The organism is Flavobacterium sp. Leaf82, from assembly GCF_001422725.1.
In the GTDB taxonomy this organism is placed as follows: domain Bacteria; phylum Bacteroidota; class Bacteroidia; order Flavobacteriales; family Flavobacteriaceae; genus Flavobacterium.
This window is the reverse complement of sequence record NZ_LMMA01000004.1, coordinates 1-57,671: the sequence shown is the minus strand read 5'-3', so window position 1 is coordinate 57,671 and position 57,671 is coordinate 1. Positions and strand designations below refer to the sequence as shown.

Annotated in this window: 49 protein-coding genes (1 of these 49 running past the window's edge); 27 read left to right on the top strand and 22 right to left on the bottom strand. The window is 32.5% G+C overall.

From position 1 onward, the window contains the following. The 5 genes from ASF10_RS05135 to lgt form a co-directional block, all read left to right on the top strand. A protein-coding gene (locus tag ASF10_RS05135; RefSeq protein ID WP_056246285.1) for a pyridoxal phosphate-dependent aminotransferase crosses the window boundary here: on the top strand, window positions 1-447 show its 3' portion. The gene continues 750 nt to the left of window position 1, outside the view; only the last 447 of its 1,197 coding nucleotides appear in the window; the start codon falls outside the window, past its left edge; its stop codon occupies window positions 445-447. A 203-nt stretch (window positions 448-650) separates the two neighbouring features. Then, window positions 651-1,322: a GTP cyclohydrolase I FolE gene (gene folE, locus ASF10_RS05130; protein ID WP_056246282.1), complete on the top strand. Its 672-nt coding sequence runs from the start codon at window positions 651-653 to the stop codon at window positions 1,320-1,322. 133 nt (window positions 1,323-1,455) lie between these two features. Then, window positions 1,456-2,934 carry a cysteine--tRNA ligase gene (gene cysS, locus ASF10_RS05125; RefSeq protein ID WP_056246280.1) on the top strand — a complete coding sequence of 493 codons (1,479 nt, stop codon included), beginning with the start codon at window positions 1,456-1,458 and terminating at the stop codon, window positions 2,932-2,934. A gap of 22 nt (window positions 2,935-2,956) precedes the next feature. Beyond that, the gene (yidD, locus tag ASF10_RS05120; protein WP_056246277.1) at window positions 2,957-3,196 is read left to right on the top strand and encodes a membrane protein insertion efficiency factor YidD; all 240 of its coding nucleotides are present in this window, start codon (window positions 2,957-2,959) and stop codon (window positions 3,194-3,196) included. 63 nt (window positions 3,197-3,259) lie between these two features. Next, complete coding sequence (gene lgt, locus ASF10_RS05115; protein WP_056246275.1) at window positions 3,260-4,192, top strand: prolipoprotein diacylglyceryl transferase; 933 nt, start codon at window positions 3,260-3,262, stop codon at window positions 4,190-4,192. A 455-nt stretch (window positions 4,193-4,647) separates the two neighbouring features. On the opposite strand, the gene secDF is transcribed toward lgt, so the two are convergent. From secDF to ASF10_RS05070, 9 genes are all read right to left on the bottom strand, one after another. Then, window positions 4,648-7,620 (bottom strand): protein translocase subunit SecDF, encoded by a 2,973-nt coding sequence (secDF, locus tag ASF10_RS05110; RefSeq protein WP_056246271.1) that lies wholly within the window; start codon window positions 7,618-7,620, stop codon window positions 4,648-4,650. A 227-nt stretch (window positions 7,621-7,847) separates the two neighbouring features. Continuing rightward, the gene (gene mdh, locus ASF10_RS05105) at window positions 7,848-8,783 is read right to left on the bottom strand and encodes a malate dehydrogenase (protein ID WP_056246268.1); all 936 of its coding nucleotides are present in this window, start codon (window positions 8,781-8,783) and stop codon (window positions 7,848-7,850) included. Window positions 8,784-8,892: 109 nt separating this feature from the next. Next, window positions 8,893-10,833 carry a DNA topoisomerase (ATP-hydrolyzing) subunit B gene (gyrB, locus tag ASF10_RS05100; protein ID WP_056246266.1) on the bottom strand — a complete coding sequence of 647 codons (1,941 nt, stop codon included), beginning with the start codon at window positions 10,831-10,833 and terminating at the stop codon, window positions 8,893-8,895. A gap of 285 nt (window positions 10,834-11,118) precedes the next feature. Beyond that, entirely contained in the window at window positions 11,119-12,735 is a 1,617-nt protein-coding gene (gene asnB, locus ASF10_RS05095; protein WP_056246263.1) for an asparagine synthase B, read from the bottom strand. 313 nt (window positions 12,736-13,048) lie between these two features. Beyond that, the gene (gene asnB, locus ASF10_RS05090) at window positions 13,049-14,725 is read right to left on the bottom strand and encodes an asparagine synthase B (RefSeq protein ID WP_056246261.1); all 1,677 of its coding nucleotides are present in this window, start codon (window positions 14,723-14,725) and stop codon (window positions 13,049-13,051) included. Window positions 14,726-15,156: 431 nt separating this feature from the next. Next, window positions 15,157-15,606, bottom strand: coding sequence for a hypothetical protein (locus ASF10_RS05085; RefSeq protein WP_056246258.1), 450 nt, complete (start codon window positions 15,604-15,606; stop codon window positions 15,157-15,159). Between the two features lie 265 nt (window positions 15,607-15,871). Further along, window positions 15,872-17,623 (bottom strand): TonB-dependent receptor, encoded by a 1,752-nt coding sequence (locus ASF10_RS05080; protein WP_056246254.1) that lies wholly within the window; start codon window positions 17,621-17,623, stop codon window positions 15,872-15,874. A gap of 179 nt (window positions 17,624-17,802) precedes the next feature. Continuing rightward, a complete protein-coding gene (locus tag ASF10_RS05075) occupies window positions 17,803-18,666 on the bottom strand; it encodes a PhzF family phenazine biosynthesis protein (RefSeq protein ID WP_056246251.1) in 864 nt (287 codons plus the stop codon). A gap of 108 nt (window positions 18,667-18,774) precedes the next feature. Then, window positions 18,775-21,789, bottom strand: a complete 3,015-nt coding sequence (locus tag ASF10_RS05070; protein ID WP_056246248.1) for a tetratricopeptide repeat protein — start codon at window positions 21,787-21,789, stop codon at window positions 18,775-18,777. Window positions 21,790-22,098: 309 nt separating this feature from the next. Here ASF10_RS05070 and ASF10_RS05065 point away from each other — a divergent pair, with 309 nt between their 5' ends. Then, the gene (locus tag ASF10_RS05065) at window positions 22,099-22,782 is read left to right on the top strand and encodes a cell division ATP-binding protein FtsE (protein WP_055098433.1); all 684 of its coding nucleotides are present in this window, start codon (window positions 22,099-22,101) and stop codon (window positions 22,780-22,782) included. Between the two features lie 5 nt (window positions 22,783-22,787). Here ASF10_RS05065 and ASF10_RS05060 read toward each other — a convergent pair whose 3' ends face one another. Next, the gene (locus ASF10_RS05060) at window positions 22,788-23,627 is read right to left on the bottom strand and encodes a class I SAM-dependent methyltransferase (RefSeq protein WP_056246246.1); all 840 of its coding nucleotides are present in this window, start codon (window positions 23,625-23,627) and stop codon (window positions 22,788-22,790) included. 105 nt (window positions 23,628-23,732) lie between these two features. Here ASF10_RS05060 and ASF10_RS05055 point away from each other — a divergent pair, with 105 nt between their 5' ends. Together ASF10_RS05055 and ASF10_RS05050 are read left to right on the top strand one after the other, a co-directional pair. Further along, window positions 23,733-24,620, top strand: coding sequence for a glycosyltransferase family 2 protein (locus ASF10_RS05055; protein ID WP_056246244.1), 888 nt, complete (start codon window positions 23,733-23,735; stop codon window positions 24,618-24,620). Then, window positions 24,621-25,547 (top strand): glycosyltransferase family 2 protein, encoded by a 927-nt coding sequence (locus ASF10_RS05050; protein WP_056246241.1) that lies wholly within the window; start codon window positions 24,621-24,623, stop codon window positions 25,545-25,547. Here the strand turns inward: ASF10_RS05050 and ASF10_RS05045 are convergent. After that, window positions 25,533-25,937, bottom strand: coding sequence for a sugar 3,4-ketoisomerase (locus tag ASF10_RS05045; protein WP_056246238.1), 405 nt, complete (start codon window positions 25,935-25,937; stop codon window positions 25,533-25,535). The genes ASF10_RS05050 and ASF10_RS05045 overlap by 15 nt on opposite strands. Beyond that, the gene (locus tag ASF10_RS05040) at window positions 25,934-26,761 is read right to left on the bottom strand and encodes a glycosyltransferase family 2 protein (protein WP_056246236.1); all 828 of its coding nucleotides are present in this window, start codon (window positions 26,759-26,761) and stop codon (window positions 25,934-25,936) included. Before ASF10_RS05040 ends, ASF10_RS05045 begins: the two co-directional genes overlap by 4 nt. Before the next feature lie 42 nt (window positions 26,762-26,803). On the opposite strand from ASF10_RS05040, the gene ASF10_RS05035 reads away from it, so the two are divergent. After that, window positions 26,804-27,946 carry a glycosyltransferase gene (locus ASF10_RS05035; RefSeq protein ID WP_056246232.1) on the top strand — a complete coding sequence of 381 codons (1,143 nt, stop codon included), beginning with the start codon at window positions 26,804-26,806 and terminating at the stop codon, window positions 27,944-27,946. On the opposite strand, the gene ASF10_RS05030 is transcribed toward ASF10_RS05035, so the two are convergent. The 6 genes from ASF10_RS05030 to ASF10_RS05005 form a co-directional block, all read right to left on the bottom strand. Continuing rightward, the gene (locus ASF10_RS05030; protein ID WP_056246229.1) at window positions 27,935-28,669 is read right to left on the bottom strand and encodes an acyltransferase; all 735 of its coding nucleotides are present in this window, start codon (window positions 28,667-28,669) and stop codon (window positions 27,935-27,937) included. The two genes, ASF10_RS05035 and ASF10_RS05030, sit on opposite strands and share 12 nt — an antisense overlap. Before the next feature lies 1 nt (window position 28,670). Beyond that, window positions 28,671-30,161, bottom strand: coding sequence for an oligosaccharide flippase family protein (locus ASF10_RS05025; protein WP_056246226.1), 1,491 nt, complete (start codon window positions 30,159-30,161; stop codon window positions 28,671-28,673). Next, window positions 30,161-31,261: a DegT/DnrJ/EryC1/StrS family aminotransferase gene (locus ASF10_RS05020; protein ID WP_056246223.1), complete on the bottom strand. Its 1,101-nt coding sequence runs from the start codon at window positions 31,259-31,261 to the stop codon at window positions 30,161-30,163. The genes ASF10_RS05025 and ASF10_RS05020 overlap by 1 nt, the downstream gene beginning before the upstream one ends. 15 nt (window positions 31,262-31,276) lie before the next feature. Next, window positions 31,277-32,254 (bottom strand): GNAT family N-acetyltransferase, encoded by a 978-nt coding sequence (locus ASF10_RS05015; RefSeq protein WP_056246220.1) that lies wholly within the window; start codon window positions 32,252-32,254, stop codon window positions 31,277-31,279. A 91-nt stretch (window positions 32,255-32,345) separates the two neighbouring features. Beyond that, window positions 32,346-32,948 carry a trimeric intracellular cation channel family protein gene (locus ASF10_RS05010; RefSeq protein ID WP_055098447.1) on the bottom strand — a complete coding sequence of 201 codons (603 nt, stop codon included), beginning with the start codon at window positions 32,946-32,948 and terminating at the stop codon, window positions 32,346-32,348. Between the two features lie 92 nt (window positions 32,949-33,040). Continuing rightward, window positions 33,041-33,784, bottom strand: coding sequence for an RDD family protein (locus ASF10_RS05005; protein ID WP_056246217.1), 744 nt, complete (start codon window positions 33,782-33,784; stop codon window positions 33,041-33,043). A 20-nt stretch (window positions 33,785-33,804) separates the two neighbouring features. Between ASF10_RS05005 and ASF10_RS05000 the strand changes: the two genes are divergently transcribed. The 18 genes from ASF10_RS05000 (at window position 33,805) to ASF10_RS04915 (ending at window position 52,669) form a co-directional block, all read left to right on the top strand. Beyond that, on the top strand, window positions 33,805-34,770 hold the full coding sequence (locus tag ASF10_RS05000; RefSeq protein WP_056246214.1) for a stage II sporulation protein M: 966 nt from the start codon (window positions 33,805-33,807) through the stop codon (window positions 34,768-34,770). A gap of 113 nt (window positions 34,771-34,883) precedes the next feature. Next, on the top strand, window positions 34,884-35,717 hold the full coding sequence (locus ASF10_RS04995; RefSeq protein ID WP_241774906.1) for a hypothetical protein: 834 nt from the start codon (window positions 34,884-34,886) through the stop codon (window positions 35,715-35,717). Next, a complete protein-coding gene (locus ASF10_RS04990; protein ID WP_056246208.1) occupies window positions 35,710-36,483 on the top strand; it encodes a hypothetical protein in 774 nt (257 codons plus the stop codon). The genes ASF10_RS04995 and ASF10_RS04990 overlap by 8 nt, the downstream gene beginning before the upstream one ends. 4 nt (window positions 36,484-36,487) lie before the next feature. Next, the gene (locus ASF10_RS04985) at window positions 36,488-37,675 is read left to right on the top strand and encodes a DUF4350 domain-containing protein (RefSeq protein ID WP_241774905.1); all 1,188 of its coding nucleotides are present in this window, start codon (window positions 36,488-36,490) and stop codon (window positions 37,673-37,675) included. 165 nt (window positions 37,676-37,840) lie between these two features. After that, window positions 37,841-38,854 carry an AAA family ATPase gene (locus tag ASF10_RS04980; protein ID WP_056246202.1) on the top strand — a complete coding sequence of 338 codons (1,014 nt, stop codon included), beginning with the start codon at window positions 37,841-37,843 and terminating at the stop codon, window positions 38,852-38,854. 112 nt (window positions 38,855-38,966) lie between these two features. Beyond that, window positions 38,967-39,518 (top strand): hypothetical protein, encoded by a 552-nt coding sequence (locus tag ASF10_RS04975; protein WP_241774904.1) that lies wholly within the window; start codon window positions 38,967-38,969, stop codon window positions 39,516-39,518. 78 nt (window positions 39,519-39,596) lie between these two features. After that, on the top strand, window positions 39,597-40,883 hold the full coding sequence (locus ASF10_RS04970) for a DUF58 domain-containing protein (RefSeq protein ID WP_056246196.1): 1,287 nt from the start codon (window positions 39,597-39,599) through the stop codon (window positions 40,881-40,883). Window positions 40,884-41,000: 117 nt separating this feature from the next. After that, window positions 41,001-42,086, top strand: coding sequence for a phosphoglyceromutase (locus ASF10_RS04965; protein WP_056246194.1), 1,086 nt, complete (start codon window positions 41,001-41,003; stop codon window positions 42,084-42,086). Window positions 42,087-42,130: 44 nt separating this feature from the next. Further along, window positions 42,131-43,063, top strand: coding sequence for a DUF2167 domain-containing protein (locus ASF10_RS04960; protein ID WP_056246190.1), 933 nt, complete (start codon window positions 42,131-42,133; stop codon window positions 43,061-43,063). Window positions 43,064-43,264: 201 nt separating this feature from the next. Continuing rightward, entirely contained in the window at window positions 43,265-44,056 is a 792-nt protein-coding gene (locus ASF10_RS04955) for a TrmH family RNA methyltransferase (protein ID WP_056246187.1), read from the top strand. Window positions 44,057-44,236: 180 nt separating this feature from the next. Continuing rightward, entirely contained in the window at window positions 44,237-46,459 is a 2,223-nt protein-coding gene (locus ASF10_RS04950) for a RelA/SpoT family protein (protein WP_056246183.1), read from the top strand. Window positions 46,460-46,550: 91 nt separating this feature from the next. Further along, window positions 46,551-47,096 (top strand): hypothetical protein, encoded by a 546-nt coding sequence (locus tag ASF10_RS23880; RefSeq protein WP_082472384.1) that lies wholly within the window; start codon window positions 46,551-46,553, stop codon window positions 47,094-47,096. Between the two features lie 187 nt (window positions 47,097-47,283). Then, window positions 47,284-47,742 (top strand): Fur family transcriptional regulator, encoded by a 459-nt coding sequence (locus ASF10_RS04940; protein WP_029268726.1) that lies wholly within the window; start codon window positions 47,284-47,286, stop codon window positions 47,740-47,742. Between the two features lie 95 nt (window positions 47,743-47,837). Beyond that, on the top strand, window positions 47,838-49,109 hold the full coding sequence (locus ASF10_RS04935) for an adenylosuccinate synthase (RefSeq protein ID WP_056246181.1): 1,272 nt from the start codon (window positions 47,838-47,840) through the stop codon (window positions 49,107-49,109). 55 nt (window positions 49,110-49,164) lie between these two features. Further along, window positions 49,165-49,746, top strand: coding sequence for an NUDIX domain-containing protein (locus ASF10_RS04930; RefSeq protein ID WP_198529566.1), 582 nt, complete (start codon window positions 49,165-49,167; stop codon window positions 49,744-49,746). Window positions 49,747-49,766: 20 nt separating this feature from the next. After that, window positions 49,767-50,327 (top strand): hypothetical protein, encoded by a 561-nt coding sequence (locus tag ASF10_RS04925; RefSeq protein ID WP_056246180.1) that lies wholly within the window; start codon window positions 49,767-49,769, stop codon window positions 50,325-50,327. 87 nt (window positions 50,328-50,414) lie between these two features. After that, window positions 50,415-51,299: a L,D-transpeptidase gene (locus ASF10_RS04920; RefSeq protein ID WP_056246177.1), complete on the top strand. Its 885-nt coding sequence runs from the start codon at window positions 50,415-50,417 to the stop codon at window positions 51,297-51,299. Between the two features lie 173 nt (window positions 51,300-51,472). Then, window positions 51,473-52,669, top strand: coding sequence for a hypothetical protein (locus ASF10_RS04915; protein WP_056246174.1), 1,197 nt, complete (start codon window positions 51,473-51,475; stop codon window positions 52,667-52,669). Between the two features lie 70 nt (window positions 52,670-52,739). Here ASF10_RS04915 and guaB read toward each other — a convergent pair whose 3' ends face one another. The 4 genes from guaB to ASF10_RS04895 form a co-directional block, all read right to left on the bottom strand. Further along, the gene (gene guaB / locus ASF10_RS04910; protein ID WP_056246172.1) at window positions 52,740-54,212 is read right to left on the bottom strand and encodes an IMP dehydrogenase; all 1,473 of its coding nucleotides are present in this window, start codon (window positions 54,210-54,212) and stop codon (window positions 52,740-52,742) included. 422 nt (window positions 54,213-54,634) lie between these two features. Then, on the bottom strand, window positions 54,635-56,035 hold the full coding sequence (locus ASF10_RS04905; RefSeq protein WP_056246171.1) for a DUF5723 family protein: 1,401 nt from the start codon (window positions 56,033-56,035) through the stop codon (window positions 54,635-54,637). Then, window positions 56,032-56,583 carry a hypothetical protein gene (locus tag ASF10_RS04900; protein ID WP_056246169.1) on the bottom strand — a complete coding sequence of 184 codons (552 nt, stop codon included), beginning with the start codon at window positions 56,581-56,583 and terminating at the stop codon, window positions 56,032-56,034. Before ASF10_RS04900 ends, ASF10_RS04905 begins: the two co-directional genes overlap by 4 nt. Window positions 56,584-56,664: 81 nt before the next feature. Next, window positions 56,665-57,531, bottom strand: a complete 867-nt coding sequence (locus ASF10_RS04895; RefSeq protein WP_056246164.1) for a hydroxymethylglutaryl-CoA lyase — start codon at window positions 57,529-57,531, stop codon at window positions 56,665-56,667. Between the last annotated feature and the right edge of the window lie 140 nt (window positions 57,532-57,671).

Here is a 57,671-nt window from a genome sequence, read left to right as displayed (position 1 = left end):
ACTAAAAATAAGGAGGTGCTGGCAACGGTTATGAAATTTGCACAGGCGCGTTTGAGTCCGCCTACAATTGAGCAAATTGCCTGCGAAGCTGCTATAGATACGCCGCAAAGTTATTTTGATGATGTAATTGCCGAATATAAAGGTCGCCGTGATACTCTGATTACCGAATTGAATAAAATTGAAGGTGTAATTGTTACCAAACCAAAAGGCGCTTTCTATTGCATTGCACAATTGCCAATCGATAATGCTGATGATTTTGCACAATGGCTTCTTGAAACTTATGATCTTAACGGCGAAACGGTTATGGTTGCTCCTGCTGCCGGATTTTATTCGACTCCGGGAATGGGACTTAATCAGGTCAGAATTGCTTATGTGCTAAATAAAAAAGATTTAGTAAGTGCCGTAAACATTTTAAAAGAAGCACTTTTGGTCTATAACAAAAAATAAAATACAAATAATAAAAGTTTTCAAAAAGACAATAACACGCTATGTTATTGTCTTTTGTATTTTAAAAAAACAGCATTTTGGTTTTAATTTAAATTATATCTAAAAACCATCAATTAAATAGTAAAAACCATAGAAAAGGTTTGCTTTTTATTAATTATCTTTACCGCCTTAAAAAGATATACCCATACTAATAGTAGTTTTTAATGATAAATAACGAAGATTTTTTAGACGAAACAGGAGACAATCATTTTAGCAGCAACGCTCAAAACCCTGTAAGACAGGATGCTTTTGACTTAAGTGATGATGAAAAAATAGAAAGAATAAAAAAAGATGTTGAAAGCATCCTACAGACTTTAGGTATGGATTTAACAGATGACAGCATTAAAGGTACTCCAAACCGAGTAGCAAAAATGTTTGTAAAGGAAATTTTTGGTGGTTTAAATCCTTCAAAACAACCAAAAGCGTCTACTTTTGATAATAATTATAAATACGGTGAAATGTTAGTCGAGAAAAACATTACCGTTTATTCTACCTGCGAACACCATTTACTACCAATTATAGGGCGCGCCCACGTTGCTTATATTTCGAGCGGAAGAGTTATTGGTTTATCAAAAATGAACCGAATCGTAGAATATTACGCAAAGAGACCTCAGGTTCAGGAGCGTTTGACTATGCAAATTGTTCAGGAATTACAAAAAGCTTTAGGTACTGAAGATGTTGCCTGCGTGATCGATGCCAAACACCTTTGTGTAAACTCAAGAGGTATTAAAGATATCGAAAGCAGCACTGTAACCTCTGAATTTGGTGGTAAATTTAAAGATCCTCAAACTAAAAGAGAATTTTTAGATTACATCAAGTTAGACACACAGTTTTAGTTTTTACACAAAATTTCTATTATATTTATGGCCTAGCCCTGATAGCAGCGACATCCTTTTATGGTGGGGTTCACCATAAAAGATATAGCGAATAGCAGGATTAGCTCCTAAAACATCAACAAACATTTATACAATGCCATTATATACAAATCAACATCTAAAAATATACAATTCACTTTCGGGTGAAAAAGAAAGTTTCAACCCTATTCATGAAGGAAATGTTGGAATGTATGTTTGCGGACCTACGGTTTATAGCAATGTACACTTAGGAAATGTTCGAACTTTTATGTCTTTTGATGTGATATTCAGGTATTTTTTACACCTGGATTACAAAGTACGTTATGTTCGAAATATTACAGATGTTGGACATATTGTAGATGATGTTGATGAAGGTGAAGATAAAATCGCTAAAAAAGCACGTTTAGAGCAATTAGAACCTATGGAGGTTGTACAGCGCTATACGGTAGATTTTCATGATATTTTGAAATCTTTTAACTTTTTACCGCCAAGTATTGAGCCTACAGCTACAGGACATATTATTGAACAAATCGAAATCATAAAAAAAATCATTGATACCGGAATTGGCTATGAAGCAAACGGATCTGTTTATTTTGATGTTGTAAAATATAATGAAACCAACAATTACGGCGTTTTAAGCGGTCGAAATATCGAAGATATGTTAGCCAATACCCGTGATCTTGATGGTCAGTCTGACAAAAGAAACCCGCAGGACTTTGCGCTTTGGAAAAAAGCAGAACCACAACATATCATGAGATGGCCTTCGCCGTGGAGTGACGGTTTTCCGGGATGGCATCTTGAATGTACTGCAATGAGTACCAAATATCTTGGGAATCATTTTGATATTCACGGTGGCGGAATGGATTTAAAATTCCCACATCACGAATGTGAAATCGCACAAAACGAAGCTTGTACAGGTCAGTCTCCGGTAAATTACTGGATGCATGCCAATATGCTTACTTTAAATGGTAAAAAAATGGCAAAATCTACTGGAAACAATATTCTTCCAGGAGAGATTTTAAGCGGAGACAATACTATTTTAAGCAAAGCTTTCTCTGCATCTGTAACTCGTTTTTTCATGTTACAGGCGCATTACAGAAGTATTCTGGATTTTTCTGACGATGCGATTGTTGCTGCCGAAAAAGGATATAAAAGATTAATGGAAGCTGTTGATGCTTTGCCGGGTATTTCTGCAAGCGCAACAAGTTCTATTGATATTGCGTCTTGGAAACAATTGTGCTACGATGCTATGAATGACGATTTTAATACGCCAATTTTAATCGCTCAACTATTCGAAGCTGTTCGTTATATCAATTTATTGAAAGAAGGAAAAGAAACGATTTCTGCCGAAGATTTAGCTTTATTTACAACTGCAATAAATGCTTTTGTATTTGATGTTTTGGGCTTAAGCGATGACAAAGGTGCCGATGCTAATAATGATAAATTAGAAGGTGTCGTAAACATGCTTATCGGAATGAGAAATCAAGCCAGAGCAGATAAAAATTTTGCTCTTTCTGACCAGATTCGTGATCAGTTGATTGCTTTGGGGATTCAGTTAAAAGACGGAAAAGAAGGCACAAGCTTTTCTATATAATCAATTCATTTTCTAATAAATCATGAAAGTAACTACTCCATTTGTTTTATTAGTTCGCTTTTATCAAACTGCAATTTCGCCTTTTACACCGGCAAGCTGCAGATTCGAACCTACGTGTTCGACTTACATGATTCAGGCATTGCAAACTCATGGATTACTGTATGGCGGATATCTGGGAATCAAACGAATTTTGAGTTGTAATCCATGGGGAAGAACCGGTTATGACCCTGTTCCTGAAAAGAAATGTTCACACAAACATTAACTTTATATAAACAGCTTCTTTGCTTTTAATATTTATTTTTACACACAAAAAACAATTTAAAATATGACACTTTCCTCAAATATCATTTGGAATCCTTCTGAAGGAATCGATTTAGGATTTTTTATGATTCGTTACTACAGTTTAATGTTCGTAATCGCTTTTGGTTTAGGCTGGTTCATAATGAAAAAGATTTTTGAACGCGAAAATGAATCACTAGAGAAATTAGATTCTTTATTTGTCTGGACTGTTTTAGCTACTTTGATAGGAGCACGTTTAGGACATGTTTTGTTCTATGACTGGGAATATTTTAGAAATCATTTACTTGAAATCTTTTTACCGGTTAGATTTGAACCAAAATTTGAGTTTACAGGTTTTCAGGGATTAGCAAGTCACGGAGCAGCAATTGCGATTATTGTTGCGATGTATTACTATAGTAAAATGATCTTAAAACGTCCTTTATTATGGATTTTAGACCGTGTTGTAATTCCGGTTGCAAGTGGCGCTATCTTTGTTCGTTTAGGGAACTTTTTTAATTCTGAAATCATAGGAAAAGCTACTGATTCAGCATTTGGAATCCGTTTTTTACACGATCAGTTCAGTAAATCAGAAGCTGTAAATGCAACACAAATCGCAGATCCAAAAGCAGCTTACACAGCAATTGCTACAGATCCTAAATTTGCTGATTTATTAGCTCAGGTGCCTTCAAAACATCCAACTCAATTATACGAAGGAATCGCTTATATTTTTGTTTTTGCAGTTCTTTTCTTTATGTACTGGAAAACAAATGCAAGACTTAAATCAGGATTATTATTTGGCTCTTTCCTTGTTCTTTTATTCGTAGTACGTTTTATAGTAGAATTTGTAAAAGAAAGTCAGGGAGGTTTTGAGAACGAATTAGGCATTTTCTCAACAGGACAATGGCTGAGTATTCCTTTTATCATTATTGGGCTATTCTTTGTTATTAGAGCACAAAGAAACCCATTATCTGAATCATAAAAAAAAGTATTCAAAATATAGAAAGCCCAATATCTTCACGATATTGGGCTTTTTCTTTATAGATAACATCTAACCTGTTTCGAAGTTTTTATTCTTAAATTGAATACTCTAAACCCGTAATTCAGGACTAATAATATATTGAATATCCTGATAAAGATATCATCAGAACAGTTCCTCGACGAGATTCTCCTTTGTTGAAATGACAATGATTGTGATGTTTTGTATAAAAACAAGCTGCCCACAATTTTGATTTCAACCTCTAAATGTAAATTAAATCAGCTTTCAAGATTGAACCTTTTACTATAACCAAAATAGAAAGCCTTAATAAACAAAACTAAATTATTACCTCCGTATTCCGTAAATTGGAGTTTAAAATTTAGAACTTATCATATTTTATAACATAAAAAAAAGATCCAACTTTCGCTGGATCTTTTTTAATTTATATAAACTTGCAATTATGCTTGTTTGTGTTTTTCTTCGATTGTATGTTTCTCATCACTTGAAATCGTATCAACCAATACTGGTGTAGCGATAAATAATGAAGAGTAAGTTCCTACAACAATACCTACTAACATCGCGAAGATAAATCCTCTGATAGATTCTCCACCAAAGATAAACATTGTCAATAATACAATGATCATCATTAATGACGTATTCAACGTTCTTGATAAAGTAGTATTAATAGAAGCATTTACGATATCTTCGAAAGTACCTTTACGGTTACCAATGATGAACTCTCTAACCCTGTCAAATACAATTACGGTATCATTCATAGAATAACCAATAACGGTAAGAATTGCAGCGATAAAGTGCTGATCCATTTCCATGTGGAAAGGCATGAATTTATAACATAAAGAGTAGATACCTAATACAAAGATAACGTCATGCGCTACAGCTGCGATCGCACCTAATGAATATTGCCATTTACGGAAAGATACCATTAAGTATAAGAAAATAGCCGCCATTGCACCAAGAACTGCCCAGTATGAGTTAGTTTTGATATCCTCAGAGATAGAAGCTCCAACTTTAGAAGCCTGTAATACACCAATTCTTTTACCATCAAATGAGTTGATGAATTTATCGTAAGTAGTGTTTGGGTAATACTTTTGCAAAGCAGCGTATAATTTTTGATTCACTTCTTCGTCGATAGCAACACCATCTTCTTTAATTTTATATTTTGTAGTGATTTTTAATTGATCATCATCACCTAAAATCTTAGCCTCAACCGGAGTTCCAAAAGCTGCAGATAATTCATCTGAAACTGTTGTAGCATCAATTGGTTTTTCGAATTTAACCTGGAAAGTTCTTCCTCCAACAAAATCAACACCTTCATCTAATCCGTTAACAAAGAAGATAGAAGTTAAACTTACTACAACTACAATAGAAGAGAAGATATAAGTGAATTTTTTGATTTTAATAAAGTCAAAGTGGAAATTAGTAAACCAGTTTTTAGTAATATTTGTAGAGAAAGTCAAATCAGCTTTTCCAGCAATATTTCTGTCGATAAAAATTCTAGCGATAAAAATTGATGTAAACATTGACGTTACAATACCAATAAGCAATGTTAATGCAAAACCTTTAATTGGTCCTGTTCCAAAAATAAACAAGATTGCTCCAGTTAAAACGTGTGTTACGTTCGCATCAATAATAGAACGCATTGCTCCATGCCATCCGTAAGATTCTGTAACTGCTTCAGCTAAAGATTTACCTTCACGCAATTCTTCTTTTGCTCTTTCAAATATAATAATATTCGCATCTACCGCCGTACCTAATGTAAGTACGATACCTGCAATACCTGGTAATGTTAATACAAAACCAAAACTTGCCATAATCCCGAATAAGAAAAGTAAGTTCAATAATAATGCAAGGTTAGCATACCAACCCGCTTTACCATAATAGAATACCATCCATAAACAAACTAATAAAAATCCTAATACAGATGAAATTGTACCTGCATCAATTGCAGCCTGACCTAAAGATGGTCCTACAACAGTTGATTGAACAATATCAGCAGAAGCCGGTAATTTACCTGCATTTAATACGTTAGCTAAATCTTTAGTTTCAGCAACATCAAAAGAACCTGTAATTTCAGATCTTCCACCAGCAATTGGTCCACTTGTAACACCAGGAGCAGAATAAACGATGTTATCCAAAACAATAGCAATATATCCTTTTTGAGAGAAAGCTCTACCTGTTAATTCTTCCCAAACTTTAGCACCCTGACTGTTCATTTGCATAGAAACAGCTGGTTTTCCTAATTGGTCAAAAGTATCTTTTGCATCAGTTACAACACCACCGCTCATTGCAGGAACGTTATCTCTGTTACCTTTTAAAGCATATAATTCTACAGCTTCAAGATCTTTTCCTTTTGCATCTTTTATAGTAGTTGGTTTACTCCAAACAAATTTTGCATTATGTTGGTCAGCAGCCAATAAAACTCTTATGTCTGCTCTTTTAAAATATGCGTTTACAGCAGCAGTATCTTTTGTTGCAAAATAACCTAAAACCGGTCCACCACCCTGACCTAACATTTTGTCAAATAACGGGTTGTTTCCTTTTTTAGTCTCAACTGAATCTTTAGCATCAGTTAATAAAGCATTCAATGAATCTTTAGCAACAGTTTTAGTTTCTGTTTTTTTGATTTCAGTCTTTTTCAAAGCTTCGTTAGAAGCAACTAAAAAGTTTCCAATTTCCTCAACTTTATAAGTTTCCCAGAACTCTAATTGAGCTTTTCCACCTAATAATTTTTTAATTCTATCAACATCCTTCGCACCTGGAAGCTCTACTAAGATTCTTCCTGTTTCTCCTAATTTTTGAATGTTTGGTTGTGTAACACCAAATTTGTCGATACGCTCTCTCAATACTTTGTAAGCACTTTCAACAGACTCATCAACTTTTCTTTTAATTACTTTTTGAACTTGCGAATCAGACATTTGAAAATCGATTCCACCTTCTCCTTGTAAACTTCTGTTTGCAAAAATATCAGGTGAAGCTAATTTCACTGTTCCGTTTGAATTCGCTTCAAAAGCTTCAAAAAACTTATTTAAATAGGTTTTGTTTCCTTCTAAATTTGCAGATGCATCAGCTAATGATTTATTAAATACCGGATTTTTAGAATTGTTAGCTAAACCTTTCAAAACATCTTTAATAGAAATTTGAAGAATCACGTTGATTCCTCCTTCTAAGTCAAGACCTTTATTAAGTTGTTTGTTTTTTACTTCGTTATAAGTAAAATCCGAAAAACCAAGGTTTAACACTTTTTCTTTACCAATAGAATCTAAATATTTTAATTCCTTGTCAGGATTATCTCCTGCAAAAGCTTTAGCTTCACTTTTGACGTTATTTGCCACAAAAGTGAAAGAAAGTTGGTAAATACTTACCAATGCAAATAGAATTGCGAAAAATTTAATAAGTCCTTTATTCTGCATTATTACTAAAAATTAATTATGTTTTATTGTTTGTTTTTGTTTTAAAGTCCCATAAAATAAGTCCTGACATGAGTTTTTAAAACTAAAAAATCGAGATCACGAATTACCACATTTTTTTTAAACCGAGCAAATATATAATTAACGAAAAGATTAACCAATTTATTTATTAATTAATCTTAAAAAAAAGACTGCAAAAGTGCAGTCTTTTCCTTTTTTTTCGAAAATCCTTATACTAAAATCGATTTTAGAGCATCATTCATGCCTCTAACCGCATCTGCACTTTTAGCAAATAAAGCTTTTTCCTGGTCATTTAATTTGATGTCTAAAATTTCTTCTACTCCGTTTTTACCAATTATACACGGTACACCTATACATATATCATTTTGCCCGTATTCTCCTTCAACAAAAACAGAACATGCAATCATTTTCTTCTGATCGTTTAAAATACTATCTACAAGGAAAGCAACAGAAGCTCCTGGCGCATACCATGCTGATGTTCCTAAAAGACCTGTAAGGGTAGCTCCGCCAACCATTGTATCAGCAGCTACTTTTTGCAATACTTCTTCTGAAAGAAATTCTGTTACCGGAATTCCGTTATAAGACGCCAAACGAGTTAAAGGAATCATAGTCGTATCACCATGACCACCAATAACCATTGCTGAGATATCATTTGCAGGTTTATCTAAAGCCAAAGAAAGATACGTTCTGAAACGAGAACTATCTAACGCTCCACCCATACCAATAATTCTGTTTTTTGGTAATCCGGTAGATTTCAAAGCTAAATAGGTCATAGTATCCATTGGATTAGAAACTACAACAATTATAGTATTTGGAGAAAATTTCAATACATTTTCAGCAACTGTTTTTACAATTCCTGCGTTTATACCAATCAATTCTTCACGAGTCATTCCTGGTTTTCTTGGAATTCCTGATGTAATTACTACTACATCACTTCCAGCGGTTTTAGAATAATCGTTGGTTACGCCAGATACTTTGGTATTAAAACCTGTATTTGTCGCACATTGCATAATATCCAACGCTTTCCCTTCGGCAAAACCTTCTTTAATATCCAACAACACTACTTCGCTTGCAATTCCTCTATAAGAAATAACATCTGCACATGTAGCTCCAACATTTCCTGCTCCTACAATGGTAACTTTCATATTTTATACTTTATCGGTTATTAATTAATTTGTTTGTTTGATAAATTGACAATTCGTTTAATCGTCTAAGTAAATTTAAACAATTAAACGAATTGACGATTAAAATTTATTATGCATCGATATTAGCGTAAACTGCATTTTTCTCGATAAATTCTCTACGTGGCGGTACTTCATCTCCCATTAACATTGAGAAAACTCTATCTGCTTCAGCCAGACTATCAATAGTTACCTGACGTAAAGTTCTAAAGCTTGGATCCATTGTGGTTTCCCATAATTGCTCCGCGTTCATCTCTCCAAGACCTTTATAACGTTGGATACCTGCACTTCCTCCCATTCTTTCGTTTGCCTGATCGCGTTGAACATCATTCCAGGCATACTCTTTTTTATTTCCTTTTTTAACTAAGTATAAAGGTGGAGCTGCGATATAAACGTGACCTTCTTCGATCAGTTCTTTCATGAAACGGAAGAAGAACGTTAATATTAAGGTAGAAATGTGACTACCATCGACATCGGCATCACACATGATGATTACTTTATGATATCTTAGTTTTTCAAGATTTAAGGCTTTACTATCTTCTGCAGTTCCAACGGTAACTCCTAAAGCGGTAAAGATGTTACGAATCTCTTCGTTTTCGAATACTTTATGGTGCATCGCTTTCTCAACATTCAAAATCTTACCACGTAATGGCAAAATCGCCTGAAAGTTACGATCACGACCTTGTTTTGCTGTTCCACCAGCCGAATCTCCCTCGACAAGGTAAACTTCACATCTTGCAGGATCCTGCTCAGAACAATCTGAAAGTTTTCCTGGTAATCCACCACCGCCCATAACGGTTTTACGCTGTACCATTTCACGCGCTTTTTTAGCAGCGTGACGTGCTTGTGCAGCAAGAATTACTTTTTGGATAATGATTCGGGCATCATTTGGATTTTCTTCCAAATAATTTTCTAACATTTCTCCAACAGCCTGAGAAACCGGAGAAACTACTTCTCTGTTTCCTAATTTTGTTTTGGTTTGTCCTTCGAATTGTGGCTCAGCAACTTTTACCGAAATAATAGCTGTTAATCCCTCACGGAAGTCATCTCCCGCAATTTCGAATTTCAATTTATCCAACATTCCGGATGCATCGGCGTATTTTTTAAGGGTTCTTGTTAAACCACTTCTAAAACCTTGTAAATGCGTTCCTCCTTCGTGTGTGTTGATATTATTTACATATGAGAAAATATTCTCTGTATAACTTGTATTGTAAATCAAGGCAACCTCAACCGGAATCTCCCCTTTTTCATTATCCATGCTGATTACATGAGAAATAATAGGCTCACGGTTACCATCTAAATAACGAATATATTCTTTAAGACCTTCGTCTGAATGGAAAACTTCAACTTTAAATTCGCCTTTTTCATCTACTTCTCTTTTATCAGTAAACGTGATTGTAATTCCTTTATTCAGGAAAGAAAGCTCACGCATACGAGCTGACAAAGTATCATAAGAAAATTCTATAGTCTGAGTAAAAATAGTATCATCAGGATAAAAAGTCTGACGTGTACCTCTTTTATCTGTTTCTCCAATTTGTTTAACAGGATAAATTGCTTTACCTCTTTCGTATTCTTGTTCATAGATTTTACCATCTCTAAAAACAGTAGATTTCATATGAACCGAAAGTGCATTTACAACTGAAACCCCAACACCGTGTAAACCTCCTGAAACTTTATAAGAATCTTTATCGAATTTACCTCCGGCACCAATCTTAGTCATTACTACTTCAAGTGCCGAAACACCTTCTTTTTTATGTAAATCAACTGGAATACCACGACCGTTATCTTCAACTGTTACTGAACCGTCTTCGTTGATTGCAACACCAATGGTATCACAATGTCCTCCCATCGCCTCATCAATAGAGTTATCAACAACCTCATAAACCAAATGATGTAGCCCTCGAACTCCCACATCTCCAATATACATCGATGGACGCATTCTTACGTGCTCCATTCCTTCTAATGCCTGAATACTATCTGCTGAATAATTGTTCTTCTTGATTTCTTCGCTCATATAATTTATTCTAAAAAATGTAATTATTGTCTAACACGCAAATATATAAAAACGCAAATTATATATCCGTTAAAATACGACTTAAAGCACTTAAGTTATTAACACTATTGTGCAAAAAAACATAAAAAACGACAAAAGCCAACTTTAAATTCTAATTTTCACAAATTCCAAATTCAAAAAATAGAAATAACATAAAAAAATCCGAAACCAACACTTGAAATGTAGTTTCGGACTTCTGTTATTTGACTCTAAATTATAATTTTAGAATTTATTTTTTTTGAATTTCTAAACTGTTACTCCGGCTTTTGATATTTCTATATCTGCTTTTACGTGAGCAGCATTCGCTCTTCCGCTTGGATCCTGGTTTTCCTGCCATTTTGGTATCCATTTTCGAACTGTTTGCGCAGCGCTGACTTGTGGATAAAATTTATGGAATATGGATCTGTATAAATAAGCTTCTTTTGTAGTTGGCGAATTATAAGGGAATTCAGTGCTTGCTCCGGCTAATTGCTCGTCCGAAACTTGTCCCGCACAATATTCAATCAATTCATCTACCCAATTGTATCCTACACCATCAGAAAACTGTTCTTTTTGTCTCCATAAAATTTCTGCTGGTAAATATGGTTTATCAGGCGTATCAAATGCTTTTCTTAAAATGTATTTCTCGACATTATCGTATGTTTTTGGCTGTTTTTCTTCTGTTTTAATTCGAATTGAAACATCTAAAAACTCTTTGTCCAAAAACGGAATCCTTGCTTCTAATCCGTGTGCCATTGTTGTTTTATCGGCACGCAATAAATCGGCAGTAAATAATTTCTGCACTCTTTCGATCGTTTCATCCTGAAATTCCTCTGCAGAAGGTGCATTTCTAAAATACAAATGACCTCCAAAAACTTCATCTGCGCCTTCACCGGAAAGAATTACTTTAACACCCTGATCTGCGATTGCTTTTGCTAACAAATACATTGGAACTCCTGATCTTACCGAAATAATATCGTAAGTCTCAATATGATAGATTACTTTTTCTAAAATAGCAACACCTTCTTCTACTGTAAAATGTATTTCGTGATGTTCTGTTTCTAAAAATTCAGCTGCTTTTCTTGCTGCAATATTATCCGGTGAATCTGCATCTAAACCTATAGAAAAAGATTTTAGCTTTTTACCGTTTTCTTTTAATAATCGAGCCGCAATTGCAGATGTTAATGACGAATCTAAACCTCCTGAAAGTAAGACCCCAACCGGAACTTCGCTCATTAAACGTTTACGCGTTGCATTGATTAACGATTCCCGAACAAGATCCAGATCTAACGATTTATTAGCATTAGAATGATCTTCATATTCCGGATTATAATATTTTACGAATCCTGTTTTTCCTGTATAATAATGTCCCGGAGGAAAAGTCGAAAATGATTTACATTGATCTGCAATAGATTTCATTTCTGACGAAAAATAAATCCTGCCTCTTTCGTCAAGTCCGTAATACAAAGGCTTAACACCAACTGCATCTCTTGCCGCAATATAATTGTCTCCATCGACAATCACAAAAGCAAAATCTCCATCGAGCATATTACAAAACTTATATCCAAATTCTTCGTACAAATGCACGATTACTTCAGAATCTGATTTTGTTCTAAAAGTGTGATCTTTTAAAACGGTGTCTTTTAATTCCTGATAATTATAAATTTCTCCATCATGTACCATCCAGGCTTTACCAGTTCCCTGAATAGGCTGTTTGCCTGATTTCAAATCGATAATCGACAAACTTTCATGGCAAATAATGCTGCCATTTTCCATAATATGTAAATCACTCTCATCGGGACCACGATGCGACATTCTTGTAGAAAGCTCTTTTACGAGTTGCGGGTCTTTTCCTTTACCAATAACGGCCAATAATCCAGACATACTATTCTATTTTTTTATTTATTATATTTTTTTACTTACAGCTATAAAAAGCTTTCTAAGTATAAAAATCTATTATATTATTCTAATTTTGAGCTAAACCAAATACAAACCTACTCTTTTCTGTACTTAAACAGCTACAATATAAGCGGTTTAATTTTATTTCGGGCGAATGCCAAATATAAAAAAGAAACTTAAATAATTATCTTCAAGTGGCTGAAATAATAGAATTTAACATTATTAGACAAGAAAAACGCTCTCAGGATTGAGAACGTCTTTCAAGAAATATAATATATACTAATTCTAAAATTCTTATTTATGCTTTGGCGTAAGCGTCATCATGTACACTTGCAACTGCTCTTCCTGAAGGATCATTCATGTTTTTGAATGCCTCATCCCACTCTAAAGCGATTTTTGTACTACAAGCTACACTTGCTTCCTGAGGAACACATAAAGCTGCTGCATCACTAGGAAAATGTTCTGCAAAGATTGAACGATAGTAATACTCTTCTTTAGAAGTTGGAGTTTGCAATGGGAATTTATATTTCGCATTTGCCAATTGCTCATCCGAAACTTCTTTGGCTACCACTTCTTTCAAAGTATCAATCCAGCTGTATCCTACTCCATCAGAGAATTGTTCTTTTTGCCTCCATGCTACACTTTCCGGCAACATATCTTCAAAAGCTTTACGAACAACCCATTTTTCCATTGGGTGCTCTTTGTTGATCATTTTATCTTGTGGGTTGATGCGCATTGCAACATCCATAAATTCTTTGTCTAAGAACGGTACGCGACCTTCGATTCCCCATGCTGCCAAACTTTTGTTAGCACGCAAACAGTCATACATATGTAATTTACTTAATTTACGAACGTTTTCTTCGTGAAACTCTCTTGCATTTGGTGCTTTATGAAAGTATAAATATCCTCCAAATAACTCATCTGCACCTTCTCCTGAAAGAACCATTTTGATTCCCATTGATTTAATAACTCTCGCCATTAACCACATTGGTGTTGATGCTCTAACAGTCGTTACATCATACGTTTCAAGGTTATAAATTACATCACGAACTGCATCTAAACCTTCCTGAATCGTAAATTTAATTTCGTGGTGAATCGTCCCGATATGTTTTGCAACAATTTGAGCTGCTGCTAAATCCGGAGAACCGTCTAATCCTACTGAGAAAGAGTGTAATTGCGGATACCAAGCATCTGTTGTATCATCTGACTCAATACGTTTTTGTGCAAATTTTTTGGCTACAGCCGAAGTAATAGACGAATCTAAACCTCCCGAAAGTAAAACTCCGTAAGGAACATCACTCATTAATTGTCTGTGAACCGCAGCTTCTAATGCTTCTTTAATTGCAGGAATACTTGTTTCGTTGTCTTTTACTGCATCATAATCTGTCCAGTCTCTTTTGTACCATTGTACAAATTCACCGTCTTTGCTTGTCATATAATGTCCCGGAGGAAACAATTGGATTTTTGTACAGTATCCTTCTAAAGCTTTCAATTCTGAAGCTACGTAGAAAGTTCCGTGTTGATCCCAACCAATATAAAGTGGAATGATTCCCATGTGGTCACGAGCAATAAAATACTCATCTTTTTCTACATCATAGATTGCAAATCCAAAGATTCCGTTCATTTCATCTACAAAATGAGGTCCTTTTTCTTTGTAAAGAGCCAGGATAACTTCACAGTCACTTTCTGTCTGAAAGTTATATTTTCCTTCAAATTGTTTACGTAATTCTCTGTGGTTGTATATTTCACCATTTGCAGCTAAAACCAATTTTTTATCTTCTGTAAATAAAGGCTGTTTTCCTGAAGCCGGATCTACAATTGCTAAACGCTCATGAGAAAGAATTGCTTTATCATTGCTATAAATTCCGCTCCAGTCCGGTCCACGGTGACGAATGATTTTAGACATTTCTAATACTTGAGGTCTTAATGTTTCAGCTTTTTGCTTTAGATCAAAGGCACATACGATTCCACACATAATTATATATTTTTTATTTGTTTAAAATTCATTTTGATAAGGCAAAGATGCGTTAACAGTTACAATTGAAAAACACATATATCAATTTTAGTTATAATTTTAAACCATAAATTTGTTTTTACATATAAAATGTAAAATTTTAGCATTAAAAAAAGGCTCAAACTTGAAAATTTCAATTTTGAGCTTAATCAAAATACAAAATGTAAAATTTTAAAGAGATATTTGAGGTAAATTCTACGATATTTAAAAATCATTGAGAAATTGATAATGAGACGAAAGAAAAGGATTGAAGGATTATTGTTTTCCTTCATATTATCATTTCAACGTAAGAAGAAATCAAACAAGCAAAGTAAGCATTGTTGCCGAATATTAGAGGTGATTTCTCCTTACGGCGAAATGACAAAAAAAAGAGATAAGTCAATAAAAACAAGTTACAAAATACTCTCAATAGTATAATGTGTTTTATTTATTTCGAATTGAAACCCTGTTTTATTTCCCATTAAATGAGAACCTAGAGGAGATTGCGGAGAAAGTGCAATAACATTTATTCCGTCAATAGTAATTTTAGGAAGTGCTACACTTACATACAAGTAAATTCCGTTAGCTTTTACCAAACTGCCAGAAATAATATTTTCAGTAGTTTTTGTGGCGTCAATTTTATCTAAAATTGCTTTTTGGGTAATCGCTTCTTTTAGTTTATTGGTCAATTTTTCCTGCTCGATATGCATCATTGACAAAGCCGTTTCATGTTTATCACCGGCAGAACCTTTTGCATCGTTTTTAGAATCTTCGGTCAAAGCCGAAATCATGTCCCTAAAAACATCAATTCGGTCCTGGACCATTTGCAAGTAATGTGAATGTATTTTTTGTTTGAATTCCATTTTTTTAAGGTACTGAGATGCTAAGTTACAAAGGTGCAAAGGTTTTTTACTTCTACAATATTTTTCGCCACGAATTACACAAATTTTCACTAATTCTAAAAAATTGACCGCAAAGCACGCAAAAATTTTTATCCTTGATCATGCTTAGCAAACGCAAAGTTCGCAAAGCTTTGTATTGAACTAGCTTTGCGAACTTTGTGTTTTATATACGAAACGCACGAAACGCCAGAAAAAAAAACTTTGCGTACTTTACGGTTAAAAATCCTTAAAAATCGAATTTATAATTTCCTCCTACTAACACCTGAAATCCTTGTACAGGATAATTCAACCATTTTTCGTAAGCCTGATTTCCAATATTATTTAACTTCAAAAAGAAAGTCAAACGCTCGTTGTATTTGTATCCTAAATGTGCATTGGCATCAAAATAACTTTTTAGTGTTATAATCACAGGATCAGTTCCTAAATTTAGATTCGATTGCATGTCTTTACGTTCGCCTACAAAGAAAACATTCAAACCTGCATACCATTGTTTTGTAATGTTTACATCAAGATTTGAGCTTATTTTCATCGATGGTAAATTCCATGCTTCCAAGCCATCGTATTTATAGCTATTAAAAGTACCGTTGACTCCAAAAGACACATTTCTTGAAAAATCAGCTTTTAACTCCCCGTAAAAACGGAAGGTTCTTACGTCGTCATAAACCACTCCAAACGAGTTTCCAAAAGCATAATTCTGATTCGAAAAATCTTCTGTATAATCATTCCCTTTATACAATGCTTTGTCTTTTTCGTTTAAATAAGAACCCGTCAGGTTATAATTGATATTGTTTGCCAATTTACCTTTTAAACCTGCAAAAACAGTATATTGGTTATTGGTAGGTTTCATATTTAAAGTTGGAGATAAAAACGGATTATCTGTTACAAAATCAGCATATGAGTTTTGCTCTAAACCACCATTTACCCCGGTATAGAAAATCATTAAATCGCCTACCAATTTGTACGAAGCATTTACTTTTGGATAGATGTAAAACTTGTTTCCGCTGTTTTCAGAATCTAAACCGTAGAATAATCCTGCTCCTAATTCTAATGTCCAGTCGTTTTCAAGAATCACAAAACTTGGCTCAATCCCAAAATTAGTTAAGCTGTATTTTAACGGTTCTGTATTATCTCTGGCATAATTATGCTCGAAAGATCCGCTAACGTGATCTACAATAATATTGGTGTTTATAGATTGATCCATCACTTCTACTTTGAAAGATGGTTTTACATAGAAACGATTTTCGGAAGAGGAAAAACTATCTGAAAAATGGGTGAATTTTGTTGCAATTTTACTAAAAATCCCTTCATTAAACTCGATGTTTCCGCCTAAAGAAATTGTATTATAAGAATGATTCGGGTTAATACTTCTTATTAAATCATCACGCGTTTGCCCCGCTAAAGTCGAACCAAATTCTGCAGGTAAACCATACCAGTTATACAATTGATTTTGATATCCTAGTTCAACATTCCATGCCATATCACGATTGTTTACGCCATATGCCACATTTAATGCTGTATCATAAAACTCATCATTTAAATCTACCCCTTTAATTCCGCCTTGCGAAGAATGGTGACGAAACATTCCGGCTACATAATCGTTGTTTCCTAAATCCTGATTTACAAACAATTCAGCATTTAAAGTCCCATAATTCCCCACTCCCAAAGTAGCGTAATTATTAAATAATTTTTCTCTTTTAGATTTCTCAACACCTTCAGCTTTTCCTTTTGATGGTGTAAATGTAGAAGCTACAGGAACAGACAAAATACTATACTTAATAGTTTCTTTTGGCTGATTTCCGGTATCGTCCAGCGAAGGGGTTTCCTTCACTTTAAAAGCATCTGAAATAGTTGGCGAATAGGGTTTTACTACGTTTACCGTTTCTGTACCAATACTTTCATTTTTCTTTTGGGCAAATGAAACCTGTACAACAAACAATACTAGCAAAATGATGATTTTATTCTGGCAATTAATTTTCATATATTTTCTTTTTTTAGAGAATAGAATAAAGAGCAAAGACCAAAGACTTCTCTCTTATTTCTGGATTTTCTCTATTTCTTTATTCTATTATATTTTTTAGTCTTTGCTCTTTCCTCTAGCTTCCTGACTCTATTCTCTTTATTCTTTCTTCCTGACTCTTTCTTCTATTATCTTTTCAACTAAACTTCCCATTCTCCTTTTGCAACAAACTGAGCCTTTCCTCCTATTTTAATATCAAAATCATTCTCGCTTAAACTTCCTTTAAAATAAATTTGAGACGGACGGTTGATATAATCTCCCTGATAGTTAATTAAATCAATTTCAGGTTTATGATATTTTAATAGAAAAGCCTGCAAACAAGTACTTGCGCTTCCTGTCGCTGCATCTTCTACCAATTGATTGTGTTCTATACACAACATTCTGCTAAACAATTTCGAACCTTCGAGGTAATAAAAATACAAACCTCTGTGAGCTGTTTTACAGTTTTTTATCAGCCAGTCATTTGTTTTATCTTTGTCTAAAACTAAGTTTTCCAACGCTCTTTTGCTACTTAATCCAACCATTACAAAAGCACTTCCGATTGTTACTTCCTGAATTGGAAACTGATTTTCAAAATCATGATTTTTCAGATTGCTAAATACTGCAAAATCTTCTTTCGAAAAAATATCCCAAAATTTCGGCTGAGCCGCTTTTAACCAAATCAAACCTTCAGATTGATGAATTGCAATTGGTCCAATTGGCACATTTAATTTTATATTCTCCGGAGAATCATTAAACACATGATTCATCAAAACCCACGAAGTTCCAATTATAGGATGTCCTGCAAATTGCATCTCGCTTGCCGGAGTAAATATTTTTATCTCGGCTTTATTATTTTCTTTGTCAAGTTTGGTTATAAAAGTACTTTCAGCAAAATTAATTTCGCGCGCAATCTGCTGCATTTCTGCTGAACTTAATTTTTCTGCATCCAAAAAAACTGCCAATTGATTACCAGCATACTTTTCCTCAGCAAAAACATCAATTATATAAAAGGGTAAACTCATTTTTTTCTTTTTTTTAGAAAATAGATGAAAGAACAAAGAGAAAAGATTTCTCAACAATATTTCTTCTTGCATCTTGCTTCTATTCTCTTTATCCTATTCTCTTTATTCTTACTTATTAATCGACGAATTTGTTTTAGCTTCTTCTACTTTTATAGCAGCCAGCTCTTTTTTAGCTTCTTCGACAACATCCGGATAATCGGTAAAATTATTGATTACGTTATCTAAAATATAAGTTGCCTGATAACTGTCTTTTAATCCGTAGAAGTTTTTCGCCATTAAAACCAAACTCTTCGCCCCGTAATATTTATAAGCCGAATAGTTTTTTGCTAATTTTTGCACAGATACGTTCGAAGCATCAAATTTTCCTTCTTTCGTTTTAAAATAAGCATCATAATACAACGCTTCTGCTGCTAATTCTCCTTTTGATGTTGCTGATAATTTTGCGTAAGCTGCTTTTGCCTTGTCTTCATCTCCAGTTTGCATTGCTGCACGCGCTACAATAATTTGCGCATCGGCTTTTACATTTGTATCAGACTTTGCATTCTGCAATACTTTGTCAGCATACGTAACCGAATTATCGTAATCTTTCTTGTCGTAATAACATTTCATCAGGTTCGCTTGTGCAAAGCTTTTATTTTGAGATGAATCTGCTTCATCATCTAAACGTTTCAATACCGGAATCGATTTATCACAATCTTTGGCTTTTAGATAAATCTGTGCTAATTTCATTAACGATTGCTCTGTAAATTCGTTTCTTGGCTGATCGGTTACATATTGATAATTCGCAACTGATTTAGTCTCTGAACCTTCAGTATAATACAATTGTGCCAAATAAAAATTAGCTTCTAACGAATGAAGTCCTGACGGAAATTTATTTACATAACCAATAAAACCAGTAATTGCCTGTTTGCTGTTATTTTGACTGTACTGCTTAAAAGCTGCATCATAAGTATCATTATCCAACTCTGCATCTGTAACCGCAACAAAGTCTAGAGTACGAACCCAGGTAGCATATTCATCTACTTTTCCTGAATCAACATAAATTAATCTGGCTGTAGAAACTGCTTCTAAAGCTTCGGGAGTTTTTGGGAAATCAGCAGCAACTTTTTTGAATTTAACCAATGCTTGTTCGTCACGATCTGAGTTGTAATAAATCAAACCTTGCTTTAAAATTGATTTTGAAGTAAATGCACCGTTTTTATATTCAGCAATTAACTGATCGTAGGTTTTAATAGCCTGGTCATTCTTTTTCTCAGCTACATACGTATTTCCTAATTCATATAAAGCATCGTCGCGATATTCTGATTTTTTATACATCTGAAGAAAATTATTCAGCTCATCGACTTTCTTGTCATTTTTAGACATAAAACCATAAGAAATCGCTTTCTGAAACTGAGCATAATCAGCATCTACGCCTTTTGCCTCAATTGCTTTTGCATAAGCTTCATTTGCAGCAGTGTATTTTGAACTCACAAAACGGCAATCTCCTAAACGCAAATACGAATCATTCAAACGAACTTTATCCCCTTTAGAATTATCGATTTGCGCCTGAAAAGAATTTGCTGCCTGATCGTATTCTTTAAGTTTAAAATACGTGTAACCAATATTGTAATTGATATTTTTATACTCATCAGTTGTTTTAGCAGCAGCTTGTCCGGCAAACTGTTTGTAAGTTAGTAATGCGTTCTGAAAATCTGCAGTAACATATTCTGTTTCTGCTTTCCAGAAAGTCGCACGAGCCGTAAACTCAGGTGTTTTTTGCTCGCTGATTGCGCTCTTAAGCATTTTTCCAGCTTCTTGATAATTCGATTCATTATACAATTCTAAACCTCTGTAAAAAAGTACTTTTTGATACGCTGCTTTATTTTCTGCTGATCTGTTTTTCTCTAATAAAACCAAAGCTTCTTTGTAGTTTTTAGTCGAAATATAAGAATCTACCAATAATTTTTCTATCTCAGATCTGCTTGAATTGTTTGGATATTTTTTAAGGAAATCAAGTAAAATCGCAGGAACAGTTTGATAAGCGTTTCCGATATCATAACTCACTTTTGCATAATTTAAAGCCGCATCTTCCTGAATTTGTGCATTAAAATCCATTTCAGAAGCATTTTTAAAAGCGTTTAAAGCTTCTTGTTTTTTGCCTGTATTTAAATAACTTAAACCTAAATGGTAATAGGCATTTTGCGCTACGAAATCTTTTCCTTCAATGATTTTATTGAATTGAGAAATTGCTTTTTCATAGTCTTTTCGTTCATAATAAGCATAACCTAATTGATAGAAATCAGTATTATTCCATTTTCCTTTTTTTCCTGCATATTGCTCTAAAAACGGAATTGCTTTGTCGTATTGTTTTAGGTTAAAATAACTCTCACCAATAATTTTATTTAATTCAGATTTTTCAAGCTCATTTGATTTGGCCATTGCTTTTTGCCCCAAGTCAATTGCTTTCTGGAAATTTCCTAGCTTGAAATTCATATCGGCCTGATAATACGAAAGCTTTTCTTTGTATTTTTCTTCGCCTGAAACTTCATCAAAATATTTGGTAGCTTCTTTATAATCATCGCCTTCATAAGCCATAAAACCCAAATAGTATTTAGCCTGAGAACCAAATTCAGGAGAATTCACCACTTTATTAAAATAAGTTGTGGCTTCTTTTTTCTTTTTAGCATTGAAATAAGCATATCCTTTTTGGAAATTAAATTTATCCGAATCTGATTTGCTCATATAACTTTCATCCACTTTATCAAACCATTGTAAAGCTTTTGGATAATTTCCCTGTTCAAAGAAAAACTGTGCAACTTCTATATAAGCCTGATTTTGCTTAGTACTTGTAGGATAATCGGTTACGAATTTCTCCATCAAAGCATCAGCATTTGCTTTATTGGTTCTAATGGCACAATTGGCGATGTAATAAGCACAATCTGACTGAACTTCTTCGGTCGTGGCATTGTTTTTTACATGTTCGAAAATAAGTTGTGCCGATGCATATTGTTTGTCATTATACAAAGCCAGTGCTTTGTCAAACTCCTTTAGATCGTAAGTATAAATAGCTGATTTTTGTGCCGAAACTATGGTCGAAATAAGAATAATTGGTAATAAAAAGAACCAGGAAAGTTTACGCATTTTAATTATATTTAGTATTCAAATGTATCATTTTATACCGTTTATAACGAAACGTTTCAAGCTTTTATTATAAACAAAAAATTTAATGCTTGTTATAAAACAGCTTTACTGACTTCAAAATATTGGTTCTCAAACTTCCTTTTACAGATTCGTGCAGATGAAAATTTAATTTTTCTTTAAAAAATCCATAAAATCTTTCTAATCCTTTTAATCTATTGGACCTTTTTGAAAATTTCTCACAGAAATGATTCAAATTTATTTTGAATCGAAGCGTTATCTTATTACTTTTACCAATCAAATCAATTTATTATGTCACAAACCGTACTATCTCTCAAAGAAGTCACTATATATCAGGAAGGAAGAAAAATTTTATCTCATATTAATCTGGATGTTAACCATGGTGAATTTATCTACATCATTGGAAAAACAGGATCCGGAAAAAGTAGTTTTTTAAAAACTTTATATGCAGATTTACCCCTATCAGAAGGTGAAGCTCATATCGTTGAGTTTGATTTAGCGACTTTAAAAGAAAAAGATATTCCGTATTTGAGACGTAAAATTGGAATTGTATTTCAGGATTTCAAATTGCTTCCGGACCGTTCTGTAAAAGACAATATGCTTTTTGTTTTAAGAGCCACAGGTTGGGTTGACAAAGAAGGTATGGAACGTAAAATCGATGAAGTTCTGGACAAAGTTGGCATGAAAGAATACGTTAATAAAATGCCGCATCAGCTTTCAGGTGGTGAACAACAACGTGTTGCCATTGCAAGAGCTTTACTTAATGATCCTGAATTTATCCTTGCAGATGAGCCAACTGGAAACTTAGATCCGCAAACAAGTTCTGAGGTTCTTGAAGTATTGAAAAAAATCAACGCAAATGGTAAAACTGTTATCATGGCAACCCACGATTATGCATTATTGATGAAATTCCCGTCTAAAACATTAAAATGTGAAGACGAAAGAATTTTTGAAGTCGTACAACGCAGCGTGTAATTTCGTTATTTACTTTTTTCTAAAACCAAAATATCCTGATAGTCAGACAAATCAGCCGTTGCCTTATTGGCCCAGTGTCCGTATATTTTATTTTCTAATTTTAGATTACTAATATCAATCATTTCATTGATGTAAACTTCGCTAAAAGCAATATTTGCTGAGGGAACTTTTTCATTCATTAATCGATAATTTCCTTTATTGAAAGGAAAAGAAAAGGATCTGTTTTTTTTCGAAATTTCACTTTCATTCTTATCATCATACAGAAAAAAAGTTGAAAGACATTTTCCATTTGGCTTTAAAACTCTATAAATTTCTTTTAGATAATTTTGAACTTCATGAGGCTGCATATGCGTAAAAACCGAAAATAAAAATATAGTATCAAAAGAATTGTCCTCATAAGGAAATTTAAAATCCTCAGCTCTTTTATCCGTTAGATGATACAAATCATTATTTAACGGTGTATATTGAAATCTAAAATTAGGAAAATCTTTTGCTATATGATTTTCACACCAAACAATTCCTTTCTTAACAACATCAAAACCTTCGTATTTTCCTGATTTAGATAAATATTCAGTCAAAGGCACTGCAACTCTGCCTATACCGCAGCCAATATCAAGAACAGCATGATCAGGATCTAACAAAGCATACTTTTTTAATAAGTCTAAAAGGTGTTTTCCTTGTTTCGCAAAATCACCACCACCAATAAAAATATCGCCTTTATTAGGAACATTTTTATTTTTTGATTTACTAATAAAACCTAAAAAATCAATTGGTAAATAATATAGCTTTCTGACTAAAAATCTGGATTTTGGAGAGATTGCATAATAAATAGATCTTAAATTCATTTTGACTTTTTATATTTTTTTAGAAATTTGGAATCAATTATAATAACATGGGAAATTGTTCAATAAAAACATTTTCTTTACAAATATATTCTAAAAAAACGTGTAATGCTTTCGATCCTCATTCCGGTTTACAATTATAATATTTTTCCGCTTGCAGAAACTTTATACAATCAGGTTTTAAGATGTAATATTAGTTTCGAAATCATTTGTTTAGATGATGGATCTGAAATTTTTCTAACTGATAACGAAAAGATAAATCAATTCGAAAACTGTACTTATTTTATTTTAGAAAAAAATATTGGAAGAAGTGCAATTCGGAATTTATTAGCAAAAAAAGCAATCTATGAAAACTTACTTTTTCTTGATGCTGATACAATTCCGGTTGAAAATGACTTTATTTCTACTTATATTTCACAAATAACGAATACAGAAAAAGTAATTTACGGAGGAATCTTATATAAAAACACAAAACCTTCTTCAGATCAGCTTTTACGTTGGATTTATGGTACTAAACGTGAAGCTTTACCAACTTTAGAGCGAAATAAAAATCCATACATTTCATTTTTAACCTTGAATTTTTTAATTTCCAAAAGTGTTTTTTTAAAAGTACGTTTCAATGAAAATATTCCAAATCTCAGACATGAAGATACTTTGTTTTCATTTGAATTGATGCAAAATAAAATTGAAGTTGTTCATATAGACAATCCCGTTTTCCATTTAGGAATTGAGGACAGTCAAACCTTTTTAAGAAAATCAGAAGAAGCCGTTATTGGATTAAAAAACCTGGTAGATTCTCGTTTAATTAGTTCTGATTATGTCAGGCTTTCTCAATACTTTCAAATTATAAAAAAATACTATCTTCAGCCTTTATTTGCTTTTGGATTTAAAATCTTAAAACCATTTTTCCTGAAGCAATTACTAAGTAAAAAACCATCTCTTTTTCTTTTCGATGTATATCGATTGGGTTATTATTGTACTTTAAAAACTAAATAAATGGCATTTTTCTCTATAGTAATTCCGTTATATAATAAAGAAAAATTTATTAAAAATACGATACAAAGTGTATTGGATCAAACTTTTGGGGATTTCGAAATTATTGTCATAAATGATGGTTCAACAGATAAGAGCGAAGAAAAATTATTAGATTTCAAAGACGAACGAATTCGCTATTACAATAAAAAAAACGAAGGAGTTTCTCTAACACGAAATTTGGGAATTTCTTTAGCAAATGCGTCTTTTATTACATTCCTTGACGCTGACGATTATTGGTATCCGGATTTTTTAAAAGTCATGCATGAATATTGCATTCTGTTTCCTAAACAAAAAGTATTTGCAGCAGCAATAGAAATTGAAACATCAAAAAAAATATTTCCGGCAAAATATTCTATAAATAAAGAGTTTGAGTTTGAGTTTGTAAATTACTTTAAAGCAAGTATAAAAGAGTCTGCTATTTTAACATCCAGCGCAGTTTTCAACAAAAAGATTTTTGATAAAATTGGCGTTTTTGATCCAAAAATAAAAAGCGGACAAGACACTGATTTATGGATTAGAATTGGATTAAAATATCCAATTCTATTTATTTGGAAAATATTGGTACGCTACATACACGATGAAAATAGTCTTTCTAAGGATCAAAATTTGATAACATCCAAAATGGATTTTTCAAAATTTATCGAGCTTGAAAAAACAAATGCAGAACTAAAATATTTTTTAGATTTAAATCGGTTTTCACTTGCCATTAAGAGCAAATTATTATCTAATAAATCGCTTTTTGATTACTATTATAATGGTATTGACTTAAAAAAAATTGGTACTAAAAAAAGATTTTTATTACATCTTCCGCCCTATTTACTTCAATTTCTAATTCAGGTAAAACTTAAATTGGCAAATTTAGGTTTTGGTTCATCAGTTTTTAAATAATTTGAAATTTTTATATTCTCTTATATAATCATCTTCATCAAATTCGTCTGAAGCCAAAACCAAACAAACGGCTCCAGAAGAAAAATTACACAATTCGCGCCAAATTCCATCTACAATTAATAACCCTAAATTTGGTCTGTTTAGCGTAACGGTCTGAGTTGATTTTCCGTCTTTTAAAACTACATCAAAACTTCCGCTTAAAGCGATCAAAAATTCCTGCTGTTTTTTATGGGCATGTCCTCCACGTTTACTCCCACTTGGGACATCATAGAGATAATATACACGCTTTGAATTAAAGGGAATTGTTGTTCCTTCTATAACCGAGAGATTTCCTCGTCTATCCTGAATTTTTGGAATCTCTATTAACTGAACATCAGTATTTGTAGTCATAGTTTGTTTTTGGTTATTTGTTTGAATTTTGCAATTCCTGCTAATCCAATTTTATATTTTTTCCCTAATTCCGGAAAGCGAATGTACTTTTTTCTAATTAAAAAAAACATATATTTTACGAGTAATACTAAGGAAAAATTTCCATGCAATTTATAATACAATGCAGCTCTGGCATAAATTAACGTATCTGAACTTACATCATTACCTGAAGAAAAAGACGGATGAGAAACAATAATTTCAGGGTTAAAATAAAGTTTCAGCTTTTGAAGCAATGCTGATCTTAAAAATAAAAACTCTTCAGCTGTTTCAAAAAAAGAACCGAGCCCAAAATGCTCGTCAAAAAAGATATTATTCTTTCTTATTTCATCGAGTTTAAATACAATTTCAATAGAACTTACATTCCAAACACTTTTTTTGTCATGTAAAAAGGAAGAATTCTGTTTTTTATGAGGTCGTAAATCTCCAATTCTTTGATGATTGAAGGTAATAATATCCGCATGAGGAAGATTTTCAAAAGCGAAAAGAATTTTTTTATCGAAATCTTTTGCAAAAACAACATCATCATCAGCAAGTAAACATAATTTTGCTGATGCGTTTTGAATTGCCTTATTTCTACTTTTCGACAATCCTTTTTCAGGAACATTAATTACTCTAACTAAATCAAAATCAGAATTTAAAACCTGAGTCAAAGATTGATTTATAATAAGGATATTGAAAGTTGAAAAATGCTCAAAGGGAAACATTGACAACAAAAAATCTAAATTACTTCTATCTTTAGTAGCAATTAAAATTTCGAAGTCTTTTTCAGAAAAAACATTTAGCATTTTTCATATATATTTACGTAAATATAAATATTTCCAGCACAAATGAAAATACTCTTGGTAGGAGAATATAGCAGATTACATAATTCTTTAAAAGAAGGATTAGAGGGTTTGCAGCATGAAGTTAAAATTATTGCAACTGGAGACAGTTTTAAACAATTTCCTGTAGACTATTCTATTTTTCCGAGATACTTTATCAACAATCGATTTTTAGTATTTTTAAACAAAATATCATTCCGACTTTTTAAACTGGATTTACAATTGCTTGAAAAAGGAATTCGGTTTTGGCTTTTTTTACCAAAATTAAAAGATTATGATGTTGTTCAATTAATCAATTCAAATGCAATTGAAACTTATCCTTTTTTCTCTAAATATCAATTAAAAAGACTTTTTAAGCAAAATAAAAAAAGTTTTCTTTTGGTTTGTGGTGAAGACACTCCTATTATAGATTTCATGCTAAAGAATACTGCAAAATATTCTATTCTAACACCTTTCTTAAAAGACACAAAACTGAAAATATATTATCATTTTTCCTTAAAATATACTCAAAAAAATTATAGAAATTTATATGCTTTTATAGAAACAAATGTTTTCAAAATAATTGTTTCTGATATAGATTATAAAATTCCGTTATCTGAAAAAACCTTAATTCCCAATCCTGTAAATACAGACAAAATTAGTTTTCAACCATTCAGTATTGCTGAAGAAGTGGTTATTTTTTTAGGTGAAAATAATACAAGCGCGATAAAAAAAGGAACTAGTTATTTTAAAGAAGCTCTTGAAATAATTCAGAAAAAATATGGCAAAAAAGTCCGTGTTATTAAAACTGAAAACACTCCTTATAACATATATATAACTCTTTTTAAAAATGCCCATATTGTACTTGATCAAGTTTTTTCGTACGATCAGGGATATAATGCACTAGAAGCAATGGCACAAGGAAAAGTAGTTTTTACAGGTGCCGAAACTGAATTTACAAATCATTATAATCTAACAGAAAAAGTTTGTGTAAATGCTTTACCTGATGTTGATTATCTGGTTCAGGAATTATCATTTCTAATTGAAAATCCATCAGAAATAATCGCAATAGGTAAACGTGCGAGAACTTTTATTGAAAAGGAACATGATTATATAAAGATTGCCGAAAAATATTTAAACATCTGGAAATCAAACAATCTAAATGATTAACCACTTGTTTAAACTTTCTTTTTCGCCTTGCCAATCTCTTGAAATATTATTTTTAATCAACTTTACAGGAATACCACCAATGAGAACATTTTCGCCAAACGAAGAATAATCTTTTGTACACACACTATTTGAAGCAATAGTACAAAAATCAGGTGTTGTTGTTCCTTTCATTATAGAAACTCTATTACTAATAAAATTATAATTTCCTATTTGTATAGGGGCACTCATTTTATAAATATCTCCACTTTTAGTATCAATCATCTGATGAAAATTGGTGTCTATCAATTGACATTCTGAGCCTAATCGTGCATAATCTCCTAAAATAATTTTATCTGTACATATTAATTTTCCATTGGATGCAAGAGAAGACATATGACCAAATTCACAATAACCCTTTGTTTTTACAACGACAAAGTAATCTTTTCCAAATTGTACATGCCCATTAAAAACTAATGTTCCTGTTATATTAATCTCTGCAGTTCCTTTATGAATTGTATTCATTTCATAAGCCTGGCCAAAACCAATCATACCTTTTCGAATAGGGGCATTAATCTCAATTTTACCTGCAATAGAAGTAAATTTTACCCTGCCATAAAAATATACCGGAAGTTTTTTTGCAACGTCAAAAGGAAACTTTTTAAAATTAAAATACAGCGTTTTAGTCCAGTTTACTGAATAATAAAATTTAAATCGATGATAAACTAATCTCAATTTATCGTACATATTAAAAACTATTGTTGTTATTTCTAAAAGTCGAAATAAATATATTTTTCAAATTTATTTCTTTATTAATTTGAAAAAGGACGAAAACTATTGACAATACGCACATAAATCCCATTGAAGAATATCTTAAAATTTCAAATTCTATAAATTTMCATAAATAGGTAATGATACATAATAGAAAACATATCAAATAAATAATATAAAAATCTTTCTCAAAATAAAATCCATATCGCTTTTTAGTAATGATTTTCAAAATCAAAAAATGAAATCCATAATATATCAAAAAGCTAATTCCCAAACCTTCTAATCCATAAAAATAGTATCCCAAAACATTCATTAAAAGCGATACAATATTAAACAAAATTGCAGTCCTGATAAACATTTTAGAATCTCCTTTTGCAATTAAAACATATCCCATAGACCATGAAACTGCCCTAAATAACATTCCTAAAATACCCAAACAAACCATTGGTATTATTGCAATGAATTTTAAAGTGTATATAATTTTTATAATTAAGGGTACAAATGTCAGAAATAAAATTATTATTGGTGTGATAATTAAAATTGAAATAAAAGATTGTTGGGTTACGCTAGCTTTAATTTTTTCAGTGTCATTATTTATGGCGGCCAATCTTGGAAAATAATCCGTACTCATAACCGTAAAAATAATTCCAACATATGAATTCAATAATGTAAACCCCGCATTATAAAAACCAACTTGCTCAATATCACCAATATTGCTAATATAAATTTGAATAAGATATGAAGATAACAATGTCAACAAACCACTTATAGTCAACATTATGCCCAGTTTAATTATAATTTTTCCTTCGGCTGCAAAATGAACCCGCTCTACTTTTTCTTTTTCAATTTTTATTTTATTTGAAAAATAGAATGAAAATACCAAAGCCGACAAAGAAGTTATGATGATGCTGGGTACAATTGCATCAATTTTAAAAAACACATATAGCGGAATAGAAAACAATAACCCAAATACATTTCCATACATATTTGCTTTGGCTAAAAATTTTATTTTTCTTGTTCCCTGCAAAACAATCAATTGGCTGGATGTTACTTGTTTTAATAACAATGTTATGGACAAAAAAACAAATGCATACATTTGATTTGCATTTCCGAAAGTAACAATACTCAGCCATTTTGAAAAAACAATGGTCAGTATTGTTCCAAATATTCCGGTCATTAGCATCATTTTTTTTATTATGCTAACTGTTCTGGAAATATTTTTTAAATCTTCATCTTTATATTTTTCAGAGATGTTTTTAATACCACTAGTTTCTATTCCCAAACCAGAAACACCAGCTATTATATTGATTGTAGAATTCAATAATGCAATTAAGCCCATACCTTCCGGACCTATAAAGACAGCAATAAATTTGGTTCGAATTACCGAGATAATTATTGTAAAAAATTGAACTCCGCCAAAAACAGAAGTTGTTTTTAAGATTTGCCGATATGATTTACTGTTAGACATTAAAACTTATTAATGATATCAATAACAAAACTAACTTCACTATCTGTCAAAACAGGACTTATTGGCACGCTCAAAACCTCATTATGAATCTTTTCTGTAACTGGAAAAGATAAATTATTCCAATCTAAAAGTGCTTTTTGTTTATGAGGCGCAATTGGATAATGTATAACAGTCTGAATATTATTTTTAATTAAATATTCCTGTAAATTTTCTCTATTTTCAGTTCTGACAACAAACAAATGAAAAACATGATTAGTAGAAAAATCCCAATCCGGAAGTATTATTTTATCATTTTTTATTTCAGCTAAATATCGTTTTGCAATAGCACGGCGTTTGTTGTTATCACTATTTAAATTAGGCAATTTTAAATTTAAAAATGAAGCCTGAAGTTCGTCTAATCTTGAATTTACACCAATAAATTCATTATGATATTTTTTCTCAGAACCATAATTACGAAGCGAAAAAAGCACTTTTGCTAATTCCGAATCGTTTGTAGTTATTGCTCCGCCATCTCCCAGAGCGCCTAAATTTTTTCCTGGATAAAAACTATAGGCTTTTGCTGATTCTAGATTGTTGCTTTTAGGTTTTAGATTATTTTCTGCACCATGCGATTGTGCAGCATCTTCAACAACGAGTAGATTATTTTGGACTGCAATTTCATTTATTTTATCCATTTCAGCCAATTGTCCGTAGAGATGAACCGCTAAAATGGCTTTTGTTTTCGAGGTTATTTTCGTTCCAATTAAATCCGCGTTGATATTGTATGTTTCTAATTTTGGCTCGACCAAAACAGGAATTAAATCTGCTTGTAAAATAGCCAGAATACTGGCAATGTATGTATTTGCAGGTACAATAACTTCGTCTCCTTTTTGAAGTTTCCCTAGTTGAATATATCCTTTAAAAATCAAAACCAAAGCATCAAAACCATTTCCGACACCAATACAAAAATCGGTTTTGCAATATTCGGCGAAAGCCTTTTCAAATGTTTTCACTTCGTCTCCTAAAATGTACCAGCCGTTATTTAAAACCACTTTCAGTTTTTCCTGAAAAGCAATTTCATAAGGCTTATTTATTTTTTTAAGATCCAGAAATGATATCATATTATTTTTGTCTGATTATATTAAAACAGTACTCAACTTATTATAATTTGCTGTTTCGACTTCGTAAAAATCGTGAACTATTGTGCTGGCTCCAAAACTTTCTTTCCAGTACGATAATCCTTCATTTAGATTTTTTCCCTGATTTTCATTCGAAATTCCGAAATCAAAAAACCGTTTGTGCGCAAATTTATCATTAATTAAATAATGATACAGAAAATCTAAACTGCCCAGATTTTCCTGATCTTCATTTTTCGAAATATATTGGCAATGTGCTACTGTTTTAGTTTCAAAAACGGTCGTTCCTGCCACAATCTTATCTCCTGAATAAACATTAAACTGATGAATATTTTCAGGAAAAACAGACTTCAAATAATTCATTTCCTCTACAGAATGAACTGGTTTTGCCTTATGCTTTTTATCTAAATTCGGAATCAATATTTCAGTCCAGAACAATTCAAAATTAGCTTCTTCCCTAATCTCCAATTGTTTTGAGATTGCTTTTTGAAAACCTCTTTTTCTAATTTTAGAAGTAACATTTTCTTGTGATAAATCGAGTACAGAAAGAGAATCACGTCGCACTAATTTTGCTTCGGACAAAAACAAGGCATATAAAATTTCTTCGGCAGGTTTTAAATGATAAATAGAAGGAATCGTTTTAAAATATAATTTTTCAAATTTATTTTCATTCAAAAAAAATAAAACCGCCTGAAAAACTGCTATAATAGTCGCTAATTTAGTTTGTTCTTTATGCACTAAACTTCCATAAGTAAGTCCTTGATGAGAGTGTATAATTTCTCCGGTTTTATTGGCAGGCAAAACACAAACCAGCTTTTGATCTTCGAAAACCAAAAGCGAAAAATCGGTAAAACGATCTTCGTGATATTCCATAAAATCACGATGAAACAAAAAGGTAGCGTTTTTAGACTGAGCTATAAAATCATTCCAGATTTTATAGTCCTTTTGCTCATATTTTTTTACAATATACTTTGTCATTCTTCTGCCACTTCTTTTAATGATTCAGTAAGTTTTTAGCCTAAAAAATCTTTTTAAATCCAAATCTGTGGCTAATATCGTTTAAAAAATCTTATTTATGCTCAAATGCAGGTAAATACCATTTGAATTTTACGGCTAATAATCGAACTGTTATAATTACTACTGATGTCAATAAATACAAAACATCATCATCTAAATTCAATTTTTTGAGAGCAAAAAACACGATTCCGCCAAAAATACAGATCGTAGCATAAATTTCCCGACGAAATATTGTTGGAATCTCTGTACACAAAATATCTCGCGTTACACCCCCAAAACAAGCTGTCATGGTTCCTAAAGCAATACAAATTACAGGATGTAAACCAATCATGATTCCTTTTTCAAGACCAATTAAAGTAAAAACACCTAACCCAATAGTATCAAATAAAAACAAAGACGTTCTTAATTTGTCAAACTTTTTTCTAAAAAGAATCGCTAATCCAAAACCTAAAATTATAACATAAACATATTTTAAATCCTGCATCCAGCCCACCGGAGTTCTGCCTATTAAAACATCACGAAGCGTACCGCCGCCAACAGCCGTAACAAAAGCAATAATAAAAACACCAAACGGATCCAGTTTTTTATGCATCGCCGTTAAAGCACCGGACATCGCAAAAGCCATCGTACCGATAAGATCTAATAAATGAAACATTCTTTTTTTTTAAGGTGCAAAGGTAAAGAGATACTAAGATTCTAAGATTAGATTAGTAATTAAATTTAAAATCTTTAAATTTCAATCCTACATTACATATTCTGAGTGTAAAAATTATAATCTTTTAAAATAACCCTCAAAAAATCACTGCTATTACCAGATTGATTTTTAATTCCGGTAACACTTTCAATCTTAGCTACTAATTTATAAATAACTTCATGATCATTTCGTGCTTCGGCGTTCTGAAAAGTCTCTTTAATAATTCGCATGTCATTATCAGATAATTTAATCACCAAAGGATACGTAGGAACATAAGCATCTCCTATTTCTTGCAGGATTGTATGACTGATATTTATTTTATTTTTTAGTGTTATTACAGCAGTTCCTGCAACCATATCGCCTAATCTTTGTGCTTTTTTGCTCGAAACTACGCTTACAATAGCAACGATTCCGTATAAAAGAGTAATATCGATTAATCTAAAAAACCAACGCATTAAATAATCTCCAAATCCGGCTTGATAACCGTCTATTTTTACGACTTTTATCCTGACTAATTTTTTACCGATGGTTTGTCCTTCAAAAATACTTTCTAAGGTTAAGGAATAAATAAAAAACGGAAAATAAAGGATCAAAATAATCGAAGTTTTCGACCAATTGTCTAATGTCTGGAATAATTTATCGAAATTTAACCCGTAGAAAAAAATTAGCGAAATCACTGTTACATAAGCGAGTTTAATAGCCAGATCTATAAAATAAGATCCTATTCTTTCGCCTGGTGAAGCTGCAATAAAATTTATTTTAACATTTTGTGTTGTATTAATAGATAATTCTGACATATTTTATATTTTAGCCTGTAATGAGAGAAGTTGCCTTCATAAAACAAAATAAAGAAAAATGGCTGGAGTTTGAGCTCGCTATTTTTGGTAAAGCTAAAAAAAATCCTGATGAGTTAGCAAATTTGTACATTCAAATGATGAATGATTTGTCGTATGCACAAACGTATTACCCAAAAAGTAAGACCGTTGTCTATCTAAATCACCTTGCTTCGCAGATTTATCAAAAAATTTACAAGACCAAAAGAACAGAGAAAAACAGATTCCTCGAATTCTTTAAAACCGAGGTTCCGTTAATTATCTATGAGTACAAAAGATACTTGCTGTATGCTTTTATTTTATTTTTTCTTACTGTTGCAATGGGAATCATTTCTGCCCGATATGATCAAAATTTCGTGCGATTGATTTTAGGAGACGGTTATGTAAACATGACTTTAGAAAACATCAAAAAAGGAAATCCTATGGCAGTTTACGGCTCCGGAAGCAACTGGGGAAGTTTTGTAGGCATAACCATGAATAACCTTTATGTAGGCGCAAGATGTTATATTTACGGCATTTTTGGCGGGTTGGGAACTTTTTACATCTTCCTTCAAAACTCACTGATGTTAGGATCTTTTCAATACTTTTTTTACGAACAGGGCGTTTTCTGGAAAAGCGTTCGCGGAATCTGGATTCACGGATCTATGGAAATTTTTGCGATTGTAATCGAAAGTGCTGCCGGATTTATTTTAGGAGCTTCTATTTTATTTCCTAAAACTTTTTCGAGATTAAATTCATTAAAAATAGGATTTAAAAACAGTTTCAAAATATTTCTGAGCACATTTCCTTTTACCATAAGCGCAGGATTTCTGGAAGGTTTTATAACCAGATATTCCATCGATATGCCCAATTGGTTAAGCAGCTTTATCATTTTATTTACGTTAGGGATAATTTCATTTTATTATTTGGTTTATCCCTTCATTGTTCACAAAAAAACAACCTCATTATAATGTTTGAACTTTACAAAAAACGACAACTGGGAGACTATATAGTAGACTCATTTACTTTTTTTAAATCTTTTGGAAAGCATTTTTTCAAGATTTTTTTTGTCATAAATGCCGGAATGTTACTTGTTACTGGTGCATTAATGTATTGGTTTTTAAAACTTAATTTTCAGTTTCTGTCAAATGATGCGGTACAAAAAGCGAATCCCAATCAATTTTTAGATTACCTGGAGAATTCTCCGGTCTTAATAGGCTTTACCATCTTTTCTATCATTATTGTGGTACTTATTTCCATGTTCAATTCTGCTTATCCAATTTTGTATTTAAAATTAATAGCACAACAAAACAACAATGATTTTACGGCAAAAGAGATACTTGCAACATTTAGACAAAGCATCTGGAAAATATTTAAGTTTACCATTGGGCTTCTATTTATAGTAATGCCGGCGTTGTTTATACTTATAATTGCATTGTTCTTTCTTTGCTTTGTTTTAGTGGGAATACCCTTGATTATACTTGCTATTCCTACCATTTTTACTTTTATCAATCTTAGCTTTTATAGCTATTTAACAGAAGACAGAAGCTTTTTTGAATCTTTAAATCATGCTTACCTTTTAGTAAAAGAAGATTTTTGGTCTACCATTGGAGCAAGTTTTATAGTAATGATTATCATCCAGATGATTCAGGCATCAATTACCATGTTCTTTTATTTTGTGGGGATATTTGCCTTTATTTTCTTTGCTATAGCAAATCCTGATTTCGAAAAATCATCTTTTCAGGTTTCCCCAATAATTATAATCCTCCTGACAATTGTCTTTGTATTAATTCTTGTATTGAGTAATATCTTTAATAACATATTAGTTATTAATCAAGGAATTATCTACTATAGTTTAGAGTCAGAAAATAAAATTTCAGCAACTGAAATTGAATCAATTGGAAGCAATAATGAATAAAATTTTCCTCATTATATCTTTCCTGTTCTTTTCTGGCATTTCGCATGCCCAGGATTCTTTGGCTACAGCCGAACTTCCAAAAGTCGCATCCATAAAATATACAGAAAAAGATATTCAGGTTGATTCCAGTACTATAGAAACCAAAACCTTTGCTAAAAATTTCAAGAAAAAATATACCGGATCAGATTTCGTTTACGAACAAAAAGCACCTGAAAAATCGCTTTGGCAACGTTTTATCGAATGGCTCGCCCGTATTTACAGAAGCGTTTTTAAAGAACAAAACGCCCAGACATCAGTAGATTTTGTTACCGTTTTTTTAAGAACAATAGCTGTTTTAATTATAGTTTTTGTGATTTATTTGATTGTAAAGGCCTTGATTAATAAAGAAGGACAATGGATTTTTGGCAAAAATTCGAGTAAAAGAAATATTTACTATTCTGATATCGAAAAGAACATTCATCTTTTGGATTTCGAAAAATTAATCAAAGAAAGCATTCAGTCCGGAGAAAAAAGAGTTGCTATTCGCTACTATTATCTTTGGTTATTAAAAATAATGGCGCAAAATCATTATATCGAATGGGATATCGAAAAAACAAATTCTGATTATTTATACGAACTGCAAAGATCTGCACATAAAGAAGAATTTACATATTTATCATACTTGTACAATTATATCTGGTATGGCGAATTCGAAATTGATGAAAACTCCTTTATAAAAACCGAAAACAGATTTAAAAATGCCATAAAAACCTTTAGTAATGGATAAAAGCATGAAAATTTACATTGCTGTTCTGGTTTTTATTTTAGCCTTGATTTTAATAATAGATCGCGACCAGCCAAAGCCAATCGATTGGCGACCAACTTACTCTGTCAACGACAAAATTCCTTACGGATTGTATGTTTTTGACAAGGAAATTAGTGGTATTTTTAAAAACAATAAAGTAGAAAGAATCTCAACCGTAACTCCTTACGAATTTTTAGATTCAAAATATGACGAAGATGCTCTGGTAGAAAACTACAAAATAAAGGGCAATTTTATAAACATCTCAGAAGCAAATACAATTGACGAACAATCGATTAAAGAGATATTTTATTTTGTCTCTCACGGGAATAATGCTTTTTTAAGCATGAAAAATTTTCCTAAATATTTGTTGGACAGCTTAAAAATCGAAGTTCAATCAGATTTTCAAAACACCGGAAATACTTTTGTATGGCTGGCAAATAAAAAGCTAAAAACTAAAAAATATAAATTATCTCAAACATTAGAAGATTATTTTTCTAAAATAGACACCTTAAATACGACTGTTTTGGGCTATCAGGGAACAAAACAAAAACATATAAATTATATAAAAGTTCCTTATAGAAACGGATATTTTTATTTACATACTCAGCCTGTTGCTTTTACAAACTTTAATTTATTAAAAACAGATCATTATCAATACGCCGAAAATGTATTATCGCATTTGCCCAAAGCCGATGTTTTTTTCTATACCAAAGGTCAGAATGATGAAAATATTTCTCAATCACCTTTAAGATATATTTTAAGTCAGCCGGGATTAAAATGGGCTTGGTATTTCTTTTTAATCGGAATGTTGATTTTTATTATTTTTAATGCCAAACGAAAACAACGTATTGTACCAATTCTTAAACCTTTGCCCAACTCAACTGTAGATTTCACCAAAACAATTGGTAATTTATATTATCAGGAAGGCGATCACAACAATATTATTGACAAAAAGATTATTTATTTTTTAGAAAAAATACGAACAGAATATTTAATAGATACCACAAAACTCGATGATACTTTTATTCAAAAACTGCATCATAAAACAGGAAAAAGTGAAACCGATATTCAGGAACTTGTATTTTTGATCAACGAACATCGAAATAGTTATCACGGAAGTCTTGAAGATGATTTAATTAGAATTAATAATGCAATAGAAAAAATTATACATTAAATGAAAAAATAAGATTTCTTGTCATTTCGACGAAGGAGAAATCACACACGAAGAGAACACAAGTAAAATAGCGCAAAGAGAAAAAACGTTGCGGAATATTGGATGTGATTTCTCCTTCGTCGAAATGACAAAAAGTAACCAACATATAAAGCAAACAGACCAAACATGGACGATATCAATACAACATCAAACGAAATCACAAATGAAAATGTGAATTTTGAAACCAGAATAAATTTAACGCCACTTTTAGATCACGTAAACAGCATCAAAAAAGAACTTGAAACTGTTATTGTTGGACAACATAAAATGATCGACCAGCTTTTGGTTGCCATTTTATCAAACGGTCACGTTTTGCTTGAAGGAGTTCCGGGAGTTGCCAAAACTATTACGGCAAAATTATTATCGAAAACATTAAATATTGGCTTTAGCCGTATTCAGTTTACGCCGGATTTAATGCCATCAGATATTTTAGGAACTTCGATTTTTAATCTTAAAACTTCAGAATTTGAGTTTAAAAAAGGACCTGTTTTCTCGAATTTAATTTTAATTGATGAGATAAACCGTGCTCCTGCCAAAACTCAAGCAGCACTTTTTGAAGTTATGGAAGAGCGCCAGATCACAATCGACGGATTTGCTTATCAGCTTGAAACGCCATTTTTAGTAATTGCTACACAAAACCCAATTGAGCAGGAAGGAACGTATCGTTTACCGGAAGCACAATTAGATCGTTTTTTATTTAAAATCACAATTGATTATCCTAAACTTAACGAAGAAATTCTAATCATTCAGAGAGAACATTTATTACAGGATCACGGAAAATTAGAAGCCATAAAAACCATACTTTCCGGAGCAGAAATAAAAGAATATCAAGCTCTCGTAAAACAAATTAGAGTAGAACAAAATCTATTAGAGTACATCGCAAGAATTGTAGTAAACACGCGCGAAAATGCCTTTTTGTATTTAGGAGCTTCGCCTCGTGCCTCAATCGCAATCCTAAACGCTGCTAAAGGTTTTGCAGCCATTCGCGGTCGTGATTTTGTAACTCCCGAAGATATTAAAGAAGCTGCGATTCCGGTTTTACAACATCGTGTAATTGTTGCGCCTGAACGTGAAATGGAAGGAATTACAAGTTCTGAAATCATCAGACAAATTATCGAAACCGTCGAGATTCCCAGATAGTTTTCAGTCGCAGTTTTCAATGCTATAATTAATAACAAACCTTTTTTAAATGAAATATTCTAAACTATTTTTTCTGTTTCTTTTTTGTATTACGTTGGTGAGTTTTAAACCGATGAATATCAAACAGGCGAATACGAGCAAGACATCAATTTATTTTGCAACAGACAAGCAACAACTCGAATCATTAATTAGAAAAACCTATGAATGGATCGAAACAAAAAAAACACAAACTGATTTTGATGTTGTTGCAAATAAAAAAGGAGATAAATATATTGCGCTAAACACAAAAACACACAATAAAATAATAGAAGAACTAAAAAAGTCGAACTTTTTTGCACAACAATTTATTGATAACTACAACAAAATTGCATTGAAAATTGGTGAGAATCTAAAAACCAATAAAATGGAATATTTAGTTGGCGATTTGCCTCCATATGGTTCTGATAGCAACCCGTGGTGTAATTGCCAGGATTATCCGGAGAAATATTGGAAAACACTACAAGTAAACAACTTAAAGATTCAAAATGATAAAGCTACTTTTTACTGGACATGGACAGAATGGAAAGAAACCCCTAAATATAAAGTAACCGCTGTCAAAGAAAATGGCATCTGGAAAATAGCCATTTTAGACGGTTTTGATTATAAAAGCTTCATCGGAATATAATAAGAAAGACTTTTAACCCTAATTTTTTTAAAATTGAAATTCATAAAAAGCCTTTACCTCAATAACTTTTTCTTCTATATGCTTTTGGGCATCATAGGAATGTTTGTCTGTGCTTTTATTTTTCCGAATTTATACAATGCCGTCTGGTTTGTAGTTTTAATTTTATTCACTTTTTCAGGGCTTGATATTCTACTTTTATATACAACCAGAACAGGAATCGAAGCCGAAAGAATCACAGCTGAAAAACTGTCAAATGGCGATTTAAATCCTGTAACAATCAGTATAAAAAACCGCTATACTTTTAAGATTTCAGTAAAAATTATAGACGAAATTCCGTTTCAGTTTCAGGTTCGTGATTTTAAAATTGTAAAAACAATTAAAGCTTCTGAACAAAAAGAAATTGGTTATGAACTTCGCCCAACAGAACGTGGCGAATATTATTTTGGATATTTGAATGTCTACGTTTCTTCACCTTTAAGATTAATTTCCAGAAGATTTTCTTTCGACAAAGACAAAATGGTCCCAACTTATCCGTCTTATATGCAGTTGAGAAAATACGATTTATTGGCTTTTTCGAATAACTTATATCAATACGGAATCAAGAAAATCCGTCGTATCGGTCATACAATGGAGTTTGAGCAAATAAAAGAATATGTTCAGGGCGATGATCTTAGAACCTTAAACTGGAAAGCAACGGCAAAGAAAAATTCGCTGATGGTGAACCAGTTTCAGGACGAAAAATCACAATCTGTTTACATGGCGATCGATAAAGGGCGTGTGATGCAAATGCCTTTTGATGGTTTGAGTTTGCTTGATTATGCTATAAATTCGACTTTGGTTTTAGCAAATGTCATTCTGAAAAAACAAGATAAAGCCGGAATTTTTGCCTTTTCTAAAAAAGTAGAAAACAGAGTTTTTGCGGAGAAAAGAGCCTCGCAAATGCAAAAAATCCTGGAAACTTTGTACAACATCAAAACTGATTTTTTCGAAAGCGATTACAGTCGTTTGTATGTTGATATCAAGAAAAACATCAATCAGAGAAGCTTGATTATTTTATATACAAATTTTGAAACGATGGATGGATTAAATCGTCAGTTACCTTATTTAAAAGGAATTGCTAAAAGCCATTTGTTAGTTGTCGTTTTCTTTAGTAATACCGAATTGAATTCTATCATAAACAAAAAAACAGACACGATTCAGGAAATATACGATAAGGTAATTGCCGAAAAATTCATGTTCGAAAAACGTTTAATCGCAAACGAACTCAAAAAATACGGAATCTATTCTGTGCTTACTCAGCCGGAAAACCTGACTTTGGATACCATAAATAAATATCTGGAGATTAAAGCGAGAGGAATTTTATAATTTTTATCCTTTATTAATTTATAGTTACATTACGTCATCACGTAAAAATTGATTGATTAAATTAAGTAGTTTTGAAACAAATTCAAACGAATCAATGTAATTTCAAATTAATAAAAAATGAAAAAGTCAATCCTAATTCTGTTCATTTTATTAAGCTGTAAATCTTTAGCACAAAAAACGGAAAACATTATCGTTATCACCACAGACGGTTTTAGATGGCAGGAAATCTTTAAAGGAATAGATCCTGCAATTGCCCGTGATAAAAAATTCAATCAAAACGACAGTACTTATATTTATAAAAAATATTCAGGTTCTGACTTTAAGGAATCCCGCAAAAAAATCATGCCTTTTTTGTGGTCAGAAATTGCTTTGAAAGGACAAATTTATGGCAATCGTGATCTGGGAAATAAAGTCGATGTATCGAATCCATATTGGTTTAGTTATCCCGGATATAGCGAGATTATGACCGGAAATGTAGATGTTGCTATCAATTCTAACGGTTATAAAGCAAATCCAAATGTGAATGTTTTGGAGTTTTTAAACCAACAATCTAAACTAAAAGGAAAAGTTGCCGCTTTTGGAGCTTGGGATGCTTTTGACAGGATCTTAAACGAACAAAGAAGTGGTTTTCCTGTGATTTCTGCCTTTGATCATGTGGGAGGAAATAAGCCAACAGCGAATCAAAAACTATTAAATGAAATGCGTGAGAATTCGTTCAAACCTTTTCATGAAGATGAATGTCTGGATGTTTTTACGCATTATCAGGCTTTGGATGAACTGAAAAACAAGAAACCAAAAGTACTTTATATCGCTTACGGAGAAACAGATGAATGGGCACATTCCGGGCATTACAGATCCTATCTTGACGCTGCAAACCAAGTTGATAAATGGACCAAAGAAATCTGGGATTTTGTACAAAATGATCCACAATACAAAAACAAAACTACTTTATTAATCACGGTTGATCATGGTCGTGGCGACAAAACAAAAACGCAATGGACAGATCATGGTGCTGACATTGCTGGCGCATCACAAATTTGGTTTGCTGCCATTGGACCAGAAATTGCAGCAAAAGGCGAAATCAAAACAGATTCGCAATTGTACCAAAAACAAATCGCCCAAACGATTGCAAAAATTATGGGATACACTTTTACAACATCGCATCCTGTATCTAATGAGATCACAGAAGTTTTTGAAAAATAATTATACCAACCAAAATAATAATCAACCAAAACCAATTTATTCAAATGAAAAAAACACTACTATTTCTTTTTTTAATTTCTATTTTCATTCCTAAAATAATAGCGCAAAAAAACGATACTATTGCAGCCTATTATGACAAAATAGAAAAATCATTTAAATACGAAACCGGAAAAATCACTTTATCAGAAGGTGAAGGAACACTGAATGTTCCTAAAGGATTTAAATTTCTAAATGCAGAACAAACCCAAAATGTTTTAAGCAATTTATGGGGCAATCCCGAAGATAAAACCGTTTTAGGATCTCTGGTTCCTGACGGAAAAGGAGTTACACACAGCAATAGCTGGATGTTTGTAATTAGTTATCAGGGAGATGGTTTTGTAAAAGATGATGACGCAGGAGATATTGATTATGACGATTTGCTAAAAACCATGAAAGAAGATGTTCTGGCAGAAAATGAAGAACGCAAAAAAGGCGGTTATGAAGAAGTACAATTAATAGGCTGGGCATCAAAACCATATTATGACAGTAATTTGAAAGTATTGCACTGGGCAAAAGAATTGAAATTTGGAAAAGATGAAGCCAATACCTTAAATTATGATTTAAGGGTTTTAGGACGAAAAGGAATGTATAACATCTCTGCAGTTGCCGGAATGAATGAACTTGCGGAAGTAAAAGCGAATATTCCGGGAATTTTAAAAAGTGTAGAATTCAATGACGGACACAAATATCTGGATTTTGACGCTGACACAGATACAGTTGCCGCCTGGACAATTGGTGGTTTAGTAGCCGGAAAAGTTTTGGCAAAAGTTGGATTCTTTGCTATTCTGGCAAAATTTGGAAAAATTATCGTAATTGGAATCATTGCAGCATTTGCAGCTCTTAAGAAATTCTTATTCGGTAAAAAAGATCAGGTTGTATCAAGACCACAAGAAGAAGAAACGGCACTTCTTGAAGAAAGTAACTCTAAAGAAGAATAGATATTCTGCCACGAATTTCACGAATTTTCATGAATTAGTACTTTGCTTTATCACGAGAAAAAAAATTCGTGAAAATTCGTGAAATTCGTGGCAAACTTTTTTATCATTTTAAAAATTTGAACGTTTCAACCTTTGCCACTTTGACCCTATTTTAAAAAAAACTAAGTATCTTAGCACCTTAGAAACTCAGTACCTTTAAGAATGAAACAAATTACCTCAATACAAAATCCGTTTATAAAATCGCTCGTTTTACTGCAGGAAAAGGCAAAAGCCAGAAAACAAACCGGAACATTTTTGATTGAAGGATTACGTGAAATTTCACTAGCCATAAAAGGCGGTTACGAAATAGAAACTGTTTTGTTTTTACCGGAATTAGTGACTGAAAATGAAATTAATAAATTGGTAAATACTCCGGTTCAATTAATCGAAATCAATAAAGAAGTCTACCAAAAACTCGCTTATCGCGATACAACCGAAGGTATTCTTGCTATAGCCAAAACAAAATCAATGTTATTATCTGATTTAAAATTATCTGATAATCCGTTAATAATTGTTGCCGAAGCACCTGAAAAACCGGGAAATATTGGTGCTCTTTTACGTACTGCAGATGCCGCAAATCTTGATGCCGTTTTAATTGCAAACCCAAAAAGTGATTTATACAATCCAAATATTGTTCGCTCAAGCGTTGGTTGTTTGTTTACCAATCAAATTGCCACAGGAACAACGGCTGAAATCATCGCATTTTTGAAAGAGAAAAAGATTGATTTTTACTGCGCAACATTACAAAATTCAACCTCATATCATACACAGGATTTTACAACTCCAACTGCTTTGGTTGTAGGTACAGAAGCTACCGGATTAACTCAGGATTGGCGTGATGCTGCAACTCAAAATATTATTATCCCTATGCAGGGCGAAATCGACAGCATGAATGTTTCAGTAGCTGCCGCAATTTTAATTTTTGAAGCCAAACGTCAAAGAGGATTTAATTAAAATTATAGTTTATAATATCTTTCCTATTATGCTTTTTTAACTAAAGAATCTCGACTCCGCTCTATTTGACAGGACAAAATCTATACTCTGAAATCAGAAATCAGAAATCCAAAATCAACGCTCCATTCCCTTGCGTATGTTCAAACTTATTGCTATTTTTAGTACTTGAACTATGCCGTTATGATAGAAATAGATATTGAAAAAGAAAATAAAGCAATTGCCCAAGAGTATAAAGAATTACTTCGAATTAGTTATCAGACTTTAAGTCCTGCAGATAAAAAACTGATTCGTAAGGCATTTGATGTTGCCGTTGACGCGCATAAAGAACAAAGACGTAAATCTGGCGAAGCGTATATCTTTCATCCTATTGCAGTTGCAAAAATTGTTGCTTCGGAAATTGGTTTGGGAGCGACCTCAATTGCTGCGGCTTTATTGCACGATGTTGTCGAAGATACTCCAATAACAGTCGAGGATATTGAGCGATTATTCAACCCAAAAGTAGCTCAGTTAGTCGAAGGTTTAACCAAAATTTCGTTGGTTCAAAAAGACCTGAATGCTTCTATGCAGGCAGAAAATTTTAGAAAAATGATCCTTACACTGAACGATGACGTTCGTGTAATCCTGATTAAACTGGCAGATCGTTTGCACAACATGCAAACAATGGATTCGATGGCAGAATATAAACAAACTAAAATTGCCTCAGAAACGCTTTATATCTATGCTCCTCTCGCCCATCGTTTGGGTCTTTATAATATTAAAACCAAACTGGAAGATTTAGGTTTAAAATATACAGAACCTGCTGTTTACAATGATATTGTCAGCAAAATAAGAGAGACAAAAGAAGAACAAGATGCTTATATCAAAGATATTTCGGATGTATTGAAGAAATCTTTAGATAACGAAGGCATTGATTATATTATAAAAGGACGTCCGAAATCTATTTATTCGATTCGCAGAAAAATGCGTGCTCAAAATGTGAGTTTCGACGAAGTTTATGACAAATTTGCTTTAAGAATCGTTTACAAATCAGATCCGCACGACGAGAAATTTGTCGCCTGGAAAATCTATTCGATCGTAACAGATCATTACAGACCAAGTCCAAGTCGCTTGCGAGACTGGATTTCTTCTCCAAAATCAACCGGATACGAAGCTTTGCACATTACCGTTATGGGACCAAAAGGCCGTTGGGTAGAAGTTCAGGTACGAAGCGAACGTATGGATGAAATTGCAGAGAAAGGTTATGCAGCACATTACAAATACAAAAACGGAGCAACCGAAGAAAGTGGCTTAGATGTCTGGTTGAATTTACTTCGTGAAGCACTGGAAAATCAGGAAACCAATGCGGTTGATTTTGTAGAAGATTTTAAAATGAATTTATATTCTAAAGAAATCTTCGTCTTTACGCCAAAAGGAGAAATAAAATCATTGCCAAAAGGTGCTACTTCGCTTGATTTTGCATTTAGTATTCACTCAGAAATTGGAATTAAAACCAGAGGAACTCGTGTAAACGGGCGTTTGGTTCCCCTAAATCACGAATTAAAAAGTGGTGATCAGGTCGAAGTAATAACTTCTGCAAATCAAAAACCAACAGTAAACTGGTTAGAATATGTAACAACTTCAAGAGCAAAAAATAAGATTAAAAACGTTCTTAACGAGAACACGAAAAAAATTGCCGAAGAAGGAAAAGAACTACTTACCCGTAAATTAAGACATTTAAAAATAACGATCAGCGAACAAGTTATCAATGAACTGGTAAACTTTTTTAAACTAAAAACGAGTTTAGATTTATTTTACAGAGTTGGAATTGGCGCAATCGAAAATCAACAATTAAAGGATTACGCGGCGCAAAAAAGCAATACGTTTATCAATTTCTTTAAAAATAAAATCAAAAGAAATAAAGATAATACAGCCGCTGATGATATTCATAAACCTGTAATCAGCAGTAATTATGATATGCTGGTTTTTGGAACGGAGCATGACAAATTAGATTACAAACTTTCGCCTTGCTGTAACCCAATTCCGGGTGATGATGTTTTTGGTTTTGTAACCATTAACGAAGGAATAAAAGTTCATAAAAAAGATTGCCCGAACGCTATTGGGATGCAATCAAATTATGCCTACAGAATTATGAGTGCCAAATGGATTGATTCTTCACAAGAAGAATTTAAAGCCATTATCAACATTACCGGAATGGATGTTTTAGGACTTACAAATCAGTTAACAAGAGTAATTTCGAATAATATGAGCGTAAATATTCAGAGCATTTCGTTGAGTACAGATGCCGGAATATTTCATGGACAGATTGCTGTAATTGTTCAGAACAATACTATTTTGAAGAAAATGATTAATGCCATTAAAAAAATTGATGGAGTTGATAAAGTTACCAGAGAATACAGAACATAAATTGGTCTAAAGTTTAAATTCTTAAAGCCAAAAATAAGAATACATATCGTGCCTATTTCACTTAAATCATTCCTATAAATATTTTTTTTTCATGATAAACAATTCCTTAGAAATAGAAATTCCAAAAGTAAATTTTGACGAAAATGGAGAACTTATAATTGTTGCTTCTGAATCTTCGTCAAAAGATGATTTTGATTTTTTTCAGGGAAAATCCAATATCAGAAATAAAAAACTAAAACAAAGATTTGCAAATTGTACAGAATGGATTGAATTTCCGTCAACTCAGGAAATGTACAAGATTTTAAACGGAATTGGTAATATTGATAATTTCCTTGCAACTTTTGATGGTGAACCTTTTGAAGGAATGACCGTTAGATTATTTAATCCTGCCACAAGATTGTGGAGTATATATTGGTCAGATTCAAATACCGGAACTTTAGACAAGCCCGTAATTGGTTCTTTTGAGAATAAGATTGGACATTTTTTCTCTAAAGACATTTTTGAAGGAAAAGAGGTTTTACAGGTTTTTCGCTGGGATGCAAGAGACGAAAATAATCCTGTCTGGAGTCAGGCTATGTCTGACGATAACGGAAAAACCTGGGAATGGAACTGGTACATGTATATGACAAAAGCTTAGTGAAAAAATGTTAGTTTTTTCATAAATAAAAATAATTATGTTAATTAAGTTCAATCGAACTTTCTAAAATTTAATGCTCTAAGAACCTGTCTTTGATGTGTTATTATGAATCAAATACAGACCTGAACGTTAAACTTTAAACCCGAAACTTTTATTCATTAAAAATAAAAATTTATCTTTGCCGGATATGACACTCATTTCAACTGACAACACTAGGAATCAAGAAATTGTAAAAAATGTTTTTACAATGTATCTTGAGCAAAAAGGGCATCGCAAAACTCCTGAGCGTTATGCTATACTTCAGGAAATTTACGACAGCGAAGAGCATTTTGACATAGAAAACTTATATATCAAAATGAAAAACAAGAACTATCGTGTGAGTAGAGCTACATTATACAACACGATCGAGTTATTGTTAGACTGCGCTTTGGTTAGAAAACATCAATTTGGACAAAATCAGGCTTACTACGAAAAATCATATTTTGATAAACAGCATGATCACATTATCATGACTGATTCTGGTGAGGTAATCGAATTTTGTGATCCAAGAATTCAAACCATCAAAAAAACAATCGAAGAAATATTTGATATCGAAATTACGAATCATTCACTTTATTTCTACGGAAACAAAAAACAAAAACAATAGTCCGGAAACGCATTATTTACAAAATAAAAAAAAAGAAAATTAACTACATTAATCAGTAGGGCAACTCAAATTGCCTCAACGCAAATTAAAACAGAATGACCGTAGATTTATTACTAGGATTACAATGGGGAGATGAAGGTAAAGGGAAAATTGTTGACGTTCTTACCTCTAATTATGATATTATCGCACGTTTTCAAGGAGGACCAAATGCAGGACATACATTAGAATTTGACGGAATCAAACATGTACTTAGAACCATTCCTTCTGGAATTTTTCATAAAAATTCAATAAACATCATTGGTAATGGTGTTGTAATAGATCCGGTAGTTTTTCAAAAAGAAATCGAAGGTTTAGAGAAATTTAACCTTGATATCAAAAGCAAATTGATCATTTCAAGAAAAGCACATTTAATTTTACCAACACACCGTTTATTAGATGCAGCATCTGAGGCATCAAAAGGAAAAGCAAAAATTGGTTCTACTCTTAAAGGAATTGGGCCAACTTATATGGACAAAACTGGTAGAAACGGTTTACGTGTTGGAGATATCGAATTAGAAGATTTTAAAGAACGTTACAGAGCATTAGCTGACAAACATGAAGCAATGATTGCTTTTTATGACGTAGCTATTCAATATAACTTAGCTGAACTTGAAAAAGAGTTCTTTGAAGCTGTTGAAGAATTAAAAAAATTAGATTTTATTGACAGTGAAGAATATATCTACCAAGCTCAAAAAGCAGGTAAATCTATTTTATGCGAAGGAGCTCAGGGATCTTTATTAGATGTTGATTTTGGAACTTACCCTTTCGTAACTTCATCAAATACTACTGCTGCCGGAGCTTGTACAGGTTTAGGAATTGCTCCTAATAAAATCAAAGAAGTTTACGGAATCTTTAAAGCGTATGTTACACGTGTTGGTAGCGGACCTTTCCCTACAGAACTTTTTGACGAAGTTGGTGCAACAATGGCAAGAGTTGGAAACGAATTTGGATCTGTTACAGGAAGACAAAGACGTTGTGGATGGTTAGACCTTGTAGCTTTAAAATATGCGGTTCAGGTAAACGGAGTTACACAATTAATGATGATGAAAGGAGATGTTCTTTCAGGATTCGAAACTTTGAAAGTTTGTACAGAATACAACTATAAAGGACAAAACATTTCTCACTTTCCTTATAACATCGAGCCGGAAAACGTAACTCCTGTTTATAAAGAATTTAAAGGATGGAAAGCTGACTTAACAGGATTGACAACTTACGATCAATTACCAATTGAGCTAAAAGAATATATTGAGTTTATTGAAGCAGAAGTTGGAGTGCCAATTAAGATCGTATCTGTTGGACCAGACAGAAAGCAAACAATCACTAAATAATACCTCTAAACGCTCTGATAACCAGAGCGTTTTTTTATACAAAACATTTCTAATCATGAGAAATCCAGAAATTAAGGTTACGGAAACAAAATTACTATCAGACAATTGGTACATACTAAACAAAGTAACTTTTGATTATCAAAAGAAAGATGGCAAAGTAGAATCTCATATTCGTGAAGTTTATGATCGCGGAAACGGAGCTGCTATATTATTATACAATTCCTCTAAAAAAACAGTAATCCTTACCAGACAGTTTCGTTTACCAACTTATCTTAACGGAAATAAAACCGGAATGATGATCGAAGTTTGCGCCGGACTTCTTGATCAGGATAATGCAGAGCAAGCCGTCATTCGCGAAACCGAAGAAGAAACCGGTTACCGTTTACAAAAGGTCAAGAAAGTTATAGAGACTTATATGTCGCCGGGTTCTGTTACAGAAATTTTATATCTTTTTGTTGGCGAATACGACGAAAAAATGAAAGTAAATGATGGCGGAGGATTAGATGCTGAACAAGAAAATATTGAAGTTCTGGAATATACGTTTGATGAAGCTTACAACATGATTGAATCCGGTGAAATTACAGATGCTAAAACTATTTTGTTATTGCAACATGCTAAAATAAAGGGGTTAATTTAAACGCTTCGATAATATATCAGATGATTGAATTTAATATTTGGCAGGAATTCGCAAACGAAACAAACGGAACTTTTAAAGAAGGTTATTCATGGCGCTCTGACTCTACTGAAATAGAATATAAAAACTGGACAATTATTTTTGATAATTATACCTTATGGTCCGGAAAATATAGTACTGAGTTAACACGGGTTATTACTCCAATTATTTTAAAAGATAATTTTAAATTTGAAATTTATCGTGAAGGATTTGCTCGTAAAATTGAAAAACTGTTTGGAGCACAAGACATAGAAATTGGATATCCTGAATTTGATAAAACTTACACCATTAAAAGCAATAATGAATTTAAAATAAAAACATTATTACGTAATAAGGAACTGAGAAACCTCATCGAATTTCAAAAGGACGTCAACATTCAAATTACAAATCAAAAAGAAATTTGGGAAAAAGAACTTCCGGCAAATGAATTCGAATTATCTTATTTTATAGATGAGACGATTTCTGATCTTACAGTTTTAAATTCTTTATTAAAGCTTTTTAAAGTTTTGCTGGATCAATTGTCTGAAATGGATTGTATTGAATAAAATGAGAATCAAACAAACAATTCAAAAAATTGTGTAAGTCCTTTTAGCGACTATTGAAATAACTTTACAGTAATAAAAAACCAGTTTATGAAAAAGTTATATTACACATCAAATATCTTATTACTATTAGTATTAGTTTTATTAGGTTCATGCAAAAAAAATGAATCAGCTGAAGTAAAAAAAGAAGCAAAACCAAAGAAAACTATCGAATATAAAAAACCCGAATCTGTTTCTTATAAGTTTGAGAAAACAAAAGAATGGTTAAAAACAAATGAAGGCGACAGCAGTAAACTTAAAATTGCTTATGCTTTAAACAGAACTGATAAAGCCAATTTTGCAAAAATGGATTCTGTTATAGTTCCCGCTGATTTTACAGGGGATATCGTTTATTATCTTCCGTTTCCTTTGCATGTAGCTGCTTTAGAAGAAGTTTCGAAAGTGATTATTTTCTCTTATCCTGCTCAGGCATTTGCTGCTTATGAAAATGGAGAATTAGTATATACAGGACCAACAAATATGGGTAGAAAAAAAGATCCAACTCCAACAGGATTATTTTTCACCAATTGGAAAGCCGAAAAAACAACCAGTACGTTTAATGACGAATGGGATTTAAAATGGAATTTTAACATCGAAAACAAACTTGGTGTTGGTTTTCATGAATATGAATTACCAGGTTATCCTGCATCACATTCTTGTTTAAGATTACAGGAAACCGATGCCAAATACTTGTATAAATTTGCAGATGAGTGGATCTTAAAAGATAAAGAAAACGTAAAAGTAAAAGGAACTCCGGTTATTGTTTTTGGAAATTATCCATTTGGCGATCCAAAACCATGGTATGCATTAGTCAAAGATCCAAAAACTCTGGATATTTCAGAATCAGATCTTGAAACTCAAGTACAACCTTTTATCCAAAAAATTTTAGAGAATCAAAAAGTTAGAGAAACAGAAAAACAAACTGCTTCACTTTAAATAATATAATCTAATGAAAAACTGCTAATAAGTTTTGACGAATTATATTAGCAGTTTTTAGATTTAAACATAAAAAAAGGCATAAGATTTAACTTCTTATGCCTTTTTTATTTTTTATGGAAAAGACAGTTATTTTTTTCTATTTTTAAAACTCTAAAAATCTTCTATAATTAATGAAATCAATATCCGTATTAGTATTCATACTTTTCTGTTCAACAACAAAATTGTATTCACAAACTAAAGAAACCTATCAATTTTCTCAGGATATAAATTACAAAATCGAAAAAGATACTGTAAAATGGAAATATCAAACCGGAGCAACAGCTCATTCTATTAGTGGTTACTATAAAAAAGCACTTGAAACCTGGGATAAAAACGGAGCCCAAATTCCAATAATTACTACCGAAGACAGTTTGTACTTTAAAGAATTTCATTCAGAAAATGCAGTAAATTATATCATTAGCAGATCAAAGAATGAAAAAGTTATCATGCTTAATGAAGCGCACAATAATGCAAGACATCGGGTTTTTACCACATCAATACTAAAAGGATTATACGACAATGGTTTTCGATTTCTAGGTATCGAAGCTCTCAATGACACCTTAATAAATAAAAGAAAATTTCCTGTTTTAGAAAGCGGGTTTTATACACAGGAAACTCAATTTGGCAATTTAGTAAATGAAGCGATACAAATTGGATTTACCGTATTTGGCTATGAAGATTTTGATACACCAAATTTAAACGGAAAAGAAAGAGAAATTAAACAAGCGCAGAATATTGCTAAATGGATAGAGAAAAATCCTGAAGGAAATTTTTTAATTCATTGCGGATACGATCATATCATTGAAGGAATACCCGGAATTAAATCCTGGGAAAAAGCCATGGCAGGCAGACTTACTGAATTTACCGGAATAAATCCATTTACCATTGATCAAATTAAATATTCTGAAAGAGGTGACAGCAAATTAAATCAGCCTTATATAGAAATGCTAAATCTAAATTACCCTGCAATCTTAGTAGATTCGAATGGTAAAACATTTAATGGCGCGATTGATAATCCCAAAAAAATTGACTGCGCAGTAATACATCCTATTACAAAATATAATAATGAAAGCCCTGACTGGATGACTTTATCAGGAAAAAGAAAGATTTACAATATTTCGAATTCTAAAATAAAGGAATTTCCGGCATTAGTTATGGCTTACCGAATTAATGAATTTGAAAAAGATGGAATACCTGCGGATGTTATCGAAATTTTAGATGATACTAAAAAAGGCAGTTTAATACTAAATAAAGGCAAATACAAAATTGTAATTAAAAATAAAGATTACAAAATAACAAATGAGTTTTTGCATACAGTAAAAAACTAAAGGTAATAAAATTAAAAAAGGCATAAGAAATTAATCTTATGCCTTTTTGTTTTATATAGAAAGCTAAAAATTATCTTGAATAATTTGGAGCTTCTTTTGTAATTGTAACGTTGTGCGGATGACTTTCTGTAATTCCGCTTGAGGTTATTCTAACAAAACGTCCAGTTTCTTGTAAAGTCGGAATATCTTTTGAGCCACAATATCCCATTCCGGCACGAAGACCTCCAACAAATTGAAGCATACTTTCGTTTAATTCTCCTTTGTAAGGAACACGACCAACAATTCCTTCCGGAACTAATTTTTTAACATCGTCTTCAACATCCTGAAAGTAACGGTCTTTAGAACCTGTTTGCATAGCTTCAACAGACCCCATTCCGCGGTAAGATTTGAATTTTCTACCTTCGAAGATAATAGTTTCACCTGGAGATTCTTTTGTTCCAGCTAATAATGAACCCAACATTACACAGTCAGCACCGGCAGCAATTGCTTTAGGAATATCTCCCGTATAACGAATTCCACCATCAGCAATAACCGGAACTCCGGTTCCTTTGATAGCCGCAGCCACTTCAAGAACTGCTGAAAATTGAGGAAAACCAACACCTGCAACGATACGTGTTGTACAGATAGAACCAGGTCCAATCCCTACTTTTACTCCGTCTGCTCCGTTTTCTACTAAATATTTAGCAGCTTCAGGAGTTGCAATGTTCCCTACAATTACATCAATATTTGGGAATTTTGATTTTATTTCTTTCAATGTATTTACTACACCTTCTGTATGTCCGTGAGCGGTATCTATAATAATGGCATCTACTCCGGCAGCAACCAATGCTTCTGCTCTTTGAACAGCGTCACCGGTAACACCAATTGCAGCAGCAACTCTTAAACGTCCAAAAACGTCTTTGTTAGCAATTGGTTTTTGAGTCAGTTTTGTGATATCTCTGAATGTAATTAAACCTACCAGTTCGTAATTAGCATTTACAACCGGTAATTTTTCGATTTTATGTCCTTGTAAAACTACTTCGGCTTGTTCTAATGAAGTTCCTTCGGCTACAGTAACTAAGTTTGTACTGGTCATTACCTCAGCGATTGGTTTTGCACCGTTTTTTTCGAAACGTAAATCACGGTTTGTAACGATTCCTTTTAGGATTTTGTTTTCGTCAACAATTGGAATTCCGCCAATTCCGAATTCTTTCATTGCATTTTTTGCATCTGCAATAGTTGAATTCATTGGTAAAGTTACCGGATCGATAATCATTCCTGATTCAGCACGTTTTACTCTTCTAACTTTCGCAGCTTGTTGCTCGATTGTCATATTTTTATGTAAAACGCCTATTCCGCCTTCTTGTGCCATAGCAATTGCCATAGAACTTTCAGTAACGGTATCCATAGCAGCTGATACTATTGGAACGTTTAATGTTATATTTCGTGAAAATTTTGATTTGATACTCACTTCGCGAGGAAGCACATTAGAGTAGTTAGGTACTAATAATACATCGTCGTAAGTTAAACCTTCGCCGATAATCTTGGAGTTGTGTGCTATCATGTTGCAATTTCTAGTTGAATTGCGTGCAAATATAGTGAATAAATTGGAAACTTGATTACTAACTTATTCATAAAATTAACTTTACACGAAAGTACTTACAAATTTGAAAGCCCTAGCCCTGATGGAAATGGAAAGCCACGAAAGTAAAACATCATTTTTTTCCGGTCTTAAAAAGCGACCAGCGGAAGCTCTTTTGAGGCCTTGAAAAAAAGTTGTTTTGCCTGAGTGCTTGTAATGTACAGCAGGAAATTGCTTCTAAAAAAAATCACCATATAAGTTAAATAAGAAAATTTAAGTTTTAGCCAATTTGTTATACTTTATGCATAGTTCTCTCCCGAAGTCTTGGAACGCTCGAACTGACAAACTTCATCACTTCGGACTTTGAAAAATTATATGAACTTATATAACTTAAATGGTAAAAATTAATCTTCAGAATTCTGAAAAACAAAGTTAAAACCAAATTGAAATGCTATACTATTGGCTTTCGAAACATCTTTATATTCCAGAATATTATCAACGAGAAGGTACATATTGAGTTTACCAAGTGTTCCTGAAATTCCTAAACCTATATTTTTATTAGAATAAGAATCGAATGTATAAGTGGCTTTAACATCTAATTTTTCGAAGATGCTTCGTTTATAAAAAGCCGTTAGCGCCACAAATGGTTCAACCGGCATGGACATCATAAATAACTGTCCACCAACGGAATTGACATATTTTCTATTGATTTTTCCTTTACAATTACAATCTCCGTCATAACGTGCTTCGCCAAATGAATATTGAAGTGATGAATAAAATTTTGTTGGTCTCCAGGTCGTATATTTATTATAAAGCGTATCTCGTGGTATGGCTTTCTCGAATTCATCAAAGACATTTTCAGGATCATCTGCCGGATCAAAACTAGGATTTACACCCTGATAATTATAGGTACCTTTATAGGTTAATGTTTCAATATCCTTGGTGTGCCTTATAAAACCAAGATCCACAATACTTGCCGTAAACTGTAGATTTTCTTTAAAATAATAGGTAAGTCCGGCATCAATACCCAAACCTAAACTTCCGTTAAAAAAAGTATTACGGGCAATATCTTTTGGGATACTTCCTTCGTATTCATCTTTGGTAAAGGTGGCAATCCCGGAGGTTTTAAGTTCTAAATTAGACGATATTATTTGGTTATAAATATTTGGTGTTCCGGCACTTTGCCCCGTAAAAATATATCCTGAATTTTTAGTCGATGTTGCATTTGCTCCACTTGAGTACAATTTTGCACGACCGCCCAAAACCAATTTCTCATTTAGCTTTTTATGAAATCCCACATGAAAAACAGACAATACCTCAGCTCTCACATTTAAGTCACCAAGATTAAATGATTTACCTATATAATCTCTATTTCCGTCTAATGCTAATATTGCAGGATCTTTTGGGACATACATTAAAAAATCGAATTCCTGATAAACGCCAAAAGAAACATAAGACTGGCTATCCTCTCCTCCTACTCTAAATCCGCCAGAGAATATTTCGAGCTGTTGATTGACCTGAGCTTTATCTTTGCCTGAAGATTTATTGATAACGTTGCGGACTTTATCATTAAAATCGATTCCGTTATTGGCGAATAAATCGTAAGCCGAAAAACTACTGGAACCTAAATTAGCTGATATTCCGGATAAAACCGGAATCCCAAAATAGAATTTATACGAAACATCGGCTCCCGGATTTACCAGTGACGATTGCGGAATAGACGTAAAATTGTACAGCAATTCTTTGTTTTGGGCAAAACAGGAAAGTTGGAAAAGAACGATTAAAATAAGATATATTTTTCTCATTGGATTTCCATATAAGCGATTGCACCTGATCTTAATTTCAAACTTCCTGTACTATTTTGATCTAGTGCCGGTCCAGGCGCCATTCTAACAAAAAAAGCTAGTTTAACCGTATTTTTCAAAAGATCTAATCGCTGATTTTCAAATACTTCTGTAGGGTAATTGATAATATTTGAACTTCCGGAATAGGCAGGAATTGGATAGGAATTGGTTTCAAGAATTTGATTATTGGCATCAAGAAGCAAAATATCGACTGTAAAAGCCCTGATTATAGTATTTTCTATTTCGAAATCAAGTTCTGCTTTTACCAGATTATCCCTGAAAAACTTTTCTTTAAAAATATCAAAACCCTGTTCATCAAATGCTATTTGTCCTCCTCCGCTATTTGTAAATTGGGTTGCTGGAACATTAAAGTAAGCGAGATTAGCAACAAAAACAGGTTCTAATTTGAGATCTTTGGTTTGGTCAAAATCTAAATCGCTTGAGCATGAAAAAAACAAGCTTGATAAAAGAAGTATCTTAAAAATTCTATTTATAAAGTTCACTTTCATAGCTTAATCTGTATCTAAACAATAACAAACGTTATTATCTCATTACTTATTATCTGCCTGATAGTAAATATAGTAATTTTCTTAATGAAATTGACCAAATAATTTAGAAGCTTCGTTGTAAGCACTCTCAAAACTCAATGAATTTAGTCCGGTTGCTTTTTTATTGGATGTAAAATAAGAAATCAGTTTTTCTGTAGGCATATTTCCTGTCAGCTTATCTGTAGCCATTGGACATCCTCCAAAACCCTGAATCGCACCATCAAAACGGGTACATCCTGCTTTTGAAGCGGCATCTATTTTTTCGAACCAACTATTGGGAGTTGTATGCAAATGGGCGCCAAACTCTATTTGAGGATATTTTGGGATTAAATTTGAAAATAAATAGGTTATAACTTCCGGCGTCGAACTGCCAACAGTATCAGAAAGCGATAAAATTTTTACGCCCATTCCTGCCAGTTTTTCTGTCCATTCGCCAACAATCTCAATATTCCATGGGTCTCCGTACGGATTCCCGAATCCCATAGAAAGATAGGTTACGACTTCTTTGTTTTTTTTATCGGCGATTTCGAGAATTTCTTCCAGCGTTATTAAAGATTCAGCAATGGTTTTATGTGTATTTCGCATCTGAAAATTCTCAGATATAGAAAAAGGAAACCCTAAATATTGGATAGGTTCATATTCTGCTGCTAATGCTGCACCTTGAGTATTGGCAATGATTGCCAACAATTTACTTGTGGTTAGAGATAAATCAAGTTGCGCCAGAACCTCAGCCGTATCCTGCATTTGCGGAATCGCTTTTGGGGATACAAAACTCCCAAAATCAATCGTATCAAAACCCACTCTAAGCAAAGCCTGTATATAAGAAACCTTGTTTTTAGTAGGAATAAAAGTTTTGATACCTTGCATAGCATCACGAGGACATTCGATAATCTTGATTTCTTTATTCAAAGCTTATTCTTTAGTGAAGGCTAAGTTAGTTTCTTTTTTAAAGAAATAAAAACTATAATTTTCATAAATTATATTATTACATATATTAGTAATATCCAATAATATTACATAAAAACGTAATATTAAAAATTATTACATAA

What these genes read in the sequence shown, in the direction of transcription:
- ASF10_RS23880 (WP_082472384.1), top strand. Translation starts at nt 46,551, where the DNA reads ATGATAAACAATTCCTTAGAAATAGAAATTCCAAAAGTAAATTTTGAC.
- cysS (WP_056246280.1), top strand. Translation starts at nt 1,456, where the DNA reads ATGCCATTATATACAAATCAACATCTAAAAATATACAATTCACTTTCG.
- ASF10_RS05035 (WP_056246232.1), top strand. Translation starts at nt 26,804, where the DNA reads ATGAAAATACTCTTGGTAGGAGAATATAGCAGATTACATAATTCTTTA.
- ASF10_RS04995 (WP_241774906.1), top strand. Translation starts at nt 34,884, where the DNA reads ATGTTACTTGTTACTGGTGCATTAATGTATTGGTTTTTAAAACTTAAT.
- ASF10_RS05075 (WP_056246251.1), bottom strand. Translation starts at nt 18,666, where the DNA reads ATGAGTTTACCCTTTTATATAATTGATGTTTTTGCTGAGGAAAAGTAT.
- mdh (WP_056246268.1), bottom strand. Translation starts at nt 8,783, where the DNA reads ATGAAAGTTACCATTGTAGGAGCAGGAAATGTTGGAGCTACATGTGCA.
- ASF10_RS04960 (WP_056246190.1), top strand. Translation starts at nt 42,131, where the DNA reads ATGAAAAAAACACTACTATTTCTTTTTTTAATTTCTATTTTCATTCCT.
- ASF10_RS05080 (WP_056246254.1), bottom strand. Translation starts at nt 17,623, where the DNA reads ATGAAAATTAATTGCCAGAATAAAATCATCATTTTGCTAGTATTGTTT.
- ASF10_RS04935 (WP_056246181.1), top strand. Translation starts at nt 47,838, where the DNA reads ATGACCGTAGATTTATTACTAGGATTACAATGGGGAGATGAAGGTAAA.
- ASF10_RS05030 (WP_056246229.1), bottom strand. Translation starts at nt 28,669, where the DNA reads ATGTACGATAAATTGAGATTAGTTTATCATCGATTTAAATTTTATTAT.
- ASF10_RS05050 (WP_056246241.1), top strand. Translation starts at nt 24,621, where the DNA reads ATGGCATTTTTCTCTATAGTAATTCCGTTATATAATAAAGAAAAATTT.
- gyrB (WP_056246266.1), bottom strand. Translation starts at nt 10,833, where the DNA reads ATGAGCGAAGAAATCAAGAAGAACAATTATTCAGCAGATAGTATTCAG.
- ASF10_RS04980 (WP_056246202.1), top strand. Translation starts at nt 37,841, where the DNA reads ATGGACGATATCAATACAACATCAAACGAAATCACAAATGAAAATGTG.
- ASF10_RS05010 (WP_055098447.1), bottom strand. Translation starts at nt 32,948, where the DNA reads ATGTTTCATTTATTAGATCTTATCGGTACGATGGCTTTTGCGATGTCC.
- ASF10_RS05020 (WP_056246223.1), bottom strand. Translation starts at nt 31,261, where the DNA reads ATGATATCATTTCTGGATCTTAAAAAAATAAATAAGCCTTATGAAATT.
- folE (WP_056246282.1), top strand. Translation starts at nt 651, where the DNA reads ATGATAAATAACGAAGATTTTTTAGACGAAACAGGAGACAATCATTTT.
- lgt (WP_056246275.1), top strand. Translation starts at nt 3,260, where the DNA reads ATGACACTTTCCTCAAATATCATTTGGAATCCTTCTGAAGGAATCGAT.
- ASF10_RS04920 (WP_056246177.1), top strand. Translation starts at nt 50,415, where the DNA reads ATGAAAAAGTTATATTACACATCAAATATCTTATTACTATTAGTATTA.
- ASF10_RS04970 (WP_056246196.1), top strand. Translation starts at nt 39,597, where the DNA reads ATGCTTTTGGGCATCATAGGAATGTTTGTCTGTGCTTTTATTTTTCCG.
- ASF10_RS04930 (WP_198529566.1), top strand. Translation starts at nt 49,165, where the DNA reads ATGAGAAATCCAGAAATTAAGGTTACGGAAACAAAATTACTATCAGAC.
- asnB (WP_056246263.1), bottom strand. Translation starts at nt 12,735, where the DNA reads ATGTCTGGATTATTGGCCGTTATTGGTAAAGGAAAAGACCCGCAACTC.
- ASF10_RS05015 (WP_056246220.1), bottom strand. Translation starts at nt 32,254, where the DNA reads ATGACAAAGTATATTGTAAAAAAATATGAGCAAAAGGACTATAAAATC.
- yidD (WP_056246277.1), top strand. Translation starts at nt 2,957, where the DNA reads ATGAAAGTAACTACTCCATTTGTTTTATTAGTTCGCTTTTATCAAACT.
- secDF (WP_056246271.1), bottom strand. Translation starts at nt 7,620, where the DNA reads ATGCAGAATAAAGGACTTATTAAATTTTTCGCAATTCTATTTGCATTG.
- ASF10_RS05065 (WP_055098433.1), top strand. Translation starts at nt 22,099, where the DNA reads ATGTCACAAACCGTACTATCTCTCAAAGAAGTCACTATATATCAGGAA.
- ASF10_RS04975 (WP_241774904.1), top strand. Translation starts at nt 38,967, where the DNA reads ATGAATATCAAACAGGCGAATACGAGCAAGACATCAATTTATTTTGCA.
- ASF10_RS04990 (WP_056246208.1), top strand. Translation starts at nt 35,710, where the DNA reads ATGAATAAAATTTTCCTCATTATATCTTTCCTGTTCTTTTCTGGCATT.
- ASF10_RS04950 (WP_056246183.1), top strand. Translation starts at nt 44,237, where the DNA reads ATGATAGAAATAGATATTGAAAAAGAAAATAAAGCAATTGCCCAAGAG.
- ASF10_RS05045 (WP_056246238.1), bottom strand. Translation starts at nt 25,937, where the DNA reads ATGACTACAAATACTGATGTTCAGTTAATAGAGATTCCAAAAATTCAG.
- ASF10_RS04915 (WP_056246174.1), top strand. Translation starts at nt 51,473, where the DNA reads ATGAAATCAATATCCGTATTAGTATTCATACTTTTCTGTTCAACAACA.
- ASF10_RS05040 (WP_056246236.1), bottom strand. Translation starts at nt 26,761, where the DNA reads ATGCTAAATGTTTTTTCTGAAAAAGACTTCGAAATTTTAATTGCTACT.
- asnB (WP_056246261.1), bottom strand. Translation starts at nt 14,725, where the DNA reads ATGTGTGGAATCGTATGTGCCTTTGATCTAAAGCAAAAAGCTGAAACA.
- ASF10_RS05055 (WP_056246244.1), top strand. Translation starts at nt 23,733, where the DNA reads ATGCTTTCGATCCTCATTCCGGTTTACAATTATAATATTTTTCCGCTT.
- ASF10_RS04985 (WP_241774905.1), top strand. Translation starts at nt 36,488, where the DNA reads ATGAAAATTTACATTGCTGTTCTGGTTTTTATTTTAGCCTTGATTTTA.
- ASF10_RS04905 (WP_056246171.1), bottom strand. Translation starts at nt 56,035, where the DNA reads ATGAGAAAAATATATCTTATTTTAATCGTTCTTTTCCAACTTTCCTGT.
- ASF10_RS04925 (WP_056246180.1), top strand. Translation starts at nt 49,767, where the DNA reads ATGATTGAATTTAATATTTGGCAGGAATTCGCAAACGAAACAAACGGA.
- guaB (WP_056246172.1), bottom strand. Translation starts at nt 54,212, where the DNA reads ATGATAGCACACAACTCCAAGATTATCGGCGAAGGTTTAACTTACGAC.
- ASF10_RS04955 (WP_056246187.1), top strand. Translation starts at nt 43,265, where the DNA reads ATGAAACAAATTACCTCAATACAAAATCCGTTTATAAAATCGCTCGTT.
- ASF10_RS04900 (WP_056246169.1), bottom strand. Translation starts at nt 56,583, where the DNA reads ATGAAAGTGAACTTTATAAATAGAATTTTTAAGATACTTCTTTTATCA.
- ASF10_RS05000 (WP_056246214.1), top strand. Translation starts at nt 33,805, where the DNA reads ATGAGAGAAGTTGCCTTCATAAAACAAAATAAAGAAAAATGGCTGGAG.
- ASF10_RS04965 (WP_056246194.1), top strand. Translation starts at nt 41,001, where the DNA reads ATGAAAAAGTCAATCCTAATTCTGTTCATTTTATTAAGCTGTAAATCT.
- ASF10_RS05070 (WP_056246248.1), bottom strand. Translation starts at nt 21,789, where the DNA reads ATGCGTAAACTTTCCTGGTTCTTTTTATTACCAATTATTCTTATTTCG.
- ASF10_RS04940 (WP_029268726.1), top strand. Translation starts at nt 47,284, where the DNA reads ATGACACTCATTTCAACTGACAACACTAGGAATCAAGAAATTGTAAAA.
- ASF10_RS05005 (WP_056246217.1), bottom strand. Translation starts at nt 33,784, where the DNA reads ATGTCAGAATTATCTATTAATACAACACAAAATGTTAAAATAAATTTT.
- ASF10_RS05060 (WP_056246246.1), bottom strand. Translation starts at nt 23,627, where the DNA reads ATGAATTTAAGATCTATTTATTATGCAATCTCTCCAAAATCCAGATTT.
- ASF10_RS05085 (WP_056246258.1), bottom strand. Translation starts at nt 15,606, where the DNA reads ATGGAATTCAAACAAAAAATACATTCACATTACTTGCAAATGGTCCAG.